A 53,839-nucleotide genomic window follows, 5' to 3' on the forward strand; every position below is an offset into this window, starting at 1 on the left:
GACGAATACGAAGACCTCGAAATAAAGCCCCAGGGCCTCAAGGCTAAATACTGCCCCGACTATATGCTGAAAGCCGCTACCAAGGCCTGGGACGAAGCGGTACAGCTCGGCGAGAAATATGGCTACCGCAACGCACAGGCTACGGTCATCGCTCCCACCGGCACCATCGGTCTGGTAATGGACTGCGATACCACCGGCGTGGAACCCGATTTTGCCCTCGTAAAGTTCAAGAAACTTTCCGGCGGCGGCTATTTCAAGATCATCAATCAGTCGGTGCCCACCGCCCTGAAGAACCTCGGCTACAGCGACAAGCAGATCGACTCCATCGTCAAATATGCGGTCGGCACGGCAAGTTTTGCAGGCGCTCCCCATATCAACCACCAGTCACTCAGCGAGAAGGGCTTTATCGCCGAAGAGATCAAAAAGCTGGACGCAGCGGTCGGCTCCGCCTTCGAGATAGGATTTGTATTCAACGTATATACGCTGGGCGAAGAATGTCTCCAGCGTCTGGGCTTCGAGCCTGCCCAGTACTACAATTTCGAATGGAACCTGCTCGAAGCGCTGGGCTTCACCGACGCCGAGATCGAAGCGGCCAATGACTATGTCTGCGGCACGATGACCATTGAAGGAGCTCCCCACCTTAAGGATGAGCACCTCGCCGTTTTCGACTGCGCCAACAAATGTGGAAAGAAAGGACAGCGCTATATCCACGCCCACGGCCATATCCGGATGATGGGTGCTGCGCAGCCCTTTATCAGCGGAGCCATCTCCAAAACGATCAACCTCCCCAACGAGGCAAGCGTCGAAGAGATCGCCGACGCCTATATGCTCAGCTGGCAGCTGGCGCTGAAAGCCTGCGCGCTCTATCGCGACGGGTCCAAGCTGTCCCAGCCCCTCAGCACCAAATCCGACAAGAAAAAGAAAGAGGCCGAGGCAGAGAAAGAAGAAGCTCCCGCCGATGTAGCGGCTCCGGCACCAGTCGCCGAGACACATATCGTAGACCTCAGCAAACTCACCGTTCACGAGCTCCTCGAAGAAGTTCAAAAACGTGTTCAGGCATCACCCGATACGAAGCTCAAGCGCGCCCTCGCCACCATCGTCGAGCGCCGCACCCTCCCGGCCAAACGCCGCGGATTCACACAAAAGGCGAAGATCAACGGCCAGAGCCATATTCCTCCGCACCGGCGAATACAGCGACGGCACGGTAGGGGAGATTTTCATCGACATGGCCAAGGAAGGGGCTACGATGAGGAGCATGCTCAACTGCTTCGCTATCTCCATATCCATCGGCTCTGCAGTATGGCGTGCCGCTGGAAGAGTTCGTAGAGAAATTTGTCTTCACCAGATTTGAGCCGAGCGGTATGGTGGACCACCCGAATATCAAGAGTACAACCTCGATCGTGGACTTCATCTTCCGGTCGCTGGCTTACGAATACCTCAACCGCACGGACCTCGTCCATGTTCTCGACCGGCCGGAAGTCGGCAACACCGGCGACGACGACTGGGACCTGCCTTCCGAGTCCGACAGAAAAGGCCCCGAGCTCAGCGACGTCCGCATCGTCGCGAAAGCTGCCGGCGGTAGCAACGGCACTCCGGCGCCGGCCCCGGCCAACTCCCGGGCGGCCCGCGCGGCGGCGGCCACTTCCCTCCACCGGTCGGACAATGGACTCGATGCGGTAAATGCAGCGGCCCGCAGCATGCAGAGCGACGCGCCCTCCTGCAACACCTGCGGCCATATCACGATCCGCAGCGGCACCTGCTACAAATGCCTCAACTGCGGAAATAGCATGGGCTGCAGCTAACAACATATCATTTCTTCACGGACGGTATTAACCATAATTCAGTTCCTCCATATCAATGGGGGAATTTTTTTGCCCCCGGCGCCCCGCGGGGTACTCCTAATTCTCAAATCTCACCGCTCCCGAATTATCCCAATTGACACTATATCCTTTTCCACTGGCGTCCATCGTCAGGGTACCCGTATATTTTCGCGTCAACCAAACGATCTCAATGCTGATCGTCATCCCCGCGTTAAATCCCGGCAGCTCAAGCATCTTGTTTACCGGCAACAGCGCAGCCTGGTACATCGGCGCAAAGGGATAACTGGTCATCGCGAGACTGTCGGAGAACCTGAAATTATATCTACCGATCTCGGGCGGCACGATCATCAGCTGGAGATAAGGGTCGGAATATTCGTACTTGCGGGTAGTCGTGCAGGCCAGCTGCATACCCACAACCGTCGGGCCTCCGTTGATACTGGTGGTGAAGATCGTCGGCCGGACAACCAGCGTGTCATCGGCATGAATGCGATAGAACTGATAGAGCGTGTCCGTTCCCACCGGACAATCGCCGTATTGGTATGCGCCAGCATCCGTCCGGCGATCGTGTCATAGATCTCAGCCTTCACCCGATAGGTCCCCGATCGCCTAAAAGCTACGTTCGCAAGACCGTACCGGTAATTCCCGCGCCAGACAGCGGCTCCATTGTCCGGAGACACCTGCCAGATATAGACGACGCCCGTTGGCGGATTGACCAGGTCGATGCTGTCTTTGAGTGCGGTCAGGTCATAGATGGTCGCGGCCTGGTTGACCCTGATCCGCGAATCGGTGAGAAAGGCAAGGACGTGCGCGTCAGGGTCCGACGCCGTCTTATGGCACGACGCTGCCGCCAGCCCCAGGGCCAGTAGTGAAATTAGCTGTTTCATGACTGATTATTTTTTAAAAGATATCTGAGCCCGAGGCTCACTCCAAAGGCGTCCCTTGCAGGACCATTGTCTAAATAGTGCCGGTTGGTCAGCTGATACCGGTAGTATGGTTCGGCGAACAGCGACCACTGTCGCCCGATATTCTTTTCCAGGTCGATACCGAAGTAAAGGCTGGTCCCGGAATGTTTGGGGATATTACGGTACAGGCTAACCGAATCGGACCCGGCGGAATGGAGATTGAAAATGACGCCCGCATTGACGCCTAGTTTACCCCAGCCCAGATCCCCGCTGTATCCGACCAGCAGCGGCAGATCGATATTGTTGAAATGTCCGGAAGGGATATGGATACCCGAATCCCTGCCCTCAGAGATATTGATCCTTGTATACTGTAGACCCGTGATCAGCGAGAATCTTTTCCATATGGGAACGGCTACCCGAACGCCGGCGTTGCGGGTACTCAACGGGGTGACATACAGGTCGAGGCTGATGGGTCTTCTCTTTGGATAGGGAGTCCTTTTGGTGTTGAGTTCCGCGGCCCTGACCGGCAGTCTTTTCTTCCTGTCGATCCTCGCCGGCAAAGCATGAGTGCTGTGTGCCCGCCCGTTGCCCCTCATCCCGCCACCAACTTCCCTGTTCTCCACAACTTCTCCGGCTTTCTCCTCTACTCCCTTCTTTTGTCCATCCTTTCCGGCCCCTGCCCCGTCGTCCCCGGTCCGCGGCCCTTTCACATCCTCCCGACCATTCACTCCATCGTCCCCGGTCCGCGGCGCTCCCATATCTACCGAGGCCTTCACCACCTTCTCCGTTGAAAACCCATTCTTATGAACCCCATCCCCGTGAACGCCGTCTCCATGGACCCCGGCCTTCCAAAAACGTCCCGCCATCAGGGTCGCGAGCACCAAACCTCCCCCGATGATCCACCAGAAAATAAAGGCCTTCCGGTCATCCTTTTTTCCCTGTATCCTTTGCCACATACCTTCAGGCACCGGCGAAGAATGTCCCGCCAGCCTGTCTCTGAAGAATTGATCAAATTCATTTTCACGCATACTTATTAGGGAGTTTTTGCAGGTTTTCAATTTTGGATCTCAAAAGTGCCCTTGCTTTGGCCAGCTGGCTCCTGCTAGTTCCCGCGCTGATGCCCAGCAGCGCGGCGATCTCGTTGTGGTCATAGCCCTCCATCGCATAAAGGTTGAAGACCAGGCGGTATCCGTCGGGCAGGCCCGCGATCAGCCGCAGCAACTGTTCCGCGTCGAGCATGGACAGGACTTCGGCGTCATGGAAGGCGGTGTCCTCCACGTGTTCGTCGATCTCCGAAAAGGATGGTTTGCGTTTTGCAACGGTCTTAAGACAACAGTGGACGATGATCCTCCGGACCCAGCCTTCCAGAGGGCCTTCTCCGCGGTATTGACCGATAAAAGTGAAGATCCGGACGAACCCCTCCTGTAGCATGTCTTCCGCCTCCTTTTCGTCACGGGCATACCTTCGGCAAACGGCCATCATGCGGCCCGCGAACAGGTCAAAGAACCCGCGCTGGCACTTCCTATCCTTCTTTAAGCACCCTTCGATCAGTTGTCGTTCAGTCAATGGTTATGGTATGGCTTCATCTACTCAGATACCTTTCCCGAAAGGAATGTTGCCTGGGAGTAAAAAATTAACCGGATCGTCCGGCTGGCGCCGTCCGGTAGTTGCTTCTGTTGGTGTATAAATTATTGAGAAAGAGCCTGCTAAATTAAGTGAAGATGTTTAGCGGCGAAATTGTCCCCTTGCTGGCTGACTGCATAAAATTATGGTTATATTCTGTCACCGGCCTGCTGTATCTTTCCTGAGAATCGAAGGGAATAACACTTATATCATCCCTCGAAATAATTTAATACGGCTTTTGTCGTTGATATCCATATAACCCTAAAAATGAAAAACAACATGAAACGTATCCTGGTCGCAATTGTAGTCCTTACTTCTATCGCATTAACTTCTTGCAGTCATAGTGTTACCCCGGGAGATGCAGCAAGCCATCACTATGGCCATTGCCGGGACGTTCGCTAAACAACACCCTACAAAATAAAGGTTTAGGGCAAACTTAATTTTGGGGCCATCTGCTATGCAGGTGGCTTTTTGTGCTATTTTCGCCCTAATGACTATTCAATTTGGCTACGACAAGAAGCAGGTGCTTGATGGGCTGCGGGGACATTTTTTCGGGAGGCCTGAGATCAGGATCATGGCTATTATTATCAATGTTTTCGCCATCCTGTCCGCCGTTCTGTTCTATCTGAAGAGGATCCAGCCATTGCCGTTTCTTTTATTCTCACTGCTGTGGGTCGTGCTGTGGATCTCCATCCGGCGCATCCTCCCGCTGAGCATCTACAAAAGGTCCGCCACCTTCCAGGATACCTTTACGCTGACCCTCGAAGACCCGGGCATTGTACTGCAAACAAAAAGGGAAGCCAGCTGTGGCGCTGGAACGACTTCAGCGGATTCAAGGAAACGGCCTACTTCTTCCACGTCTATTTCAACGCCCGGTCGTTCTTCCTGATCCCCAAAGATTCCTTCAAGGATATTACAGAGATACAGGAAGCCCGCAAACTTTTAAAGGAAAGGATCAAGGGGTAACCCTTCCCCGGTTCACGCCCTTCCCCGGTTCACGCCCCTCCCCGGTTCACTTCCATCAACGGTTCACTTCCATCAACGGTTCACTCCCATCAACGGTTCACTTCCCACTCCGCGGTTCACGGCCCCACTCACTTTCCCCCGGCCTGACCTTCCCCCGCGGTTCACACGGTCCACGTCCTACCTCGGCTTGTACTTCGTCTCCTCAAATATCACCCTGGCGGGTACGTGCATCAACTCAGCCACCGGCATCTCCCCGTGCATCCCCGCATACTTTTTCACGATCTGCCACCCGACCCAGGTCCCGATATTCCCCGGCGATCCGTCCGGCATACCCAGCGTCTTCGGATTCTCTCCGATATAGTTCTTGATGATATCGGGATCGGTAGTATAGACGTCGTTCTGTAAAAAATAACCCCAGACAGACGCCTCATTGAGGCACACCACCGCAGCTGCGCCTGCGAATATCCTGTGACGATGCTGTCCGGCGCGTCCGGCTGCAACTTCCCGCCCAGCCACCAGTACCGGCCCTTGACGATCATCTGTTCGATCATCGGACGGCCGTCGCTGCTATCCGGACAGACGTCCTCCGACAAATTGCGCAGGCAGTTGGCCGTGATATACTCCGGCTCGAACTTCCTCGAGATATACTGCGGATACATATCCTGTCCCTGCTGCGAAATATAGTAGGAAAAATTCCGCCCCGCATAGGACTGCAGACCGATAGCCAGTGCGTGCGAAGTCAGGGCAATACCGGGGCCGTCGAAGGGACCGATAAACGCCACCTCCTTTTCCGGCAGACGGTACTGCGGGAAATAATATTTTACATATTTGAACCCCTGCTTCAGCTCCTTCTCCAGCCACCCAAGGTCCCTGTAGCGGGCCTCGATGGAATCCCGGACGGGGTAATAGGTGGTAAGGAATTGCCGGGCGGCCGCAAACGCCATACGACTCGTATCCGACAGCGGTCCGGCCCCGAGAATATTACCGACAAAATCGGCGGTGAACCAGGGATATTTCTGGTTGAGACGGTAAAGACCCGGAACGATATTGTTGCTGTCCAGTGAAAAGAAGGCGGTATCAAAACGCTCGATCCGGACGTCCCCCACCGGGACGGACCCGACATCGGGACGGCCATTCCTGTTGCCGCAGGCGGCAAATGCGAATACAAGGGCAATTAGCGCTAAATATTTCATGCGGTTTTTATAACGGTAAATAGCTCAGTGGGATTGTATGGGCTCTTGTCCAAAGATCCGTATTTAACGTAACTTTACATCCATGAAGATCGCACTTGCCCAACTCAACTATCACATCGGCAATTTCGAAGCGAATACCCGCAAGATCATCGACGCCATTCACAAGGCAAAGGAAGCCGGGGCCGACCTTGTAGTCTTCACCGAATTATGTGTCTGCGGCTACCCCGCCGAAGACTTTCTCGAGTTCGAAGACTTTATTGAACAGTGCTATTTCGCCATCGACCGCATCCGCGAGCACGCGGATACCATCGGCGTCATTATCGGCTCGCCCTCGCGCAATCCGGCAAAAGAGGGGAAGGACCTGTTCAATTCGGCATTCCTCCTCTATGAGAAGGAGGTAAAAGGCGTCGTGCACAAGACCTGTCTGCCCACCTACGATATACTCGACGACTACCGTTATTTTGAACCCGCCTGGCAATGGCAGGTGCTGCCGTTCAAAGGCAAAAAGATAGCCCTCACCGTCTGCGAAGACATCTGGAATCTGGGCGACAATCCGCTGTACCGCGTTTGCCCGATGGACCAGCTGATCAGGCAGCATCCCGACCTGATGATCAATATTTCGGCCTCACCATTCGACTATGACCACGACGACGACCGAAAGGAGGTCGTACGGCAGAACGTACTGAAGTACCGCCTGCCGATGTTCTACTGTAATGCGGTAGGGGCCCAGACCGAGCTGATCTTTGACGGAGGCACCCTCGTATATGACAGCTATGGCAATCTGGTGAAGGAGATGAAATATTTTGAAGAGGACTTTGCAGTGATCGAGCTGCCGCACCCGGTAGCTCCGCTCTATGAAGAACTGCTTCCGGGGCTTTCGATAGCGGTAGAACCCAATCGCCCTGACGGGGACGAAGCAGCCGCAATGCATAACGCGGGGACGGCGACCCAGACGGCGCCGCAGCCCACGGCCCTCACCACCGCTCATCCCGACCATCCCTCCGATATCTTCGACAAGGACATGCGCGTTTCCCGCGTTACAGACCCCGAAAAGATACTCGGCTATCTCGTCCGCGAAGACAATATTGCCCAGATACACAGCGCGCTGATCCTCGGTATCCGCGACTATTTTTCCAAGATGGGCTTTGCCAAAGCCATCATCGCCAGCAGCGGCGGCATAGACAGCGCCGTCACCCTCGCCCTGGCCTGTGAAGCGCTGGGCCGCGACAACGTCCGCGCCATCCTGCTTCCGTCGGAGTTCTCCACCTCGCATTCCGTCAGCGACGCCGAACAGTTGTCCCGCAAGCTGGGTAATCCCTACGACATCATCCCCATCCGCGAAGTATACGACGCGCTGATACATACGCTGGCGCCGGTTTTTAAGGATATGCCCTTCGGTCTCGCCGAAGAGAACCTGCAGAGCCGCACCCGCGGGAATATCGTGATGGGCCTCGCCAACAAGTTCGGCTATGTCATGCTGAATACGTCCAACAAGAGCGAGCTGTCCACGGGTTACGGCACGCTGTACGGCGATATGGCCGGCGGCCTCAGCGTCCTGGGCGACATCTATAAAGGGCAGGTATATGCGCTGGCCCGATACATCAACCGCGACGGCGAGATCATCCCCGCCAATATTCTCGAAAAGGCGCCGTCCGCCGAGCTCCGCCCCGGCCAGAAAGACAGCGACAGCCTTCCGGACTACGACGTCCTGGACAAAGTGCTCTATCAATATATCGAAAGGAGACAGGGACCAAAAGAGATCATTGCCATGGGCATCGACGAAGCAGTGGTGAGGAGAATACTGCGTCTGGTGAATATCAGCGAGTACAAGCGGAAGCAGTTCTGCCCGATCATCCGGGTCAGCTGTAAAGCCTTCGGCGTGGGCCGCCGTATGCCAATTGTCGGGAAGTATTTGTCGTAATAGCCCCGGACCCGCGGTTCACCGGCTCCAGGTTACCCGCGGTTCACCGGCTCAGCACGATCACATACCTCGTGTTCGAGGCCCCGAGCTTCTGGTCCGCGTACATCTCGAGCCGGTGCTGCGTCAGCGTCCTGACCCTGTAGTACTGATCCTGAAAATAAATGGTACTGTCGTGATTCTGAAAAGTCCAGATAAAAGGGAGTTCGTCTTTCTTTGATATGTGCTGGGAATAACCCGTGCCGTCTTTCCGGAAGACGACCAGATTTTCTCTTTCGCTGCCCGCAATACGCGGATCGAGCGCATCGAATATACCATCGTCGTTGGAATCGAACCCCGCCTTCTCATACTTCCACGGATCGGCCGTCAGCAGATCGAGGTCTTTCCCTGATGGGCTCCTGTCCATACAGCCGGCCAGCAGAGATCCGGCCAGCAGAGAGAATATGGTCAATTTAATAGGCATTCTCACTAAGGTTACGGTTTGACGGGAAGAAAGGTTGTCCGGTTTAAAATTCAAAACGCCGATCCACGCATAATTATTGCTTATATATATAATTAAATTCATATTAAAAACTTGTTAAGGACGGGGTTCGGCGAACCATTGAAAATTGGCAAGCTACTTGCCTCATAAAAATTCTTATTTTTAACTCCTGACCGGACATAGTCCGGTGTGTTTCATAGGCTATAATTATCAGAATATGCTCTATACAGCAGAAGATATCAGACAGCTAAACAATAAGATCCAATACCAGGCCGCCTTTATCGACAGGCTTCGGGACGAGGTTGGCCGCGTCATCGTCGGCCAGCACCACATGCTCGACCGCCTGCTCATCGGCCTCCTGAGCAACGGACACGTCCTCCTCGAAGGCGTCCCCGGTCTTGCCAAAACACTGGCCATAAAATCTTTGGCGCAGGCCATCCACGCCAAATTCAGCCGGATACAGTTCACCCCCGACCTCCTGCCCGCCGACGTCATCGGGACCATGATCTACAATCAGCAGAAGCACGAGTTCGTCGTCCGCAAAGGCCCGATCTTTGCAAACTTCGTGCTCGCCGATGAGATCAACCGCGCCCCCGCAAAGGTCCAGAGCGCCCTGCTCGAAGCCATGCAGGAGCGGCAGGTCACGCTCGGCGAAACCAGCTACCAGCTGGAAGCGCCCTTCCTCGTACTCGCTACGCAAAACCCACTCGAACAGGAAGGTACCTACCCGCTGCCGGAAGCCCAGCAGGACCGCTTCATCATGAAGGTCATCGTCGACTACCCGACCAAACAGGAGGAGCAGCTCATCATCCGCCAGAACGTACAGGGCGTCCAGTCCACGAAGGTCGAACAGGTGGTATCCATGCAGGAGATCATGCAGGCTAAGGACCTCGCGCGCCAGATCTATATGGACGAAAAGGTCGAACACTATATACTGGATATAGTTTTTGCAACGCGCACGCCGGAAAAGTACAAGCTGGAGAAGCTCAAACCACTCATCGCCTATGGCGGCAGCCCGAGGGCCAGCATCAACCTCGCTCTCGCAGCGAAGGCCAACGCTTTTCTGAACAAGAGAGGCTATGTCATACCCGAAGACGTTCGCTCGATCTCCAAAGACGTCCTTCGCCATCGTATCGGGCTGACCTACGAGGCCGAAGCCGAGAACGTCAACGTCGAGAACATTATCGATGAGGTCCTGAAAGTCATTCCTATACCATAAAGAATGCAGCCGAGCATGCTCACTACTACCGAAATATTAAAGAAGGTAAGGGAGCTGGAGATAAAGAGCAAAAGGCTCACCCGCCACCTTTTTACCGGAGAATACCACAGCGCTTTCAAAGGAAGGGGAATGAGCTTCCGTGAAGTGCGTGAGTATGCCGCGGGGGACGATATCCGGTTTATCGACTGGAATGTCAGCGCCCGGTTTAACCACCCGTTCAGCAAGCTCTTTGAAGAAGAACGCGAGCTGTCCGTAATGCTGCTGGTAGACGTCAGCGCCAGTTCGCTGTTCGGCACCGTCCACGCACGGAAGAAAGACCTGATCACCGAGGTCTGCGCCGTCCTCGCCTTCTCCGCTGTCAACAACAACGACAAGGTCGGTGTGATCTTTTTCAGCGACCGGATCGAAGCCTATATCCCCCCGAAAAAGGGGAGGGAACACGTGCTCTATATCGTCCGCAAACTGCTGACGATCGAGCCCAAACGAAAGGGAACCCACCTCGGCGAAGCCATCCGCTTCCTCAACCAGTCCATGCGCCAGAAAGGCATCGTCTTTATGCTGAGCGATTTTCTGGACGACAACGGATTTGAAGAAGCGCTCAAGGTGGGTGGGAAAAGCACGACTTCATCGGTATCAAATTCTACGACAGGATGGATATGGAGCTGCCGGCTATCGGGTTGATCGAAGCCGAGGACTCCGAAACGGGCAGCCACCAGTGGATCGACACCAACGACTACCTGGTCCGCCAGAGTTACCAACAATCTTTTTTTAATCAGACGGAGTTATGTAAAAGCATTTTCCAAAAGGCCGGGTGTGACCTCCTGCACCTGCGTACTGACGAGGACTATGTGAAGATCTTACAGCGTTTCTTCGTCGGACGCCACCGGCCGGGATAGTTCATGAGAAGGATACGAGTATATACCATCGCCGTAGTCATATGCCTCTTTCCAGCAGGGCTCCTGCTCGCGCAAAGACGGCATACTCCGCCTGCCCCTGCGCCTGCACCCGTCCTGAAAGCGACCGTCGACAAGCAGAAGATCGTCATCGGCGAACCTTTACAGCTGATGCTGGAAGCTACCGTCACGGGTGACTCCCCGCTGACCTGGCCCAACCTGGACAGCCTTCCGCACTTTGATTTCCTGCAAAAAGGAAAGGTCGATTCGAGCGTTAGCAAAGGCGACCGCTACTATCGTCAGTATCTGACGGTGACGAGCTTCGATTCCGGCGCCTACGCCATCCCCCGCCTGACCTTTATCGAAGGGAATAAAAAATATTTCAGCGACTCCATCCGCATCGATATCGGGTATTCGAAATTCGACCCGTCCAAAGACTACCACGATATAAAGGACATCGTCGACGTCCCCAATCCGTTCGCGCGCTGGTTCCCATGGATCGTAGGAGGAGTGGCCCTCGTCTGCCTGGCGCTGGTCGTATGGCTGATCCGCAAACGAAAGCTGCTGAAGGAGGCAGCCGCAGCAATGGAGGCGCCACAGCTGTCGGCGTATGAAGAGGCGGTATCGCAGCTGAAACAGCTGGAACTCCAGAAACACCTGCTCTCCGACGGCTCCGCAAAAGTCTACTACAGCAGGCTCGGGGATATCTTCCGCATTTTCCTGCTGCGGCGGCTGGGCATCGCGACCCTGGCTGAAACCAGCGACGAGCTCATCGGCCAGCTACGAAGGCTTTCACTGCCCGGCGACCAGTTCGCGGCGCTGTCCGACACGCTGCGCATGAGCGATTTCGTCAAATTTGCCAAATACCAGCCAGGACTCGCCGATGGCGAACACCACCACCAGACGATCCGCGGCGCGATCGAAACGCTGGAAAAAATGACGGCGGCGAGAGAGGCGGCAGCACACGAGGCGTCAGCAAACTTATCTCCGGGATCAACTGCATCTCCGGGATCGGCTGTCGCGTCCGCGGCTTCGGCTACTGTCCCCCGGCGTCGGCCGCTGAAACGTCCTCTCCAAAATCGGAAAACAAAAACACTAATTAGTGCTCTACGACTGGTACCAACATATCTATTTTGCCCAACCCGCCTTCTTCGGGCTCTTTATCCTGCTGCCGGTCCTCATCTACTGGGAGTGGAAAAAGTCGGACGGTGCACAGGCGACCTTCATGGTATCGTCGGTAGGCCAGTTTCGCGGAGCACGTTCCTCGAAGAACATGCTCCGGCCGCTGCCCTTTATCTTCCGGCTGCTGGCCCTCGCCTCTGTCATTATCGCCCTGGCGCGGCCCCAGACCCGCAATGACGAGCAACTGGTCACCGGCGAGGGCATCGACATCGTTCTTTGTCTGGACATCAGCGGAAGTATGCTGGCCCAGGACTTTACGCCCAACCGGATGGAGGCCGCCAAGAATGTCGCGGGACAGTTCATCGACCAGCGTCCCACGGACCGCATCGGGCTGGTCATCTTCTCCGGCGAGAGCTTCACCATGTGCCCGCTGACCACGGATAGGGTGGTACTCAAGACGCAGCTCTCCAACGTACAGAGCGGCCTGCTGGAAGACGGCACTGCTATCGGCTCGGGCACTGGCAACCGGCGTCGACCGTCTCCGGAGCTCTCCCTCCAAAAGTAAGGTCATCATCCTTCTCACCGACGGGGAGAACAACGGCGGTCTCATCGACCCCAATACCGCGAAAGAGATCGCCAAATCCATCGGCGTCAAGGTATATACAATCGGCATGGGCACGGAAGGTTTTGCCCCGGTGCCCATCCAAACCCCCAACGGCATCGTCTACCAGAAGGAGAAAGTCAACATCGACGAGAAGCTCCTCACCCAGATCGCCACCGAGACCGGCGGCCGCTACTACCGGGCCAAGGACAACGAAAGTTTGAAGAACATCTATGGCGAGATCGACCAGCTCGAAAAGTCAAAGATCGAGACGACGACCCTCCGCCGCTACACCGAACAGTTCTTTCCCTTCGCCCTCGCCGCCGCGCTGCTCGTGCTGCTGGAGTTGTTGCTGAGATGGACGTTGCTGCGGAAATTCCCGTGATTCGTGATGCCTCCGCCTAGAGGATTGGAAGTTTCTCCAGGCGATTCCAGGCAACCACCTGTATATTCTCCCGGGCATATGACTGAATGCCTCCATATACAATAGCGCCGGCATTATTGGACGGACTCAGCTCTTGCCAGTAACGAACATTATCCATAAATGAAGGAGTGAAAGTCGCCGCACTCTTGATCTCTATGGCTAGAGGCCCATCCTGCGTTTCCAGGAGGCAGTCTATTTCTTTGTCGTGGTTATCTTTCCAGAAATACATATTCGCGTCCAGACCTTTATTGAACCTGGTCTTTAATACTTCGGCCAGGACATAATTCTCAAAGACGGCGCCTTTCGCGAAATGCGTCGCCAATTGATCGGGTGCAGTTATGTTTAGTAAATAACAAAGAAGACCTGTGTCGTAGAAATACAGCTTTGGCGATTTGATTATTCGTTTATTGAAATTGGTGTGATAGGGAGGAAGGAGGAATATGACATAACTTTTTTCCAGTATCCGTAACCAGGTCTGGATCGTCGATGGAGATACGCCTGTATCGCTTGCCAGTGACTGAAAGTTTACAATCTGCCCGGCTCTGCCGGCTACCAGAGAAATAAAGCGATTGAATTGAAGCAGATTGGACGTGTGTATCAGCCCCTGGACATCCCTTTCTATGTAAGTGTTCACATAATTGCGATAGAATTCTCTTGGTGGGATATTTCTGTCGTATATTCTTGGATAAAAGCCGGTAAATTCTTGGCGATAAAGATTGTCAGGAAAGGCTATTTTTGCCTTCGCAAGTTCGGAGTATGAGAAAGGTAGGAGGGTTAGCATTCCAATTCTACCGGCAAGGGATTGGCTGATCTTTTCCTGCATCAGGAAATTTTGCGACCCTGTCAGGTAAAATTTGAGTTTTCTATTGGCGTCTGTGAGAACCTGAATATATGAAAATAGCTCCGGTGCATATTGGACCTCGTCTATAATTGCACCTTTGGGAAACCGCTGCAGGAAGTTTTTGGGGTCAGTAGTTGCAAATTCTCTTTCGTCTGGCGATTCGAGATTGACATAAGGGAATTGTCCGGCGGTATTTTGAATAAAAGTGCTCTTGCCGCTTTGACGGGGGCCGGTGATATTTATCACCTGAAAATACTTGTTGTACTCCCTGAATTTCTGAATGATCGCTCGGTTGATCATCTTGTTTAAGTTGTACAAATCTACGATTAAAAATTGAATCGTACAATTATTTATTTTAAATGGCTGATTATCAATAGTTATAAAATATTGTAGATGACGGGAAAGATATACAAATCCACCGGCAGCTGGTACGTCGTAAAGACCCCGGAAGGGAAGGTGTGGAACGCCCGGCTCAGGGGAACGTTCAAGCTGGACGGTATCACTTCCACCAATCCGCTGGCCGTGGGAGACGAGGTAGAGATGGAACCCGAGAATACGGAGGAGACCACGGCGCTTATAACGGAAATATACAGCCGAAGGAATTATATCAACCGCCAGTCTCCTTCGCACCGGATGCAGCACCATATCGTGGCGGCGAATATCGACCAGTCCCTGCTCGTGGTTACGCTGAAGGAACCCCGTACCTCACAGGGTTTTATCGATCGCTGGCTGGTCACCTGCGAGGCCTATCATGTTCCCGCCGTTTTATTGTTCAACAAAAGCGATCTCTATAAGAAGAAGGAAGAAGAGAAATTTGCCGCCTGGAAGGAGATGTACGAACGCATCGGCTATCGTCTTATTCGTATGAGCGTCCACACCGGCGAGGGACTGGGCGAGATCCGCCAGCTTCTCGGCCGGAAAGATCAGCCTCCTCAGCGGGCACTCCGGGGTAGGGAAGTCCTCTTTCCTCAACGCGCTGTTCCCCGAACTCCGCCTCAAGACCCAGGGCGTCAGCGGGTGGAGTGGGAAGGGGATCCATACCACGACCTTTGCGGAGATGTTCGATCTGCCGGCGGATCCCGGCGCCATTGCCCCCGGAACCGAGGGACACCGCTGCCACCTCCGCAACCGAGGACACCCCTGCCCCCGCAATCCAGAGTACTGCTGCCGCTGCAACCCAGAGCACTGCTGCCGCTGCAACCCACGCAACGCAAGACTCATCCGCCGGCCCCGGACGTATCATCGATACCCCCGGCATGCGGGAGTTCGGCCTCGTCGACATCACCCGGCAGGAACTCTCCGGCTATTTCCCCGAAATGCGCGCCCTTGCCGGTCAGTGCCAGTTCAATAACTGTCTGCACCTCGAAGAACCGGGCTGTAAAGTAAAACAGGCTGTCAGCGACGGACAGATCAACATTGACAGATATGAAAGCTATCTGTCCATACTAGGTTCTATAGAAGAAAATAATTATTAGATTCCCACCTGTGTGAACCGCGCTCCCGGCCGCCGCTCCCGCGTGAACCGCGCAACCCGCGCATAAATCACGGTCCCCGTATTATTTCTTCTCCGGCGCCGCATCCACATCGTGCCCCTGCTCTGTAATCTCCTCCTTCAACGGCTCAGGCTGCTTCTCGTCCTTCTCATCCCCAAACAACATCCCCCACGGCTTCAGACTATCTATCCGATCAAAAACTATCTTCGCAATAGCGATCACCGGTATCGCCAGAAAAGTCCCCGGTATCCCCCAAACCGCCTCCCCGACAATCACGCCAAAAACTGTGATCAACGCGTTGATCCGCACCTTCGACCCCACGATCACCGGCAGCAACACATTCGAGTCGATAAGATGGATCCCGAGAATCGTCCCTATCACCAGCAGCAGCTTCGCTGTCCCCGCCGTAGCAAAGGTGACCAGCGTACTCAGACACAGCGCGGTAAAAATGCCGATATAGGGGATGATATTGAAGAGACCCGTCAGCAGCCCCAGCAGGACCGCGTACTTGATGCCCAGGATCCAGAGCGCGAGACAGGTGGCCGCCGCCACGATGACCATCTCCAGCAACAATCCCATGATATACTGCCTGATCTTCGTCTGTATCTGCGCGATGATATCATAAACTATAACCGCATTCTCCTCCTTGAATACCGCCACCAGAAACCTCACGATCAGCCTCCTGTAATAGAGGAGAAAAAAGGTGTCGATCATTATAAAAACAAGGAATAGCAGCAGCGAGGACAGCGACACCAGCGTAGACCCGACGACCGAAGACCCGGTCTCCAGCAGCCTGGAAATGGCATTGTTGACATAGTTGTTCTGCTGCTTGATCCGGACATGGAACTTCATCGATATCCACTGCTGCAGATCGGTGACAGAGGCCAGTACCTGCTGCTTGAACTGAGGCCAGTCCTCGGCCAGGCTGCTAACCTGTGTGCCTACCAGATAGAGAAGGGCCGCCAGTGAGAGAACCAGCAGGAACACCGACAAAGAGAGGCCATACTCCTGGGCATCCGGCAGCGCCGCTCGAGAAAATTTGACACCGGCAGCAGCATGACGGCAAACAATAACGCAAAGACCAGCGGAGCCAGGAATGACTTGCCCCATATAGCGATATAGAGATAAGGCAGATCAAACTCAGAAGCACCATCGCCCAGCTTGGTGTAGAATGGCTGTTTCAATAACATATGGGATAAATACTAGCCAAAAAATCAAGATTCGCCCTCGTTAACCACCGGGAGGACACCAGTCACCCACCACCCCGCGTGAACCGCGCGACCTTCGCCCGCGTGAACCGCGCGCAACGCTACCCGCGTGAACCGCGCGACCCCACCTCCGTGAACCGCGCAACGCTACCGCGCGTGAACCGCGCGACCCTGAATGAAAAAAGGCCGGCCCGCAGGCCGACCTCAAATTGAGCAAACATTCGTTAGACAATCCGCCACTGAAGCCCCGGACTCCTAAGACATATAACGGCAGAGCCGTATTGATCAATAATTTACTTTCCAGAAATTTCGCTACTTCCACCACGGCGTCATTGTCCTTCCGGGGAGCTTCCCTGAACTTGCGGGGATATATGGATATGCCGGTGTAAATGTTGTAATGAAGGGTCAGAATATGCCCCTTGTAAAGAAAGTCCCACATAAGGGAATCGAATTCATCTGTTTTTTGGGTGAACTTAATGTCGAGGTCGTCCGAGAGAATGTTGGCAACTTCGTAGAAGCGTTTCAGTCCGCAGTCGTCGTCGATGACGGCTTCTGTACAGCCGAAATCGGTACGTAGAGTTAAAGGGCTCATAGAGTAGGGATTTTTATAGTTTATGTTTAGGATTTGTACGCTATGTTCATCACACCGCCCGCCGCGGTCCAACTACGCCGTCCTGCACCCCATTTCCTCTACGCTTTGAACTTCGGCCCTCTCGGTACACTTCTCCCCGCTGAGGATCCGCTCCGCACCTATATTCTTCCCATCGCTCGGACAGCCGTACTTCGGTCCAAACATGCTGTGCATCCAGCCACACGACGAGCCTCCGATCAATAAAATGGTCAGGGAAAAAAGAAGAAATATGGGTTTAAGAGCTTTCATGGGATATCCTTATAACGAATTTAAAACCTACAAATATTATCCTGCATTTGCAAGTGAATCCCCCTATGCTTAGCAACGAAAACCCCCTTTTGACCAGCCTTTTAGGGGTAACTGGGTAGGTGTATAACAACCCCTGCCACACCCCTTCACCGGCATTACCTACCTCACCTCCTGCTGTACCTCATCGGCCGCATTCACATCCTTGAACCAGCCCGCATAGATACTAATAGTGGTTGGCAATCCGCTCGATCTGTCCCGAAATAAGGTCCGCCGGAATGTCTTTGATCTTTCTGGCCGGGATCCCGCCATAAATAGTCCCCGATTCGACCTTGGTGCCTTCCGTAACCACAGCCCCGGCCGCGATGATCGAGTTCTTGCCGATTTCGGCATTGTCCATAATGATGGCGCCCATCCCGACGAGCACCTTGTCGCTGAGTGTACAGCCATGGATGATCGCGTTATGCCCGATCGATACCTCATTGCCGATGGTAACACTGGTTTTCTGATAAGTACCGTGAATGATCACGCCGTCCTGGATATTCACCTTGTCGCCGATGGTAATACTGTTGACGTCACCCCCTTACCACTTGCATTGAACCAAACGCTGCACTTGTCTCCCATCTTCACATTGCCGACGATCGTTGCATTGGGGGCGATAAAACAATTCTGTCCAAACTGGGGAACTTGCCTTCTACCGGTAGTATAGTAGCCATATCAGGTGTTTTTGATTCGAAGAAATGATTGACAATCTAATTTACGAACTTTGTGCCTCAATGCATACTCAAAAATCACCGCTTATTTCTTCAACACGTCGCCCAGACCTCACCCGCCCCGCTGGCCATCGAGATCGAAAGGGCAGAAGGCCTTTATTCTCTATGAACCCGCAGGCAAACGGTATCTGGACCTCATCGGCGGCATTAGCGTCTGCAACACCGGACACCGGCATCCCCGCGTCGTTCAGGCAGTAAAAGACCAGGCCGACCGCTATCTGCACCTTCTGGTGTATGGCGAGCTGGTCCAGTCCCCCCAGGTCGAATACGCAGCACTGCTCGCCAGCCATCTCCCCCCATCCCTCAATTCGGTATATTTTACCAATAGCGGGCGCAGAAGCGACGGAAGGCGCCATGAAACTGTCAAAAAGAATCACCGGCCGGCCCGAAATCGTCGCCTTCAACCATTCCTATCACGGCAGCACACAGGGCGCGCTCAGCATTATGGGCGACGAATACTGGCGAAACGCCTTCCGGCCCCTCCTCCCCGGTATCCACCACGTTGAATACAACACACCCGCAGCACTCGACGCCATCACCGAACAAACCGCCTGCGTGATCGCGGAAACCGTTCAGGCAGAAAGAGGAGTATACGCCCCCGATGCCAAATGGCTCCAGGCACTCCGCCGCCGCTGCGACGACACCGGAACCCTGCTGGTCCTGGACGAGATACAGGTGGGTTTCGGACGAACGGGCAGCCTCTGGGGATTTGACCGGTATGACGTGATCCCGGATATCCTCCTGCTCGGCAAAGCCCTCGGCGGAGGACTGCCACTCGGCGCCTTTATCGCCGGCCGCGAAAAAATGGCGACGCTGACCGACAACCCGATACTCGGCCATATCACCACCTTTGGCGGTCACCCTCTCTCCTGCGCCGCCGGCCTTGCGCCTCGGTGCAGGTGCTGCTGGAAGAAGACTATATCTCAGCTGTAGCCGGGAAGGAACAGCTATTCCGTCGTCTGTTGGTCCACCCCGCCATCCGCGAAGTACGAAGCGCAGGCCTGCTGATCGCGGTCGAATTTGAAAACTTCGAACTGAACAAGCGGGTCATCGACTCCTGCATAGACAAGGGGCTGCTCACGGACTGGTTCCTTTTCGCCCCTCAGTGCATGCGCATCGCCCCTCCACTGACGATCGCCGAAGAAGAGATCCAAACCGCCTGCTCAATTATTTTAACAGCAATCACTCAAATTATCTCTTGACTTTCCCCTACCTTTACCAACCTTAGTCTTGCTCCCAACAAATAAATAACACACTACACGCGCGCTGCTTTCTCGTATTACTCCCACGGATAAGTGAAGTTTCCGTATTGTAATCCTTAAATAATTAGCTATGTCACAGTTTTTAGACAAGAAAGAACTGTTCGACAGTATTTTGCACCTCAAAGACGAGGAGAAGCAGAATCCTCTGGGAGTGATCGAACAGTTCTTCAACGACTACCGGCTGCACGAATGCCGCCATACCTTATGGGCAATGGTGGAAACCTGTCTGACCACAGACAACGCAGAATTTAGCGACCCGGACGAGCGAGGCAATCTCATCCAAAGGTACCGGGACCTTGAAAGACTCCTGGAAGCGGGCACCCTGCTGGTGCAGAGGCGACAACAGAAATAACGCTCTTGCCCCTGGCACCTGAGCCCGTGCACCTGCTCCCGGGCACCCGCCCCCGAACAGACGACCCGCAAAAAAAAGATTTGCCTTAAGAAAACCAAACCCGTCTTTTTTCCGTATATCCTACTGAATGAGAAGAATAATTTTGGCTAGGAATTTGATTAGTTATCCCTGCTGTCCAGCAGGGATTTTTGTTTTTACCCCTGCAGCAGCCGAAAAACCAACACCGCCAGCAAGCTACCCAGCACCGGCCCCACTACCGGAACCCACGCATATGCCCAGTCCCCATCCCTTTTCCCCGGCACCGGCAGCAGACTATGCATGATCCGCGGCCCCAGATCGCGCGCCGGATTGATAGCATAACCCGTAGGGCCACCCGGTCCAAGACCGATGCCCAGCACCAGCAGACTCACCGGAAGCGCATCCAGCGCCCCAAGACTACTCGACGGCGAAGCAATAAAAAAGATCCCGAGGATCAGCACAAAGGTCGCAATCGTCTCCGTCAAAAGATTGCTTCCATAACTTCGTATAGCCGGCGCAGTGCAAAAAACGGCCAGCTTGGCATTCGCATCGGCCGTCGCTCCGAAAATGCAGCCGAAAACACAACCAGGCCACCAGCGAACCTGCCATCGCCCCCAGCATCTGCGCCGCGATGTACATTGGCACCGAAGCCCAGGGGAATTTCCCAAGCGCCGCGAATGCAATGGTCACCGCCGGATTGAGGTGCGCCTTGCTCGACGCCGCCGAACAATACACGCCTATAAAAACCGCCATCGCCCACCCAAAACTGATCACGATCCACCCGCTGTTCTGCCCCTTACTCTTTTCAAGGACAACATTGCTGACCACGGTCTGGCCGATGAACAACAGCAGACCGGTTCCGATAAATTCGCCCCAAAATGGCGTCATGGTATAGTAGTTTAGTTTATGGCTTCGCAAAATAGCTCGCCGCCAGATAGCCTTCCGCCAGCGACCTGAACTCCTCCACCTGCCGGTCCTGCCACGCCGCATCCATCCCCAACTCCTCCGCCAGCAACGCCGCCACCGCCGGCGCCGCGTCGATCGCCGCCTGCGCATCCAGCAACAACGACCGCGTCCGCCGGCTCAGCGCATCCTCCAGCGTCATGCACATCTCTTCCCGCGCGGCCCAAACGATCTCCGCCCTGATATACGGAAGCCGGTGGTGCAGCCGCTCTCCCAGCAGCGGGTGTGCCTTTACGATAGCGCGGATCGCTTGCGCGTCCGTACCGTGATAGTGCAGCGGCCCCTCTTCGACCGCGCCGGGAGGCGCCCCGTGTATCGGCAGCCTCGCCGTAATGCACTCCTTCACCGGCAGACCGGCCTTCCCGATCGCAGTATTCACCGTGTCCTCCGCCATACGCCGGTACGTAGTCCACTTCCCGCCCGTCACGGTCACGAGCCCGGCATCTGAAACCAGAATCAGATGGTCCCCGGCCAGCTCGGCCGTCTTCTTGCTGCTGCTCTTCACCAGCGGCCTGAGCCCCGCATATACACTACGGATATCCGCCGCCGTTGGCGTCTTCTTCAGATATCGTCCTATCTGCTTCAGAATAAAATCGACCTCCTCCGGCAGGGCCCGCGGTTCGATGTCCACGTGATCCACCGGCGTGTCGGTCGTCCCGATAATGATCCTGTCGTGCCAGGGCACGGCAAACAACACCCGCCCGTCGTCGGTATGCGGCACGAGTATGGAAGCCCCGCCCGGCAAAAAATCTTTGTCCAGCATGATATGCACTCCCTGACTTGGCGCGATGATCGGCTCCGCGTCCGGCTCGTCCATTTGCAGGATACTGTCGGTAAAGACGCCCGTTGCGTTGATGACGACCTTAGCGTTTATAGTATACCGTTTCCCGCTGAACTCGTCCACGGCGACGACGCCCGAGACCTTTCCATTGGTTTTTGGCAATTCCTCGACCCTGCAATAGTTGAGAAGGACGGCCCCCTGTTCGGCCGCCGTCATCGCCAAATGGATGGCCAGCCTGGCGTCGTCGAACTGACCGTCGTGATAGAGCACCCCGCCGCGCAGCCCTTCGTCGTCGAGGGTAGGGGCCAGCTCCAGCGTTTCTTCCCTCGACAGCAGCCGCGACTTGCCCAGACCCAGATTGCCCGCCATCCAGTCATATACCTTCAGCCCGATGCCATAGAACGGGCCTTCCCACCATTTGTAGTTGGGAACGATGAACGACATATTTTTTACGAGATGCGGAGCGTTCCGCCACAGGATGCCCCGCTCGTGCAGCGCCTCCGTGACCAGCTTGATATTCCCCTGCTGGAGATAGCGGACCCCGCCGTGCACCAGCTTGGTAGCGCGCGACGACGTACCCTTTGCAAAATCATGCTGCTCCAGCAGCAGCGTGGTGAAACCCCTCGAAGCCGCATCCACGGCCACGCCCAGACCCGCAGCGCCGCCGCCGATGATACAGATGTCCCATAACGCCCGGTCCTGCGCTTCCAAAGCCAGTACCATGTTTTGTCGATTCATAGAATTGTTCTTTATCTTCCGTCGGCCCACGCGATAGCCGCCTTTACGGCCCGCTGCCATCCTGCCAATAGTGTTTCCGCCTGGCCCGCCGTCATCGCCGGGTCATACCGGCGGTCGACTTCCCACTGCTTGCGAATATCTTCTTCCGAGCTCCAGTAGCCGACGCCAAGTCCCGCCAGATAGGCCGCGCCGAGCGCCGTCGTCTCGGTCACCGTGGGCCTCACCACGGGCACGCCCAGTATATCGGACTGAAACTGCATCAGACCGTCATTCGCCGTCGCGCCCCGTCGACCCGCAGCTCTTTCAGCACGATCCCGCTGTCGGCCTGCATCGATTTCAGCACGTCATAGGTCTGATAGGCGATGCTTTCCAGCGCCGCGCGGGCGATATGCGCCTGCGTAGTGCCGCGCGTCATCCCAAAAAGACTACCCCGCGCGTGCTGGTTCCAGTGCGGGAGCGCCAAGACCCGCGAAGGCGGGCACCATATAGACCCCGTCCGAACTTTCCACCTTTGCCGCCAGCGCTTCGACTTCTTCCGACTTGCGGATGAAGTGCAGCCCGTCCCGCAGCCACTGAACCACCGCGCCGGCGATAAAAATGCTGCCCTCGAGGGCGTATGCCGTCTTCCCATTGCGCGTCCAGGCAACGGTCGTGAGGAGGTTATTCTTTGACTGAACGGCGTCCCCGCCGGTGAACATCAGCATGAAACAACCGGTACCGTAGGTGTTTTTCACCATGCCCGGCTGCGTACAGAGCTGGCCGAAGAGCGCCGCCTGCTGGTCCCCCGCGATGCCCGCGATGGGCACACCCACGGAGCCGGGAGCCATGATGCTGGCCGTATGACCATACACTTCACTCGAACTCCTCACCTCCGGCAGCACCGACGCGGGTATATCGAAAAGACGCAGGAGTTCAGGATCCCACTCACATTTATGGATGTTGAAAAGCAGCGTACGCGAGGCGTTGGTGCTGTCTGTAATATGCAGCTTGCCGGCCGTCGGCTTCCAGACCAGCCAGCTGTCGATGGTGCCAAAAGCCAGCTCGCCCTTACCGGCCTTAGCCCTCGCATCGGGCACCTGGTCGAGGATCCATTTTAGTTTGGTTGCGGAAAAATAGGCGTCGATGACCAGACCGGTCCGCTGCTGAATCAGGGCTGAATGCCCCTCCGCCTTCAGCTGGTCGCAGTATGCCGCGGTCCGCCGATCCTGCCAGACAATGGCCGGGTGTATCGGTTTACCCGTCTGGCGGTCCCAAACCACAACCGTCTCCCGTTGATTGGTAATGCCGATGGCGGCGACATCCTTTGTGGTACTGCTGTTTTTGGCCAGGACCTCGGCCAGCACACTGTATTGCGTGGACCATATCTCCTCGGGGTCATGCTCGACCCAGCCGGGCTGTGGGTAGTACTGTTTGAACTCCCGCTGGGCTATCTGGCGGATCTGGCCGTTCTGGTCGAAAAGTATCGCCCTGCTGCTGGTGGTACCCTGGTCGAGGGCGAGAACATAAGTGGGTGGCATTTAATCGTTTTTAACTTCGTGATCTACAGCATTACTGCTACTATGCTTCCGTGGACTTCGCTTCGCTCGGGAACCCTCCGTTCATCGGCACCAACCCAGGTCAGCAACAACTATTTCGGAAGTTAGGAAAAACTTGTTCATTACAATAATTGTATTTAGATTTACGTAAGTACTTACGTAATTGATAATATTATGGACTTCTACACGCGCACGGGCAAGATGGCTCTGGGCAGCCGTCTCCGCCGCCTCAGCGAGAGTATGACCGAACAGGCCGCCGGCATCTACGAACTCTATCAGGTGGATCTTCAGCCCAAATGGTTTCCGGTCTTTTATTCTCTGTCTCCTACGGAAGAAAAGTCGATCACCGGTATTGCCCGGGAAATTGGGCATACCCATCCCTCCGTGAGTCAGATCGTGAGGGAGCTGGCAGCAAAAGGATATATTATCGAGAAGAAAGGGGAAGCCGACGGACGCAAGAACTTTGTGCTGCTCTCGCCGGCGGGTCTGGCCATGCGCGAAAAGATGCAGGCGCAGCTGGACGACGTCACCACAGCCATTGAGAAGGCCATGAAAGAGACGCACCACGACCTCTGGCGGGCGATCGGGGAATGGGAGTTCCTCCTCGAACAGAAAAGCCTCCTGCGCCGGGTGCAGGAAGAAAAGAAGGCGCGGGAGAGCGGGCAGGTGGAGATCGTGGACTATACCCCGGAAATGCAACCCGCTTTCCGCCGGCTCAACGAGGAATGGATCACCAAATATTTCCGGATGGAAGAGAGCGACTACAAGGCGCTGGACCATCCTAAAGAATACATTCTCGATAAGGGCGGACATATCTTCATGGCCCTCTACAAGGGCGGGGCCGTCGGCGCGTGTGCGATCATTCCGATGGACGACGGTGGTTTTGAGCTGGCCAAGATGGCCGTTTCGCCCGCGGCGCAGGGGCTGGGCATCGGCTTCCTCATCGGCCGGGCCTGCATCGAAAAGGCCCGCGCGCTCGGCGCCCGCCGCGTCTATCTCGAAAGCAATACGACCCTCAAACCCGCGATCAACCTCTACCACAAGCTGGGTTTCCGCAAGGTGGCGGGGCCGCCCTCGCCGTACGAACGCTGTAATATACAGATGGAGCTGGTACTCTAGTGGTGCCGCTCCGCCGCCCATGCCCGAGCCAATGATCTGCCGCCCGCCGCGAAGTTCCCGCGCCGCCCGCCGCGAAGTTCCCGCGCCGCCCGCCGCGCATGAACCGTCCCCCCTCGTGAACCGCCCCCAAGTCCCCACGTGAACCGTCCCCCCCGCGTGAACCGCCTACCACAAAAAAATCCCCCCAACCCTTGCGCAAACCAAATTTTCCCCTTTACTTTGTAATCCAAAGTACTTTTATGACCAGCCAAAGCCCGACAGAGCAATCTCAGTCCCTCGAAGCCCTACAGGACATAAGGCGGATGATGGAGCGCTCCTCCCGTTTTATCTCCCTCAGCGGACTCAGCGGGGTCAGCGCCGGCATCTGCGCGCTTATCGGGGCCTGGATCGCTCGCATCTGGCTGGTGGAATACTGGGGCGGAGTCGTGTCCGGCACCCTTTCCGACGGCGACGGTCTCCACGAGCAGACCCGCGGATCCCTTCACGGCGCCAATCCCACTGTCCGGGACCTCCAGGTCAGACTGATCGCACTGGCCCTCGGTGTCCTGGTCACAGCCCTGGCCACCTCCACCTGGTTTACCTGGCGGAAGGCCCGCAAAAGCCAGCTACCCATCTGGGACCACGCCTCCAAAAACTGGCGGTGAACATGGCCATCCCGCTCGCTGCCGGAGGCTTCTTTGTCCTCGCACTGATACACTATTCCGACTGGGTCTATGTCGCGCCCGCCTGCCTGATATTCTATGGACTGGCCCTCGTCAACGCAAGTAAATTTACCCTGACCGATATTCGCTACCTCGGACTGCTCGAAGTAGCCCTCGGCTGCATAAGCATGTATTACCCGCATGAAGGACTGTACTTCTGGGCCGCAGGCTTTGGAGTGCTCCACATTATCTATGGGCTGATCATGTGGTGGAAATACGAAAGACCATGAAGAATCCGATAGGAAATCTTAATAAAGTATTCGATAGTCGCATCCGCATGGGGGTGATGAGCATCCTGTTGATGAACGAAGAGGTCAGCTTTAACGACCTCAAACAACTGCTCGAACTGACAGATGGCAACCTCGCCTCCCACATGATCAATCTGGAGGAGAATGGCTTTATCAAGGTTCATAAAGGATTCATCGGACGAAAAACAAATACGACGTACTCGATCACCAAAGCCGGCGAAAAGGCGTTCAAAGAACACCTTGAAGCGCTGGAAAGCATGATCAAAGGCGTCAGCAAAGGCTAGCTGGCAAAGGCGCATGGACCAGGCACCGGGGGAAACCCGGGGACCAGGCACACGCCAAAAACCGGGACCAGGCACCGGGGAAAACCAGCGGACCGGGCACCCGGCTGCCGGCCAAAAAGTAACAAGGGTTTTAAACCCTATTTTTTGACACAAACACTTTGAAATTCAAAGCACTTTCATAAAAAACAGACAAACTATGTTACGCTCAAACTTCCTCCGCCCACTTACCTCCGGCCTCCTCGGAATAACCCTCATGCTTCCAGCCAGCTACTTCATGCTGACCCTTCTGGCCCGCATCTTCTTTGGCGCGAAAGGCATGTATTATTATATCGCACCCTCCTTCCTCCAGTCGCCGTATCACCTCTTCGCCTTTCACAAGGCGCAGTTGATCGTCATCAGCCTGATCCTCGCTATATTATTCAATGTCCTGACGATAGTTCGCGTCGACCTCGAACGCGGAAAGCACGGCCTGGAGCTGGGCTTCTCCATCCGTCGCTACTGGCTGAACACCGCCGTCGCCCTGCAAGCCCTGTTGTTGTTGATCGTACTCATTGCCTATACCCTGATCCAGCACGTCCGCTACTAAATCTTTTCTTATGAAGATCAAAATGATCCTGCCGGCGCTGACGGAGGCTAAGAGCCCTTTCTGGCGCCCGATAAAGTATTCGCTGTTCCCGCCGCTGGGACTGGCCACACTGGCGGCATACTGCTCGCCCGGCGACAGCATCGAGCTCCAGGACGAACACGTCGAAGAGCTGCACCTCGAAGACGAACCCGACCTGGTGATCATCCAGGTCTATATCACCAACGCCTTCCGGGCATATGATATCGCCGACCATTACTTGCTGCGGGGCGTCTATGTCTGTCTCGGCGGGCTCCACGTCAGCTCGTTGCCGGACGAGGCCATCAAACACGCGGACAGCATATTTATCGGTCCCGGCGAAGATACTTTTCCGGAGTTCCTCAAAGACTTCAGGAACAAATGCCCTAAGAAGATCTACCGCAACAAGGTGCGGGACATTGCGTCCATCCCGCCGATCCGCCGCGACCTTATCCGGCGTAACCGCTATCTCGTGCCCAATTCGATCGTCGTCTCCCGCGGCTGCCCGCACCACTGCGACTTCTGCTATAAGGACGCTTTCTTCGAAGGCGGGCGCTCGTTCTATACGCAGCAGATAGACGCAGCCCTGGCGGAGATCGACCGGCTTCCGGGTCGCCACCTTTATTTTCTCGACGACCACCTGCTGGGGAACCAGCGCTTTGCCTCGGGTCTGTTTGATGGGATGAAGGGAATGAACAGGGTCTTCCAGGGCGCCTCGACGATCGACGCGATCCTCAGGGGCGACCTCATCGAAACCGCCGCCGAAGCAGGCATGCGCAGTGTCTTTGTAGGATTTGAAACGCTGAACAGCAACAACCTCGCCCAGAGCAACAAAAGACAGAACATGGGCCGCGACTACGAAGAAGCAATAAGACGCCTCCACTCGCTGGGTATCATGATCAATGGTAGCTTTGTATTCGGGCTGGACGACGACGACCCCGACGTATTCCAAAGGACCGTCGACTGGGCGGTTAAAAATTCGCTGACTACCTGTACCTTTCATATTCTTACGCCTTATCCCGGTACCCGTCTGTTCAGCACCATGGAAGCGCAGGGCAGAATATTGCATCGCGAATGGGACCAGTACGATACCCGTCAGGTCGTGTATAAGACGGTCGGCCTCACGGCGGAGCAGCTGAAATCCGGATATGACCACGCCTACAGGTCGTTCTATTCCTGGTCCAATATCGCGAGGGCCAGCCTGGGGCATGACAACCTGAAACACGCGATCAAACATTTTGCCTACGCGGGCGGATGGAAGAAATTCGAGCCGGTATGGAATTTTATGATCAAGACAAAAGGGCTCAATAGGATGTTGCCGCTGCTCGAGGCGATCCTGTCAAAGGTAAAAGGTCAGAAAGCAACGCCGTCCCCCTTCCCGGCAATTGCATAGAAAAACAATATATATGGAACCAGAAGTCAGATTTTCCATCCGTAGCCGCATCAGGAGTTTTAGGTTCGCCTTCGCCGGCATCCGCAGCTTTATCACCAGGGAACACAACGCCCGGATACACCTTGCTGCAACAGCCGGAGTAATAGCCGCGGCGATCCTTTTCCACGTCTCGCTGGCAGAAGCCTGCGTGCTGCTAATAGTGACCTCGCTGGTATGGATAACCGAAATGCTCAATACCTGTATCGAACGGATGGCCGATCTGATCACCCTCGAACAAAATCCACAAATTAAATTCATCAAAGACATCGCAGCGGCTGCAGTGCTGATTGCGGCTATCACCGCCGTCGTTACGGGTCTGATCATCTTTATACCCAAATTATTATGAAGGACCTAATATTTCCAGTTACTATCCGGAAACCACTCTTCCTCCGGACGGAGCTCGACCGGATGCTGACCTCTTCAATGTGCTTCAGCTGTATGCTCGTATTCATCCGGGTGCTGCATACCGGCCGGCCCATTTTCATCTTCATGATCTGGAACCTCTTTTTAGCCTATATACCCTACGCCTTATCCACATGGCTCACGGCCGAGGTATGGCCTAGGTCGGGATGACAGGACCTCGCCGCCGGGCGATCAGCGGTGGGGCTCCCGGCCGGCCCTGAGTTTTCGCGCCTGGACACGCCGCCTCCGCAAAAGACGGTTGTTGATCGTTCTCTCCTTTGTGTGGCTGCTCTTTATTCCCAACGCCTTCTACATGCTCACCGACCTCTATCATCTCAACGACGGCAGCCGCCACGAGCAGAGTTCCCGAATGGTTCGACCTCTCGCTGATCCTGTCGTTCGCCTTCAACGGTCTGCTGCTCGGTGTGCTCTCGGTGCGTCAGATGGAGCGGCTCTTTCTTCCCAACCCGACCACCATCGGCAGCTGGCTCTTTCTTTATCCTATCATGGTCCTCAACGCGCTCGGCGTCTACACGGGGCGATACCTCCGCTATAACAGCTGGGACATCATCTCCGACCCACTGGCAGCTGCTGCGGGACATGATAAGCATGGTGGTCCATCCCCTCCGGAATCAACCTGTCTGGAGCATGGTACTCTGTTTTTCGATCCTGCTGATGCTGATCTACCGCCTGCTGCAAAGAGGGAGTAAGGCGCTGGCCTGAGCTTAGCGCCGCTGCGGGACATGACCTGAGATTGCTCGGGGAGCCACCGGCATGCCCCGACCGGCTCGGTTCACACGGGTCCCGCCACACGCGGTTCACACGGTCCACACTCCGCGGTTCACGCCACCCGCGGTCCACGCCCGCGGTCACCGCGGTTCACAATAAACTCACAACTCTAAAACTCATAAATCATGGAAAATATCGTCTCTACCTGGTGGAACAGAAACAAGATCATCCTCAAAAGTTTCCTCATCGGCTTCCTCGTACTCTTATTACTCATCCCCACTCTATTCATCCAAAATCTGGTGACCGAACGCAAACAACGCCAGATCGACGCCATCACCGAGATCAGCTCACGCTGGGCCACCGCCCAGACGATAACCGGACCCGTCATCGGCATCCCCTACAACGAGACGGTCACCGAAGACAAAACCACCCACGAGGTCAAAAAATGGGCCTACTTCCTCCCAACCAAACTCTCCATCCGGTCGAAGCTCGTCCCCGAAACAAGGTACCGCGGCATCTACCAGGCAATCGTCTACACTACCGAACTGCAGATCCAGGGCTCGTACGATAGTATCGCGTATAGCGAGCTCGACATCCCCCGCGAGAAACTGCTATACAACGAAGCCGCCCTCTTCTTCGACGTCTCCGATATTCAGGGACTAAAAGAGGATATGGTCGTTCATCTGCAAACCGGGACCACCACCCCCGCGGACCTCGAAATGGTACCCGCCAAATTCGCCACAGAGCAGTTCAAAAGCGCGCTCGGCGCCAGTTTCCCACGCTCTTTCCTTGAGACGAACGGCCCGATCACGTTCACCTCCACCGTCAGCCTCAAAGGCACCGGCAGCCTACTCTTCGTTCCAGTCGGCCGCGAGACAAAGGTCGAAGCGGCCTCATCCTGGGCCAGCCCCAGCTTCACCGGCAGCGTTCTTCCTGATACCCATACAGTAAAGGACAGCGGCTTCGTCGCCGACTGGAAGGTCCTCGCCCTCAACCGCAAATACCCCCAGCAATGGCGCCAGGGTTCCTATGATCTCGAAGCCTCGGCCTTCGGCGTAAGCCTGATCGTCCCGGTCGACGCCTACCAGCAAACTACGCGCAGCGTCAAGTACGCCATCCTGCTGATCGGCCTCACCTTTACCGCTTTCTTCCTGATCGAATGGATCTACGGCCGACCCATCCATTCCCTCCAATACCTCCTTGTCGGTTTTGCGCTCTGTCTGTTCTATACGCTGCTGCTCTCCCTCTCGGAGTACACCGGCTTCAACACCGCCTATGCCATCGCGGCCATTGCCACCATCGGTCTCATCGGCTGGTACGTCGGCAGCATGCTCCGCTCGTCCCGCATCTCGCTGTTTGTCGTCTTCCTGCTGGCCGTACAGTACGGCTTCGTATTCACGCTGATCCAGCTGCAGGACTACGCACTCATCATGGGTAGCATCGGGTTGTTCATCACGCTGGCGCTGGTCATGTATTTCTCGAGGAAGATAAAATGGAATAACTGATGGACGTAGTATTTGAGCCCATCTTAAGTATCCTCCTTTTCCTCCTGTACGCACTCGGATTTGTCGCGTTCGTCGTCGAGCTCATCCGCCGGATGATGGGCCTGGAACAGACTTTCGCCTGGAAGGCCGCCGAAGTGTGCCTGATACTGCCGGAAGCGGTCGGGATCTTTTCGGATATCGGCCGTGTCAATGACTGCTGTCACGAGACGGCGATGCTTTCCCTGCACCATCGGTTGTCCATACTGGTTATTTCGGTCGTCTCTGTCGTCGCCTATTTCTATTCCTCCCGGCGCGGGAGACTGGCGACACCCGGTATCGAGGTCATTGTCAACTGCTGCCTGGTGGTAGGAATGGCACTGTGGGTAGTGATCGCGTTTCACGAAAGGACTGGCCGTTCGTCGTCTTTTTCGTCCTGCCTCAGCTGGTGCTGTTCGTGCTGGTCCTTTCGAAGAACCACGCCCTGGCCCTCGCGACCCTGACCGGCCAGGAGGGCAACGGCGAGGCAGCCGGCGACCAGGTGACCCCCGACCAGCCGCTGCTGCTAAGATGGTGCAGAAAGATCCTCTTGCTGCAGGCATTCAAAAAGATACCCCTGCTACTGCTGCTATGCCTGCCGGTACTCGTTGTACTGGCGGGCGTACTGCTGCTCTTCGGCCAGCAACCCGACTCCATGATCCGCGCGTTCACCGACACCTACAAACAGGGACTTTCTCAATTGGACTCCCAGTGCATCGGCGTCCCTTGCGCCGAAGGACATTTCCTCTGTTCCGTCGCTGCAGGTGGACACCCGGGCTTCGTCAGACCCATCCGTACCGGCATCCGCCGCGGCAGACAAATTCTCTGCAACCGCCAGCTGCTGGTGGCCAACGCCTTTGAAGAGCTGCTGCAGCAGCGCCTGCCCGGTCTCCACCGGCCCATCCGAAAATTCTACAACAGGGTCGGCGTCCTTGTCCACCGGCACTACGGGGTATTCAACAACAAATGGATCGCCGACCTGGTCTACCTGCTCATGAAACCACTCGAATGGATATTTCTGGCGACCCTGTACCTGGCCGATCGCCGGCCGGAGAATAGGATAGCAACACAGTACACCATTTCGCCGCCACCGACCGGAGACCGCAATCAGAATAAAAAAATAACTCATGTTTGATTCTTATGAAATAGCGGACATATATGGGTTGTTATCGGACTTCCTGTCGCGATCCTGTTCATGGCGGCTATTGTCGCCAATTTTCGAAGATCAGATTTAGCCAGGCCGTCCCCGACGATGCCCTGGCACGAAAATTTAGACGATTCAGAGGTGTGAACCGCCGCAACAAGAGGTGTGAACCGCCGCTGGGTGAGCGTGAACCGCCGCAACACGGTGCGTGAACCATCGCTACACAGCATGTGAACCGCCGCTATACGGCGTCAGGAACCGCACGCAGCCATTTTCTCCCCCGGACAAAAAGCCGGGCACCGCGACCGCTGCATGAGGCGGTCCGGTGAATCTGGCCCAAACCCTGAGGTATTTGGATATCGCGGAGATATTGGGGTGACGCCGGCCGAAGAAAAGGCCAGTCGTGACGATTGATGCAAAAGGCCGGTAAGCGAATAGCTTACCGGCCTTACTATTTTTATCCGTCATTAAAAATCCACACCCATCGACACATTCAGCACCGGCTTGCCGCCGAAGAACGTGTTCATCTGCCAGCCCGCGTCAAATCGCAGGAAATAACCCAGCAGCGTGCTTCTGGCCCCAAATCCATACCCGCCCGCAAACGGTCCCAGGCCCCCGCCTTCACCAACACCTGAAGGTTCGGCGTGTAAGGCAGATTGTTGGGGTCCTGACCATTCAGCTGCGAGTCATCCGGATACACCTGCAGCGGACGCTTGATCTTGTTATAGGCCCCGTTCCACGCCGTGCCAAGGTCAAAGAATTGTATCAGCTGGAAATTGCGAAGGAAAGCGTTGTTGATCGGCTTGTTGAACAGCGTAGCAAATACCGGCAGCCTGAATTCGCTGTTGATGACCACCGCATTGTTGCCATTGGCGATATTCTGCCGGAAGCCGCGAAGGTTGACCGCCAGCGACTGGAAAGCATAGCTCGCGTCCTGCGCCGGCTGAGGATTAGTATAGGCCTTGGGGAAGAGCCAGCCGTCCGTACCACCGAGGTAGTAAAGGACCTTGTTGCTGCCCCACGAGAAGTCTCCCGCCGCACGCACCGCCCAGATAAAGTTGCGGTAGATCGGCAGATAGTGCCTCGCGTCAAATCCGAAATTGTACGTGTACTTGCCCGGACCGGCGCCATAGCCGCTGTTCAGCTGCGTGTTCCAGTCCATATAGAATTTATAGCGGAGGCCGTTCCAGATATTGGTAGCCTTCAGCAGGGTATTGTCATAAACGTACTCCATATGCACCAGCCCGTAAGTCTGCCTGGCCTGCGGCTTTGCCTTCAGCGCGATCGAGTCTATCGGCGACAGCGGCGGGAAGCCGTTGACATCAGGACGGATGATCACCTTATCCGTACGGTAGCCGACCGAAAGCCGCAGACTCCGAACCTTGTCGAAGGGGTATTTGATCACCCCCTGCCATAAATTCGAATAGGCCTTCGCGTCATAAGGATAGGCCGAAGCCAGCGCCGCATCCTGATAGGTGCCCGTCTGCGTCTGCCGGTAATAGATCACCGAATAGTCCAGCAATTTCTTCAGATAGTCCACGCGGGCATACCATTCGCCGCTGCCGTCGAAAAAGCTGCCGTTGCCAGGCGTAAACGCCGCGTTCTGCGTCGACGAAATAGGGGAGGAGTTCGAACCGCTGCCGAAAAAGGGCAGGCGGATCGCGCCGGTGAACCGGATGTCTTCGAACAGGTCGAAGATCGAAGCCTTCAACAGACCGCTGAAGGCGTCCTGCCCGCTCATATTGATCGGCAGCGAACCCGTATATGGCTGATACTTGCTGATAAGTACGTCGTTGTTAAATCCGGCGGTGAAATTGTCCACCGAGAACTTCAGCTTATAGTCGAACAGCTTCGCCTTCTTCAGTACCGGCTCTTCCCTCGGCTCAAGCGAAGGACGGGCCGCCAGCGGATTGACCACGGAGGAAGGGCGTTTCGGCCGTGATGAATCCTTTCCGAATTCACTGTCGAAAAAGTCGTTATTGCCGGGCTGTCTGCGGCTGCTGTCGTTGCGGGCCTGCGGGGCCGGCCTGAGGACGTTGGCGACGGTGATCTGATTTTCCTGGACCGTCTTTTTGCGGTAGTCGGTCATCCGCGCATTGATATTGCGTTTCTTGAGCGCGGCATCGTCGACCTTCAGCTTGTAAAGGAATTTGAGATTTCCCTCCTCACGCACCTCGCTGACCTGCCCGTTGTCGCCGGCACTCTTCGTCTCGACCAGACCGCTCTGATAGTTGGTGATGGGGAAGACATAGGAAGAGTCGTTCGTGATCGTAAAGACATAGGAGGTGTCGGGCTCCTTCTTGTTCTGGGCGCGCAGCATGGAATCCAGCTCGGCCGGATCGGGATTGTGCAGCAGTTCGTCCCCGACCTTATAGACTGTGTCCAGTCCGGCGCGCCGCGTCGTAAAAAAGCCGGCATACCGGTTGGCGATACCATTCTCGTCGCTCACGAACGTAAAGTGATTGGTATTGTACTGCATCGGAGACCGCGCATTCCCGTACCGGAGGTAGGTGAGCTGCGAGATCTGCTTGCCTTCCGCGTCATTCCAGTTGTCGACCATGAAAATATTGTAGTGGTAGGTGGACGGCAGCACCGTATCTTTTGTGCTGGCGCGACCCGACGGGCGGTTCGAAGCAAAGATGATCCCCGTCTTGCCCGGAAAAGCTACGAATGACGCGTCGAGGTCGTCGTACGGATCGTTGGTGATCTGTTTGTACTCCTGCTTGTCGATCTTGTAGGTGTAGATATCCGACTGCCCGTTGCGGACGGCGCTCAGCAGCAGGGTATTCTCGTTGAGCATGTATTTGAAGTCCTGCACCTGCTGGAAATCGGGCAGGTCCTGCACCACCGGCTTGTACCGGCGGGCGACATCATAAACAAACAGCTTCGTCTTGCCCCTGTCCCAGTAGATACAGGCCAGCCGGGTTCCCTTATTGTCCCATGCCAGCAGGGGGTAGTGCGGATTTATTTGTTCCTGCAGGCTGCGTACGCCGTTGGTCAGCAGGACTTTCCTGTTGATATAGTTGTCATTGAGGACGACCTTGTATTTGCCGCTATGGTATTCCACGACGGCATAGGTCTGGCTCTTGGGCGTCGGGTTGGGGGAGAAGCTGGACGAAATCCTTGCGGTCGTTGATGTCTTCGGTGACCGAGACGGTTCCCTTGGGGAAGTTCCGGCGGCCGCGGATATCCTTCTCGTACTTGTCTTCCTCCTCGTTCATAAAGTCCTTGAGGACCTCCTTGAACTTCTTTTTGCAGATGCGCATCGACGCGTTGTTCAGGTTGCGGTAGACGCGGGCCAGGTAGAGGAAATACGTGACGTTCTCTTTTTTATACTTCTCGCCCAGATAGACCCAGAAGGCGTGGCCGGCCAGATTGGGTTTTTCGAAGGCGAACTGGTAAAGTTCTTGTACCGGCCGGATAGCATCGCCTGCTTCAGCTGGTCGTCGAGCACGGTATTCCAGTTCTCCCCGGCGTATTCGATATAGCCGTCGGTTAGCCACTGGGGCAGATCGAGCAGGGCCTGGTTGGTGGCAAATTCCCCGGGTCGTCGCCGAAAAGGATGTTCTCGACGAGGATGCGGGCGATACCCTGCCTGATCTGGATGCGGAGATTGTTGTGGTCGCCGTTATAGTAGACGACCATCTTGTTATTGACCAGCTTGGTGATACCCCCCGTCGTCTGCCAGTCCAGGTTCAGCCCGATATTGGACTGTTCGAGGTCGTTGTAACTGTTGTAAATGACGATATTGGCGCGGCGCTGCAGCCCGTATTCCACGAACCGCTCGATCCCGGGCAGCTCTTTTTCCGCCAGCTGGGCGACGAATTTGCCCAGTTCCTGGCCGCCTTCACTGAAATAGCTGTTGAAATTGGGGGTTTGGTAGTATTTCCACTTAAAGTTTTTGAATTGCAGGCGGTTTTACCGAATTCCACCGTGTTCACCTGAGCGAGGGTATGGCCGGAGAAAAAGAAAAGTCCCAACAGTAAGAACCAAAAAAAATAGTGTGACTTCAACCTAAACTGATGAAATTGCATACCTGCTTTTCTTTAAGTTTTTAAAGTTATAACAATCCCAAATACCGGTGAAATTGATTTTGAAAACAAAAAATTTGATATATGCTGACGGTAAAGGCCTTTGAATTCAACCCAGTACAAGAGAACACATACGTGCTATTCAATGAAAAGGATGCCTGCTGTATCATCGATCCGGGCTGTTATTTTGGCAACGAACGTACGGCGTTACAGGAATTTATTGAACAGCAGGGCCTGATCCCCCAGCTATTGCTCAACACCCACTGCCATCTGGACCACGTCTTCGGCAACAAGTTCGTCTACGAGACCTGGGGCTTACCGCTCCACCTCCACGAAAAGGAGCAGCCCGTCCTTGCCCGGGCCCCGGAAGCGGGACTTTTATGGGGAATGCCCTTTGAGAACTACCGCGCCGGGCTCGTCTACCTCACCCCGGGCAAACAGGTGGCGGTCGGCGAAGACGAACTGACCATCCTCTTCCTCCCCGGTCACTCTCCGGGCAGCGTAGGCTTTTACAGTAAAGATCAGGGATTTATTATCGGCGGGGACGTTCTGTTCCGGGGAAGCATCGGCAGGACCGACCTGCCTGGGGAGACCACGAAACCCTGCTGCGGAGCATCCGCGAACAGCCGTGGCCGCTGCCCGACGAAACCATCGTTTACCCCGGCCACGGCGAGCCGACCACTATCGGATGGGAGAAGAAACACAACCCTTTTTTGAGGTAAGGACCCGTCCCGCGGTTCATGGGCCGTCCGTGGGCCGTCGGGCCGTCAGGCCGCCGCACCCCGCGAAAGAAACTTTCCGATATACGGCATCCGCTCAAACTCCTTCCTCTCCACCCTCAGTACGAACACGGCATAGGCACCGATAAACACCGTCCCCAGCCCCAGACTAAAATACCGGTTCGGCCAGAACCCTGTCACCACATGGTGGTACCAGCCAGATCACCGCCACTATCACCATATACGCAGTCAGCTTCTTCCAGGCATACGGTACCCGGTATACCTTCTGCCCCCAGACATAGGAAATGACCATCATACTCCCATAACAGGTGAAGGTCGCCAGGCCGAAGCCATATATCCAAAAACGGGGATGAACAGATAGTTGACCAGCAGCGTGATACCCGCCCCGATCAGCGTGATGTAGGCCCCCGACAACGTGTTGGTAGAGAGCTTATACCAGATGGAAAGATTGTAGTAGATGCCCAGGAACATATTGGCGAACAGCAGTATCGGCACCACCTTCAGACCCACCCACATGGTATGGTCGGTAATGAAGTACTTCCAGATATCGAGGTACATGGTCACGAACAGGAACATGCCGCTGATGAGGATCACAAAGAATTTCATTACCCGCGCATAGGTCCGCTGGGCGGTGCTCTCCACGGACTGGCGGAAGAAAAAAGGCTCCGCGCCCATTCTGAAGGCCTGGACAAACAGCGTGATCAGCAGGGACAGCTTGTAACAGCCGCTATAGATACCTACCTGATAGGTGGCGTAGTCGTTGGCGTGCGGCAGCCGCTTCACCAGAAGGATCCGGTCGAAGGTCTCGTTGATCATCCCCCCAAAACCGACGATGGTCAGCGGCAGCGCATAGACCATGACCTCCTTCCAGAGCGCGGTATTAAATGCCCATTTGAAGCCCTTCAGCAGCGGCGACAACAGGAACAGCTGAAAAAGATTCTGCAGCGTATTCGCCAGCAGCACGTAAGTGACAAACCCGAACTCGGGCCGGTATATGAATCCGATAATGCTGTTGGGATGCGTCTTCAGCAGACCCGGACAGACGGAAAGGAAAAAGAACGTCAGCGATATATTTACCACGATACCGGAGATCCGGATCGCCGCAAACTTCCTCGGCTTCCCCTCGTTGCGCAGCCTCGCAAAGGCAGCGCCGACAGGGCGTCGAAGGCGATCAGGAACGCGCTCAGCACCACATAATATGGGTGTTTGGGGATATCGATCAGCTCGGACACCGGTACCCGAAAGGCTATCAACAATATCGTGATCAGGGTCGTGCTTCCGAAAAGAGAGATAACGAGGGTAGAGTAGAGGTCTTTCTGTGTCTCTTTCCGCTGGATATACCGGAAATAGGCCGTATCCAGTCCAAAAAGCACCCCAATGTTTACAAATGAGATAGCAGCATAGACCAGGCTCATCTCCCCATACTCCGGCGTCCCCCCTGAACTTGTAGGCCAGATAGGGAGTGAGCATATAGTTGAGGAACTTGGCCAAAATCGAGCTCGCGCCATACCAGATCGTCTCTCCCGCTAATTTTTTAATACTGCTCATAGTGCTGATCGGCAAAGGTATACCCGTACCCGGGAATTAACGGCGCCGCCCCTATAATATTTCCTCTTCCCGTATAATATTGTGCTTCAGCGCGTAGATCACCACCCCCGCCGTATTTTTCACGTCCATCTTTTCGAGGATCCGCGTGCGGTACCCTTCGACGGTACGCTTGCTCAGGAACAGCAGTTCGCCGATCTCCTGCGCGGTATGCTGCCGGCAGATCAGCCGGATAATATCCTTTTCCCGGTCGGTGAACAGATGGGAATGCCCCTTGGGACGCGAGTCAAACTTACTCTTGACGATCAGACTGGCCAGATGCGCGGTGGTATGCTTGCAGTAGAAGATATTGCCTTCGTTGACGGTCATGATGGCCTCGAGGATCTCCTTCTTGTCTGCGTTCTTGAGCAGATAGCCCTTCGCTCCCGCCTCCAGCATCTCGACGATCAGTCCCTCTTCCTCAAACATCGAAAGCGCGATGATCTTCAGCTGCGGGTATCGCTGCAGCAGGATCTTTGCGCCCGAGATGCCGTCGAGCCTGGGCATCTTGATATCGGTGAGCACCATGTCGGGCTTTTCTCGTCTACCAGCTGCAGCAGCTCGTGCCCATCCGAGGCCTGGCCGACCAGGGTGACCGCTTCCTGTTTGGACAGCATTAAGGCCAGTCCATCTCTAAAAATTTCGTGGTCATCGGCAATGATCAGCCTGATACTATTTTTCATCCGGATATGCTGTTTAATCCATAGCCCACTGGCCCAGCACCAAATTTAGGGAAAGCAGCCCACAGGCACAGCGCCGGGATGCAATTATTTAGATTAAAGTTGAGGGTCACCCTAAATTGATAGGGATCTTAATAAAATAGTTGGTGCCCTCGCCAGGCGCCGAATCCAGCGTAAGCACGCCATTCAGGATCTCGCAGCGGCTCTCCAGACTCCGCAGACCCAGACCATGCGATCCCGCCAGCGCCTTCTCCCTGTCAAAACCCTTCCCGTCGTCCTTTGTCAGACAGAGCAGATGCCCGCCTTCCTCGCTGAAGCCGATCTGCAGTATGCTCGCTCCGGAATGCTTTATCGTATTGTGCACGATCTCCTGGATCATCCGGAAGATATGGATCTCCTTTTCCCTGGGAATGACGATCTCCTTGACGATGAACAGCTGGATGCTCACAGACTGTTTGGTGTTCATCTGGTTGATGAATTCCCGGATCGCTTCCACAAGCCCCTTTCTTTCCAGGGTATTGGGCAGCAGATCGTGGGAGATCCGCCGCAGGCTGCCGATGATCTCGTCGAGGTATCCCCCGTCTTGTCGAGCACCCGGCGGTCATCGGGACTCTCCACGTCCACGCTGCTGATGTTCAGCTTGACCGCTGACAAAAGAGGTCCAAGACTGTCGTGCAGGTCGCCCGCTATCCGCTTGCGCTCGTTCTCCCGGATCGTGATCTCCGCAAAGATCTTCTCCCGCTGCAGCCGCATATACCGCCTGTGATACCGGATGATGGAAAAGAAAAAGTAAATGATGATGATCGCAATGATCAGCGACATCAATATGGTTATATTAAGGATCCTGGCTTCCATTATTCATTTATTGCCTTCGTGTTTCAACGGGCTACCCTCTCCCGCAGGGTGAACTTTTGCGGAACCGGTATAACCAGGAAAGCAATAGCAAAAATAATGTTTGTTAGCGCATTAATATATGCAAACGAGCCAATTATGGTACTGGTAATCTGACTTTCGTCGTACAGGCTCACCTGATAGGCCCATTCGTAAATTATCTTATATATAAAAAAGATAATAAACCCAATACAAAGCAGGAAATCCGGGCGTTGCAGCAGCTTGCGGTTGTCGTGCGTGATCATAAAATTGATCTTATTGACGCTGAGAAGCACCGCCGTGAAGGAATACAGGAACATAAAATAAGGCGGGAACTCACGGATATGCCCAAACACCAGGTCCTCGACCAGCCAGACCAGACAGAAAAGGCCTACCATGCCGTAGAAGATCGGTTTTTTCGACCGCCATAATCCCCAGACATGAAACTGCCAGAGGATCAGCAGTGCTTCCGCGAGCGCGTAGAGGTTGTTGGGTATGGCATTGCTATGGTGCCTCACTTTTATGAGGTAGCCGCTGATGGCCTCTTCCACAACCCCGAGAATGATCAAAATAAAAAAGGGATGGTACCCCTGGCCAATTCGGCGCAGACGTACCAACCCGGTGATCAATGGAATTAAGATCGTCTGACTGAACAGGAATAGTAAAAAAGATGTAATCATAGTTTGATAGACTAATGAATAGTTCTCCTACAGTCAGGTGGTATGAATTTCAGTGTGTAGATGAATAGTTTTCCGGGTTTTGAAGCGATTTTTGGGATCGCCCGGCCGGTTAGTTCAGGCCGCTCGATCCGTCGTCGCAAACGGTCGGGCAGCGCTGACCCTGTTCAACCGCCTGTCCGCCGCCGGTCGTCAGTTCCCTCGTCTTCATGGGGGTCGTACCCGGAGCCGGATTGCCGTTGAGGTCTACCATACGGTCGATCATATCGTTGCCGTCCTTGTCATAAGGAACCAGCACCAGCTTGATCTCGCCGCCAGGACCCCTGCCGAAATAGATACGGATACCCTTTGCATGCCCCTGTTTGTCATTATGCTGCGACAACAGCTTGACAAATACATCGGTCGGCCACGCTTCGGCGTGCCCAAAATGCATGGAATCGGCAAATTTGGAGCAGGTGGTGTCGAAATTCGCGATGGAAGCCCGGAAATCGGCCGTCAGCTGTCGCGCAACTTCGATTGGAATGACGTGTTTGTCGAGCACGGTGTCCTGGGGGAGGGGAAAACTTACCTGGTCCTTTGGAGGCTGATTACACGCCGAAAAGCCGGCAACAATGATCAAAGAAGCTAAAAAGGGGAGAAGCAGCCGGTTTGGGCTAGGGAGCTTGTTCATAAGAATTGTTTTAAAGATTTGATTAGGCCGCCAAAATAATACATCCCTTTTACATCCCTTACAAGTATTAATGCTGAAATAAATAGGTAGAACTACGCATAATAAGTAGTACATGTGCGCTAGGACGGCAGGCGGGCATGACGGAACTTTGTGCTGCTCCAAAACCCAGAACCCATACAGGGATCAAATATCATTCTACCATTAAACTCTTTTTGTGAGGTTATACAGCAGCCAGCCAGCCGAAAGGTCAGCGAAGCTGCTGTTTATTTTTAGCCAGGGGCCGGGGGCAGGAGCCGGCACCGGGCTGGCACCGGAAAGCTGCACGCTCTGGCGGGACTCACTCATACCCCTGATCCTTTTCCTCCCCTCCTTGGTCTGGGACTGCTTCTTCTTATTATCGAGCCTTTTCTCCTTCACCGCCTTCGAAGGTCTGGTGGCTATGCGCCTTTTCTCTTTCTTCAGCGCCTGTTCGATCAGCAGGTGCATCTTCCGGATGACCTCCGCCTTGTTCCCCAGCTGCGTGCGGTGCACCTGGGACTTGACCTGCAGGAGTCCATCGGCGTTGATCTTTGCCGATAGTTTGTGTTCCAGCACCTCCTTCTGCTCCTGATCCAGCAGCGCCGAGTCGCGGATGGAAAAATACCCTTCCACCATGGTTTCCACCTTGTTGACGTTCTGTCCGCCCTTTCCGCCGCTGCGGGCCGTCCTGAAAATTATTTCCTTTGTAAGGTCTGTCATAATTGGGCGGAGCCCAATTCGTACCTGAGGCCCCAGGCCGAAAGTACAGACATTAGAGGGACGGAGATAAAAAATTATTTTTTCTTCAATTTTTTATCTCCATATCATTATCTTGTCGCCGGGGAGTATTCGTTTTTGCGCCCGGCAAGTTAAAGATAAATTAAAATCGGTCTGATGGGAAAGAAGAACGCCTCGCCGACCTGAGATGGTCCGGGAATTGCAAAAGGTTCTCTGGCCAGCGTCAGTGGTAGACCTCGCATTAACCGGAATGAAATATATAATCAGGGATTTATTGAAAAGGGCCGTTCCCCATATCGTCGCCATCGTCGTTTTTCTGGTGGTGGCCGTCGTCTATTGCAAGCCGGCATTCGATAACAAGGTCCTTTTCCAGGAAGACGTCCTCCAGTGGCAGGCAATGGCCCGCAATTCCTTCCAGTATAAAGAGACACACGGTCATTTCCCCCTGTGGACGAACAGCATGTTCAGCGGTATGCCCGCCTTTCAGATCGCCCTGGACACCCAGTCGGTGAATATCCCCGAGCTGTTCTATGGCCTGCTGACCTTCTTTCTGATAAAACCCGCCAGTTTCTTCTTTCTGGCCTGCATCTGTTTTTACTTTCTGGCAATGGCCCTGCGTATCAACCCGTGGATCGGCCTCATCGGCGCGCTGGCCTATGCCTACGCGACCTATAATCCGGTGATCGTTAGCGTCGGCCACGACACGAAGATGCAGGCTATCGCCCTGATGCCCGGCGTCATCGGCGCCGTCATCCTCGTTTGCGAACGGAAATACTGGACGGGGATGGCGCTTACCGCCCTGTTCACCGGCCTCATGATCCAGACCAACCACATGCAGATCGTCTACTACACCATGATCATCGTAGCCGGCCTGCTGATTGGCTATTCCATACGCTGGCTGCGGCACCGGGACGGCTGGCATATGGCCCGCACCCTGACCATCGTCATCGGCGCATCGGTCATCGGCATCCTCTGCAATGCGGTGGTCCTCTTTACGACTTTCGACAGCTCGAAGGAGACCGTCCGCGGCGGCAGCGAACTTTCCACCGGGACGAACAGCGGCCCGTCGAACGGCCTTTCCGAATCGGTCGCCTTCGACTTCAGCATGTACAGACTGGAGCCGCTGGTCATGCTCGTCCCCAACATTTATGGCGGCAGTACCGATATACCACAGATCTCCGCACCAAACTCGGCCGCGGTGAAAGCCATGCAGAAGATGCCGGCACAGCTGACCGCGCAGATTGGGGAAGAAGGACCCCGGTATTACTGGGGCGGCGTTGGCGAGCTGATGTCGGGCCCCCTATGCCGGCGCCATCATTATCCTGCTGTCGGTACTCGGCCTCTTCCTGCTGGACAACCGTCACAAATGGTGGATCCTCGGCGTAGCCGCGGTCACCATCGTCATGGCTCGGGGGGCTATTTCAAACCGTTCAACAGCTGGCTGCTGGAATGGCTGCCGATGTACAATAAGTTCAGGGCGCCCAGCATGATCCTGGTCGTGCCCACGCTGCTGTTCTGTATAATGGCGGTACTGACTCTGCAACGGCTCGCGGAGACAGAGGACCGGAAGACCCTGTGGCCCCGTTTCAGGTGGGGGCTGCTGGCGATAGCGGGCATATTTGCGGGTCTCGCGCTGCTGTATTTCCGGTTTGGCTACGGCAGCGGCTGGGAAGGCAATCTCCTGCAAAAGGCCGAAGCTATGGGCGGCCGGGCCCTCAGTTCAACCAAAGATTTTGTAGCGGCGCTGCGTCTCGACCGTCAGCGGATCTTCGGAGAAAGCCTTCTCCGCAGTCTGGCGCTCATCGCCGCCGCTTCGGTGATCATCGGGCTTTATATCCGATCGCGCATGCGCCCTGTTTACGTCATGCTGGTCGTGGGCGGCCTGACCATTGCCGACGTCATGAGCGTCGACCTCATCTATCTTAACAGCAGCAACTACCAGGAGAAGAACGACTACCAGCAGAACTTCGTGGTGACCGACGTCGACCGCCAGATCATGACGGACAGGGACCACTACCGCGTGCTCGACCTGCGCGACAGCCTCTCCGAAGCGCTCAGCTATGGAGCCATGACGGCCTATTCCCACAACTCCATCGGCGGCTACCACGCGGCCAAACTGAAGATATACGAAGACCTGATCAATAACCAGCTGGTCAACTACCCGCGCTGCGGCCCGGTGATCGATATGCTCAACACGAAGTATATCATCAAACGCAATCCCTCCGGCAGGGACACGGCCATCTATAACCGGGACGCCCTGGGTCCCGTATGGTTCGTCCACAGGGTAAAGTACGGGTCGACCGCATCGGACGTGATGAGCTCGCTCAATGGATTTCATCCGGACTATACAGCCGTCGTTTTTGCGGAGGACAGCTGCAAGGTCAACTATGACGCGGTTCCCAAAGACACCGAGGGGGGATCGAACTGCTCCGCAACGACAACGACGACGTGACCTATCTGTCCGAGACGACCGACAATCGCTTCGCGGTATTCAGCGAGGTCTTCTACAAACGCGGCTGGAGGGCCTGGATCGACAACAAGGAGGCGCCCATCATCCGCACCAACTATGTGCTGCGCGGGCTCTCGGTTCCGGCCGGCCGCCACATCATCCGGTTCTTCTTCCGGCCATTGTCCTTCTATCTGGGCCGCCAGCTGCAGTGGATGGCGTCGATCATCTTTATGATGATGTTCGCAGGCGCCGTCATCGTAGCCGTTCAGATGATGAAGAAGATGCCGCTTCCCGACTACCCCAAACCAATGCTGCAACCCGCCTAAAAAATGAGAGCCGTAATACAGCGCGTCACTCACGCCGCCGTCACCATCGAAGGAACTGTCAGATCATCTATAAAGACCGGCCTGCTGGTCCTGATCGGCATCGAAGACGCCGACACTGCCGAAGACGTTGAATGGCTCAGCGGAAAGATCGTCAACCTGCGTATCTTCAACGACGAGGCGGGTGTAATGAATCTGTCGGTAAAAGACGTCGACGGCGGGATCCTTCTGATCAGCCAGTTCACTCTGCACGCAGCCACCAAAAAGGGCAACCGTCCCTCTTATATCCGCGCGAGCAAGCCGAATATTGCGGTTCCCCTTTATGAGAAAATGATCGACCGGCTTACGGCCGACCTCGGCAAATTGATCGGGACCGGAGAGTTTGGCGCCGACATGAAGGTCGAGTTGCTGAATGACGGACCGGTAACGATACTGATCGATACGAAGAGTCGCGAATGAAATGAAGCGACCGGGCGAAGAGAGGAGCAAGGGACGACGCTCCGCCAAAGCCCCGAGTAGCCGAGCCTTTGGCGAAGTTTCAGCACCTCGTGCGAAAGCCTACCTTATCTCAAACTTATACCCCACTCCATACAACGAACGGATATAGTCTTCACAACCCGCCTGATTGAGTTTGCGCTTGAGGTTCTTCATATGCGAATAGATGAAGTCGAGGCTGTCGTAACTCGAGGCTCCCTCGCCGGAAAGATGCTCGGCGATGGCGTTCTTGGAGATGACGCGGTTCTTGTTGGAAGCCAGGTATAGCAGCAGGTCGTATTCCTTACGGGTCAGTTCCAGCTCGCGGTCGTCCACGAATACGGTCTTTCCGACCAGGTCGATGACCAGCTGGTTCAGCACCGAGGGTCTTGTTGCCGTCGAACCGGCGTCTGCGGATCACGGCTGCGATCCGCGCATTCAGCTCGGAAAGATGAAAGGGTTTACTCAGGTAGTCGTCGGCGCCGAGGTTGAGGCCGTCAATTTTATCGTCGATGGAATTTCTTGCGGAAATGATGATGACACCATCAGTCTTGTTGTTCGCTTTTAGTTGTTTCAGAACGGTGAGGCCGTTGCCGTCGGTGAGGGAGATATCCAGCAGGACGCAGTCGTAGTCGAAAAGTTCTATTTTCTCCATCGCCGAACTGCAGTCGGGCGCCAGCTCGCACAGATAGTTTTCTCCTTTGAGGTAAGCGGCCATGCTCTGGGCCAAATCAATCTCATCTTCTACGATCAAAATTTTCATTAGTCAAAATAATATACACAATCTGGCGATATTCTGAATCTGATCTACAAAATTTGGAAATATCTGATACTGAAAAGATCTTTTCCGCGGTCCTACCTTCGTAAAAAGGACAGAGTCCATCAATCATCAAATATGCAAATTTACCAGGTAGACGCTTTTACCAAAGAAGTTTTCCGGGGCAACCCCGCGGCCATCGTGCCGCTGCAGGAATGGCTGCCGGACCAGCTGATGCAGCGCATCGCGATGGAAAATAATCTCGCCGAGACGGCTTTTTTGTGCAGGAGGGTCCGGCTGGTCAGCCCGCCGCGGCCGACGGGGCCCCCTCAGACCAGGGATCCTCCGCCACATCCCCCGCAGCCGCCACATCCCCCGCCGCCGCCTCCCCCGCCTCCCCCGCTTCCCCCGCCTCCCCCACTTACCTAATCCGCTGGTTTACACCCACAACCGAGGTCGCTCTCTGCGGCCACGCCACCCCGGCCTCGGCCCAGGTGTTGTTCGAATGGCTGGGTCACAAAGGCGATATTATCCGATTCAACACTCTACGGAGCGGCATGCTGGAAGTATCCAGAGGCCGGAACCCCAACGAGTACACCCTCAATTTCCCCGCCGGGGCTCCGCAGCCCACGGACCCGGTGCCCCTCGTCTTCGAAGGTCTGGGGATCTCTCCCAAACCCCTGATGAAAGGTACCACTGACTATCTGGTCGTGCTCGACAGCGAAGACGAGCTCGCCGCGCTGAAGCCCGACTTCCGCCGGCTGGCTGGCGTCCCCGGCAGGGGAGTGGTCGTGACGGCTCCGGGCAAGTCGACCGATTTCGTCTCCCGCTGCTTCTTCCCCCAGTCGGGGATCGATGAGGACCCCGTCACCGGTTCCGCGCACACGATGCTGGTTCCCTACTGGGCGCAAAGGCTTGGCAAGTTACAGCTGACCGCCATCCAGCTGTCCGCAAGACAGGGCTGGCTCGACTGTCGCCTCGACGGCGACCGCGTGTATATGAGCGGCTATGCGAAGACCTTCCTGAAAGGAGAGATATTGCTATAAAAAAGGCGGCCCCGTCAGGGGCCGCTTCAATATATGTTGATTGCCGGGGCAACTACGCCGTCGTCGGCTTTTCGAAATCGAATTGTGGAGTCTGTGCGGCTTTAAAGGCCACGGGATCACCGTAGGGACCGATATACCTTGCATCGCCAAATCCGAGTATCGGCCAGAAAACGATACCAAGAAGTATCAGTCCGACAGTAAACCCTTCGTCTTTTCCAAAACTCTTGGAGATCATGTTGACCGTCCAGATGTAGTAGACGATGTTGACCACCGGAATCAGCATCAGGAGCAGCCACCATCCGGGCTTACCACCGATCTTGATCATGATATAAAAATTGTAGATCGGGATGAGACAGGCCCACCCTGGCTGGCCGGCTTTTTCAAAGGCTTTCCACATTCCGGCGATTACCACGACGACGATCGCGAGCTCGAGTACAAAAACGAAACCGAACATAGGTAATAGTTTTTAGTGTGTTACCAATATAGTCCCGTTTTCTTACAAATGCAACTCTCCGCGTATTAAATACCGGTAAATAGGGATATTGCGGTATTTTTACGAAATAAACCAGGCAGGACAATGTCAGATACCAACCCGGCCACATCCCCTCTATCCATCCGTCAGGCGCAGGACCTCGTGGACGGCTGGATCCGCACTACCGGCGTACGTTATTTCAGCGAACTCACGAATATGGCCATCCTCACCGAAGAAGTAGGGGAGGTGGCGCGCCTGATGAGCCGCCTCTACGGCGACCAGTCCTTCAAAGAGTCCGACAAGGGAAAAGAGTTGTCCGACGAACTCGCCGACGTGTTGTGGGTCCTGATCTGCATCGCCAACCAGACCGGTGTCGACCTCACTGCCGCCCTCGAAAAGAATTTTACCAAGAAAACTATCCGCGACGCCGCCCGGCATCAGGAGAATGAAAAGCTGCGGTAGACCGGAGGTGTGAACCGCTGACTCTCGCTGTGAACCGCTGACTCTGGCTGTGAACTACGGAACCCCGGCTGTGAACCACGGAACCCTGGCTCCCCTCCGCGGAACCTACTCCGACCTCAAACTCTTCACCGGCGACATCAGCGCGGCCCTCACGGCCTGGAATCCGACCGTCGCCAGCGCGATCAGCACCGATGCTATCGCCGCGACCGCGAACATCCACCAGCTCGATGGAAATGCGATAGGCATAACTCTCCAGCCACCGGCTCAGCGCCCAGGCGGCTAACGGCAAGGCTACCACGTTGGACAGCAGTACCAGCCGCAGAAAATCCTTCGAGAGTAAACCCGTGATCCCTGTGACGCTCGCGCCCAGCGCTTTGCGGATGCCGATCTCCCGTGTCCGCTGTTCCGCCGTATAGGCCGCCAGACCGAACAACCCGAGACAGGAGATGAAGATGGCCAGCGCCGCAAACAGACCCGACAGCTTGCCGACCAGGCTCTCGGCCGTGAACTTCGAATTGAATTTATCGTCCACCCAGCTGTAGTCGAAGGGGTAACCGGGATTGTCCTTCTTCATCACGGCCCCGATGGAAGAGAGAGCCTTTTCTGATTGCGCGTTTTGCTGAAGACGAATATAGAAGTATGCTCCCCGGCTAGGCTGGGAATAAAAGATCACCGGGTCCGGCTTGCCATAAAAGTCGCCGTAGATATAGTCTTTCACCACACCCATTACCTGGTCCTGTCCGTTGTCGGATTTGAGATACTTGCCGACGGCGCTGCCTGCACCCATCATTTTGGCCAGCGCCTCCGTGATGATGACCTTGCCGCTGTCCTGCGTGAAGTCGTCCCTGAAACCGCGCCCGTCGATCAGCTGCATGCCCATGGTTTTTATGTAGTCGTGGTTGATGTTGCGGATCGATATGAGCACATCGGCCTTCGGATCCTTGCCCGGCCAGCTATAGCCGGAAGTATTATTGGATATGTCGAGGTTCTCCATATCGCAAAGACCGGTGCTTTCCACGACACCGGTCTGCAGGAGGTCCTGCTTCACGGCCTCATAATTGTTGACGAGGGCGGGTGAACTGCGAAGGTCCAGCAGGTTGTCCTTGTTATAGCCCAGTTCGCGCGACTTGATATGCTGCACCTGGCGATAGATGATGAGTGTGCTGACGATCAGAAAGATCGAAATGGAGAACTGCGCCACTACCAGTACTTTGCGGGTCGTCTCGGCGGCGCCGTCGCTTTGTCTTCAGCCTTTTAAGCACGTGTACCGGGTTGAAACCGGAAAGATAGAGCGCGGGGTAGCTGCCCGCCACAAGTCCGCAGACGAGGGCGATCGCCGCCAGGGGACAGGATATGCAGCGGTTGTCCGATACCGAGAGATAGCTGCTCTTTCACCAGTAGATTGAATGCGGGCAGTACGAGACCGATCAGCAGGACTCCCAGCGCGACTGACAGGGTTGAAAGCAGCACCGACTCCCCGATGAACTGACTTATCAGCCGCCCCCGTTCGGCGCCGAGCACCTTTCTCACGCCTACCTCGCGGGCCCTCTTCTCGCTGCGCGCGGTCGAAAGGTTCATGAAGTTGATACACGCGATGAGAAGGATGATGCAGGCGATATAAGTGAAGAGGCGAACGTATTGTATCCGCCCGCCACTCTGTTTGCCGTCTACGAACTCGTCCCGCAGGCGCCAGTCTTTCATCGCGATGAGCAGCGGCTGTGCGCCGGCCTTCTGCTCCGATTTCTGGCGGATAAAATCTTTCAGCTGCAGATTGATCCTGGCCGGGTTGGCTGATGGAGCCAGCTCCACAAATGTCGAAAGGCCGTTGGCGCCCCAGTACTGCAACCATTGATTGTCTTTTTCAAAACTGGCGAAGGGTATGACGTAGTCCGGCCGGATGGTGGAATTCAGCGGGAAATCCCTATAGACGCTGCTGACGGTAAAATTCTCTTTGTTGGCGACGCGTATCGTCCGGCCGACGACGCCGCTGACAGAACCAAAGAACTGACGGGCCATGGTCTCGGACAGGGCCACGCTGTTCAGGTCGCGGCTGGAGGTCGCTGCACTCCCTTCCAGGAAACTCATCGAGAACATGCCGAACAGCGTCGGGTCGGCGTATATGCCGGCCTCGTACATATTTTTGTCCTCCAGGCTGAACAGCATTTTTCTGTCGCGGGTACGGCAGGTACTCACGACCCCCGGTATGTCCGCCTGCATAGCTGCCGCCAGCGGACCCGGAGATGACCCAAAGGTCCGGATCACGCCGTTGTAGGTCTGGTTGGTCCGGACATTATAGATATATTCCTTCTTCGGGAAAGGATCATAATTCCACTCGGCCTCCACCCACAAAAAGATCAGACCCGCGCAGGTGACCCCGACAGCAAGTCCGAATATGTTGAGAAAACTATAGGTCTTGTTCTTCCAGATATTCCGCAGGGCGGTGAGCAGATAGTTTCTGAGCATATGCCGAAGATTTCCGCACCTGGCGGCCAGGATAATGCCACTGTGTCAACTGATTGACATTCATTAAGTTGAGCCGAGTCCCCCTACAACACTTGTTCGGTTTCGCTACAATGGATGTCCGGTTCATCAACCCGCCACCCGGCCGTCGCCACCCTCCTGAACGAGGAGGTTCCAACTCCCTCACCGATCGTATTTTGCACCAGATTTTTCGGGCGGGTCCTTTATCTTTGCCGCCTATGGCAAATGATTCGAACAAATTCCAGGCGATCATCTCGCATTCCAAAGAATACGGCTTTATCTTCCCTTCCAGTGAGATCTATGACGGGCTCAGCGCGGTGTATGACTATGGTCAGTGGGGCAGCGAGCTGAAGAAGAACATCAAGGATCACTGGTGGAAGAGCATGACCCAGCTGCAGGAAAATATTGTTGGTATCGACGCTGCCATATTCATGCACCCCATGACCTGGAAGGCCAGCGGCCACGTGGACAATTTCAGCGACCCGATGATCGACAACAAGGATAGCAAGAAAAGGTATCGCGTCGATCACCTCATCGAAGCCCGTATCGAAGCCCTGGAGAATGACGGCAAAAAGGCCGACGCCGACGCCCTCCAGACCGAAATGGACCGGCTGCTGAAAGAAAGCGACTATGCGGGCCTGAAGAAATTGATCGAAGACCAGAAAATAAAATGCGGCGTCAGCGGAACCTCCAACTGGACCGATGTGAGACAGTTCAACCTCATGTTCTCTACCCAGCTGGGCAGCGTTTCCGAAGAAGCCAGCGAGATCTATCTCCGTCCCGAGACCGCCCAGGGTATTTTCGTCAATTTCCTCAACGTCCAGAAGACGGGCAGGATGAAGATCCCCTTTGGCATCGCACAGATCGGCAAGGCCTTCCGCAACGAGATCGTCGCCCGTCAGTTCATCTTCCGGATGCGCGAGTTCGAGCAGATGGAAATGCAGTTCTTCATCCGCCCTGGCACACAGAAGGAATGGTACGAGCACTGGAAGCAGGCGCGTATGCAGTGGCATCTTGGACTGGGCATCCCCGCTGAGAAATACCGTTTCCACGACCATATCAAGCTGGCCCACTACGCCGACGCGGCCTGCGACATCGAATTTGAGTTCCCCTTTGGCTTCAAGGAAGTGGAAGGCATCCATTCCCGGACAGACTTCGACCTCAAAAATCACCAGGAATACAGCAAGAAGAAAATGCAGTATTTCGATTCAGAGATCAACCAGAACTATATCCCCTACGTGATCGAAACCTCCATCGGTCTCGACAGGACCGTGCTGATGGTCCTCAGTCAGGCCTATACGGAAGAAGACCTGAGCACTCCCGAAAAACAGGACAGCCGTGTGGTACTGAAGTTCCCGCCGAAGCTGGCGCCCATCAAACTGGCGGTTCTGCCCCTCACCAAAAGGGACGGACTCCCCGAGATCGGCCGCGAGATCATGGACACGTGCAAACAACACTTCAAGTGCTTTTACGAGGAGAAAGACGCCATTGGCAAGCGCTACCGCCGGATGGACGCCATCGGCACCCCTTTCTGCGTCACGGTCGACCACCAGACCAAGGAGGATCAGACGGTTACGATCCGCCACCGCGACACCATGGCCCAGGAGAGGATACCCGTCAGCGCCATAGCGTCTATCGTCAACGGACAATTGATCTAGCACCGGTCTCACCCGCTGGTCTCGCCGCGTGAATCATACCCCACAGGGGAGTTCCATTAACCTCCTGGGGTACCCGCGTGAACCACACGGACACCACCCGCGTGAACCGCGCGATCGGGCGGGGTCAATTCACGTGAACCACACCCTCACCTCGCGCGTGAATCGCGTGAACCACTACGTCAACCTACCCCTAAAGGACACCCCTATAACAAAATTTTTGAAATCGCTGCATCAAAAAAATAAACATCTATGGATAAATAAATGCTGCGGTTTTGTTGGGCTTTTCAATTTATTTATCGCTATATTTGGCCACTGGATAAAGTGCTGAATGCTTGTCCACTATCCCCTGAATAACTCTGCCGCTAGTACTTGGAAGGCCGTTCTCTTTACAGAACCTTAAATAATTTAATTACAATGCCTTTTACGTTTACGTTTGATGTTGTAATCAACCCTATTATCCTTAGCCTCTCTCTTCGCCGGTGTTCTCATGGGTTATCTCGTCGGCCGCGCCAAAATCTATAAAACTGAAGACAAGCTCAGAAAACTCGAAACCGAACTCCTGAGCAGCCACCAGGAAACCCTCGAATCACAAAGGGCCCTCGTCGAACTCGAATCCCGCGTTCAGCAGAGCCGTGGCAGCCCGGTCATCCCGATGAAAATCAATCCGTCCAAAGAGACCAAAGAAAAGGCCACCAAATAGTCCTCCGCGATTCCCGCGACCCCGACTAAGGTTCGCACGATCCGGACGATCGGCGGACCCAGCAATTCCGCAGGACCGCCCAGGTTCCGCGGGACCACTCAGCACCTGACGACCCCGGTCTCACTGACTCAACCATATAATTCCTGGTGAATAGATTTCCTGTCGTACCCCAGCGCCTGTATACGCTGCTTGGCCTCATCGATCATATTCTTCCACCCGCACAGAAAGAAATTCGCCGGCATCTTCGACTGACAGATCTCCTCATAAATGGCATGGACATACCCCGTACGGATCAACGGACCCGCCTGCTCCCTCGAAAAAGTAGGTATATAGTGAAAGGCCGGTATCCGCTCAGCCGAGGTCGGCCAGCTCCTTCTGATACAAACAGTCGCAGAAATTCCGGCAGCCGAATATCAGATAGATGTCGCGGTGGGGAATATTATGGTTCAGGATATGATGACTCATCGCCCGGAACGGAGCGACACCCGTCCCCGTACAGATAAAGAAAAGGTCCTTTTCGATCACCTCAGGCAGCGTAAAAATTCCCTGCGGACCCCGCAGGGTCAGCTCGCTTCCCACCCCCACCTGATTGAACAGATAATTCGTACCGGCTCCCCCTCCAGCAACACGATCACCAACTCGATAACATTTGTCCCGTCGGGCCAGGAAGCGATCGAATAACTCCGCACCCGTTTGTTAGGCTTTTCGTGGATCGGCAGATCGAGCGTTACAAACTGTCCAGGCTCAAAGTCGAATGATGCCAGATCCGGCATCTGTATCCAAAAGCGACGCGTCGCGGGAGCTTCCTGCTCGATGCGAATGATTT

68 protein-coding genes and 6 pseudogenes (2 of these 74 only partly in view) are annotated in these 53,839 nt (G+C 55.2%); 37 read left to right on the forward strand and 37 right to left on the reverse strand.

Features of this window, described 5'->3' with window-relative positions; all coding sequences use genetic code 11:
* A pseudogene (locus ACQ86N_RS47950) lies at positions 1 to 1,323 on the forward strand (hypothetical protein); its annotated part reaches 1,458 nt to the left of the window's first position; the annotation flags it as partial.
* Positions 1,305 to 1,802: a hypothetical protein gene (locus tag ACQ86N_RS47955; RefSeq protein ID WP_431218052.1), complete on the forward strand. Its 498-nt coding sequence runs from the start codon at positions 1,305 to 1,307 to the stop codon at positions 1,800 to 1,802. The pseudogene ACQ86N_RS47950 and the gene ACQ86N_RS47955, both read left to right, overlap by 19 nt.
* A gap of 96 nt (positions 1,803 to 1,898) precedes the next feature.
* Here ACQ86N_RS47955 and ACQ86N_RS47960 read toward each other — a convergent pair whose 3' ends face one another.
* Genes ACQ86N_RS47960 through ACQ86N_RS47975 form a run of 4 tightly spaced genes read right to left on the reverse strand, consistent with a single transcriptional unit; the run spans position 1,899 to position 4,288 of the window.
* Positions 1,899 to 2,168: a hypothetical protein gene (locus ACQ86N_RS47960; RefSeq protein WP_431213257.1), complete on the reverse strand. Its 270-nt coding sequence runs from the start codon at positions 2,166 to 2,168 to the stop codon at positions 1,899 to 1,901.
* Positions 2,168 to 2,704: a hypothetical protein gene (locus ACQ86N_RS47965; protein ID WP_431213258.1), complete on the reverse strand. Its 537-nt coding sequence runs from the start codon at positions 2,702 to 2,704 to the stop codon at positions 2,168 to 2,170. The genes ACQ86N_RS47960 and ACQ86N_RS47965 overlap by 1 nt, the downstream gene beginning before the upstream one ends.
* Entirely contained in the window at positions 2,701 to 3,750 is a 1,050-nt protein-coding gene (locus ACQ86N_RS47970) for a hypothetical protein (RefSeq protein ID WP_431213259.1), read from the reverse strand. Before ACQ86N_RS47970 ends, ACQ86N_RS47965 begins: the two co-directional genes overlap by 4 nt.
* Entirely contained in the window at positions 3,743 to 4,288 is a 546-nt protein-coding gene (locus tag ACQ86N_RS47975) for an RNA polymerase sigma factor (protein ID WP_431213260.1), read from the reverse strand. The genes ACQ86N_RS47970 and ACQ86N_RS47975 overlap by 8 nt, the downstream gene beginning before the upstream one ends.
* Positions 4,289 to 5,026: 738 nt before the next feature.
* Here ACQ86N_RS47975 and ACQ86N_RS47980 point away from each other — a divergent pair.
* Positions 5,027 to 5,311 (forward strand): YcxB family protein, encoded by a 285-nt coding sequence (locus tag ACQ86N_RS47980; RefSeq protein ID WP_431217900.1) that lies wholly within the window; start codon positions 5,027 to 5,029, stop codon positions 5,309 to 5,311.
* Between the two features lie 275 nt (positions 5,312 to 5,586).
* Here ACQ86N_RS47980 and ACQ86N_RS47985 read toward each other — a convergent pair whose 3' ends face one another.
* Complete coding sequence (locus ACQ86N_RS47985; protein WP_431213261.1) at positions 5,587 to 6,504, reverse strand: hypothetical protein; 918 nt, start codon at positions 6,502 to 6,504, stop codon at positions 5,587 to 5,589.
* An 82-nt stretch (positions 6,505 to 6,586) separates the two neighbouring features.
* Here ACQ86N_RS47985 and ACQ86N_RS47990 point away from each other — a divergent pair, with 82 nt between their 5' ends.
* Entirely contained in the window at positions 6,587 to 8,425 is a 1,839-nt protein-coding gene (locus ACQ86N_RS47990) for an NAD+ synthase (RefSeq protein ID WP_431213262.1), read from the forward strand.
* Positions 8,426 to 8,468: 43 nt separating this feature from the next.
* On the opposite strand, the gene ACQ86N_RS47995 is transcribed toward ACQ86N_RS47990, so the two are convergent.
* Positions 8,469 to 8,873 (reverse strand): hypothetical protein, encoded by a 405-nt coding sequence (locus ACQ86N_RS47995; RefSeq protein WP_431213263.1) that lies wholly within the window; start codon positions 8,871 to 8,873, stop codon positions 8,469 to 8,471.
* A 247-nt stretch (positions 8,874 to 9,120) separates the two neighbouring features.
* On the opposite strand from ACQ86N_RS47995, the gene ACQ86N_RS48000 reads away from it, so the two are divergent.
* The 6 genes and pseudogenes from ACQ86N_RS48000 (at position 9,121) to ACQ86N_RS48025 (ending at position 13,123) form a co-directional block, all read left to right on the forward strand.
* Positions 9,121 to 10,122, forward strand: a complete 1,002-nt coding sequence (locus ACQ86N_RS48000; protein WP_431213264.1) for an AAA family ATPase — start codon at positions 9,121 to 9,123, stop codon at positions 10,120 to 10,122.
* 3 nt (positions 10,123 to 10,125) lie between these two features.
* Complete coding sequence (locus ACQ86N_RS48005; RefSeq protein ID WP_431213265.1) at positions 10,126 to 10,803, forward strand: DUF58 domain-containing protein; 678 nt, start codon at positions 10,126 to 10,128, stop codon at positions 10,801 to 10,803.
* Positions 10,773 to 11,018, forward strand: coding sequence for a hypothetical protein (locus tag ACQ86N_RS48010; RefSeq protein WP_431213266.1), 246 nt, complete (start codon positions 10,773 to 10,775; stop codon positions 11,016 to 11,018). The genes ACQ86N_RS48005 and ACQ86N_RS48010 overlap by 31 nt, the downstream gene beginning before the upstream one ends.
* A 3-nt stretch (positions 11,019 to 11,021) precedes the next feature.
* Positions 11,022 to 11,411: pseudogene (locus tag ACQ86N_RS48015) on the forward strand (BatD family protein); the annotation flags it as partial.
* A 706-nt stretch (positions 11,412 to 12,117) separates the two neighbouring features.
* Complete coding sequence (locus ACQ86N_RS48020; RefSeq protein ID WP_431213267.1) at positions 12,118 to 12,702, forward strand: vWA domain-containing protein; 585 nt, start codon at positions 12,118 to 12,120, stop codon at positions 12,700 to 12,702.
* A gap of 7 nt (positions 12,703 to 12,709) precedes the next feature.
* Entirely contained in the window at positions 12,710 to 13,123 is a 414-nt protein-coding gene (locus ACQ86N_RS48025; RefSeq protein WP_431217901.1) for a vWA domain-containing protein, read from the forward strand.
* A 16-nt stretch (positions 13,124 to 13,139) separates the two neighbouring features.
* Here the strand turns inward: ACQ86N_RS48025 and ACQ86N_RS48030 are convergent, their stop codons facing one another.
* Positions 13,140 to 14,303: an ATP-binding protein gene (locus tag ACQ86N_RS48030; protein ID WP_431213268.1), complete on the reverse strand. Its 1,164-nt coding sequence runs from the start codon at positions 14,301 to 14,303 to the stop codon at positions 13,140 to 13,142.
* A gap of 93 nt (positions 14,304 to 14,396) precedes the next feature.
* Between ACQ86N_RS48030 and rsgA (ACQ86N_RS48035) the strand changes: the two are divergent.
* Positions 14,397 to 14,852 (forward strand): annotated as a pseudogene (rsgA, locus tag ACQ86N_RS48035) (GTPase RsgA); the annotation flags it as partial.
* 73 nt (positions 14,853 to 14,925) lie between these two features.
* The gene (rsgA, locus tag ACQ86N_RS48040; RefSeq protein WP_431217902.1) at positions 14,926 to 15,354 is read left to right on the forward strand and encodes a GTPase RsgA; all 429 of its coding nucleotides are present in this window, start codon (positions 14,926 to 14,928) and stop codon (positions 15,352 to 15,354) included.
* A gap of 205 nt (positions 15,355 to 15,559) precedes the next feature.
* On the opposite strand, the gene ACQ86N_RS48045 is transcribed toward rsgA (ACQ86N_RS48040), so the two are convergent.
* From ACQ86N_RS48045 to ACQ86N_RS48065, 5 genes are all read right to left on the reverse strand, one after another.
* Complete coding sequence (locus ACQ86N_RS48045) at positions 15,560 to 16,606, reverse strand: AI-2E family transporter (protein WP_431213269.1); 1,047 nt, start codon at positions 16,604 to 16,606, stop codon at positions 15,560 to 15,562.
* Positions 16,607 to 16,726: 120 nt separating this feature from the next.
* Positions 16,727 to 17,296, reverse strand: a complete 570-nt coding sequence (locus tag ACQ86N_RS48050) for a hypothetical protein (protein WP_431213270.1) — start codon at positions 17,294 to 17,296, stop codon at positions 16,727 to 16,729.
* Between the two features lie 72 nt (positions 17,297 to 17,368).
* Positions 17,369 to 17,584, reverse strand: a complete 216-nt coding sequence (locus tag ACQ86N_RS48055) for a hypothetical protein (RefSeq protein WP_431213271.1) — start codon at positions 17,582 to 17,584, stop codon at positions 17,369 to 17,371.
* Between the two features lie 223 nt (positions 17,585 to 17,807).
* Positions 17,808 to 18,128 carry a gamma carbonic anhydrase family protein gene (locus ACQ86N_RS48060; protein WP_431213272.1) on the reverse strand — a complete coding sequence of 107 codons (321 nt, stop codon included), beginning with the start codon at positions 18,126 to 18,128 and terminating at the stop codon, positions 17,808 to 17,810.
* Positions 18,125 to 18,241 carry a hypothetical protein gene (locus ACQ86N_RS48065; protein WP_431217903.1) on the reverse strand — a complete coding sequence of 39 codons (117 nt, stop codon included), beginning with the start codon at positions 18,239 to 18,241 and terminating at the stop codon, positions 18,125 to 18,127. The genes ACQ86N_RS48060 and ACQ86N_RS48065 overlap by 4 nt, the downstream gene beginning before the upstream one ends.
* A gap of 106 nt (positions 18,242 to 18,347) precedes the next feature.
* On the opposite strand from ACQ86N_RS48065, the pseudogene ACQ86N_RS48070 reads away from it, so the two are divergent.
* The 4 genes and pseudogenes from ACQ86N_RS48070 to ACQ86N_RS48085 form a co-directional block, all read left to right on the forward strand.
* A pseudogene (locus tag ACQ86N_RS48070) lies at positions 18,348 to 18,602 on the forward strand (aminotransferase class III-fold pyridoxal phosphate-dependent enzyme); the annotation flags it as partial.
* A 106-nt stretch (positions 18,603 to 18,708) separates the two neighbouring features.
* Positions 18,709 to 19,287, forward strand: coding sequence for an aminotransferase class III-fold pyridoxal phosphate-dependent enzyme (locus ACQ86N_RS48075; protein WP_431213273.1), 579 nt, complete (start codon positions 18,709 to 18,711; stop codon positions 19,285 to 19,287).
* Positions 19,248 to 19,556, forward strand: a complete 309-nt coding sequence (locus tag ACQ86N_RS48080) for an aminotransferase class III-fold pyridoxal phosphate-dependent enzyme (RefSeq protein ID WP_431213274.1) — start codon at positions 19,248 to 19,250, stop codon at positions 19,554 to 19,556. The genes ACQ86N_RS48075 and ACQ86N_RS48080 overlap by 40 nt, the downstream gene beginning before the upstream one ends.
* A 130-nt stretch (positions 19,557 to 19,686) precedes the next feature.
* Positions 19,687 to 19,968: a hypothetical protein gene (locus tag ACQ86N_RS48085; protein WP_431213275.1), complete on the forward strand. Its 282-nt coding sequence runs from the start codon at positions 19,687 to 19,689 to the stop codon at positions 19,966 to 19,968.
* A 194-nt stretch (positions 19,969 to 20,162) separates the two neighbouring features.
* Here the strand turns inward: ACQ86N_RS48085 and ACQ86N_RS48090 are convergent, their stop codons facing one another.
* The 5 genes and pseudogenes from ACQ86N_RS48090 to ACQ86N_RS48110 form a co-directional block, all read right to left on the reverse strand.
* Complete coding sequence (locus tag ACQ86N_RS48090; protein ID WP_431217904.1) at positions 20,163 to 20,522, reverse strand: MIP/aquaporin family protein; 360 nt, start codon at positions 20,520 to 20,522, stop codon at positions 20,163 to 20,165.
* Complete coding sequence (locus tag ACQ86N_RS48095) at positions 20,404 to 20,874, reverse strand: MIP/aquaporin family protein (protein WP_431213276.1); 471 nt, start codon at positions 20,872 to 20,874, stop codon at positions 20,404 to 20,406. Before ACQ86N_RS48095 ends, ACQ86N_RS48090 begins: the two co-directional genes overlap by 119 nt.
* A gap of 16 nt (positions 20,875 to 20,890) precedes the next feature.
* Entirely contained in the window at positions 20,891 to 22,468 is a 1,578-nt protein-coding gene (locus ACQ86N_RS48100; RefSeq protein WP_431213277.1) for a glycerol-3-phosphate dehydrogenase/oxidase, read from the reverse strand.
* A gap of 11 nt (positions 22,469 to 22,479) precedes the next feature.
* Positions 22,480 to 22,883: pseudogene (locus ACQ86N_RS48105) on the reverse strand (FGGY-family carbohydrate kinase).
* A 10-nt stretch (positions 22,884 to 22,893) separates the two neighbouring features.
* Positions 22,894 to 23,985, reverse strand: a complete 1,092-nt coding sequence (locus ACQ86N_RS48110) for an FGGY family carbohydrate kinase (protein ID WP_431213278.1) — start codon at positions 23,983 to 23,985, stop codon at positions 22,894 to 22,896.
* Positions 23,986 to 24,177: 192 nt separating this feature from the next.
* Between ACQ86N_RS48110 and ACQ86N_RS48115 the strand changes: the two genes are divergently transcribed.
* The 12 genes from ACQ86N_RS48115 (at position 24,178) to ACQ86N_RS48170 (ending at position 32,174) form a co-directional block, all read left to right on the forward strand.
* Complete coding sequence (locus ACQ86N_RS48115) at positions 24,178 to 25,122, forward strand: bifunctional helix-turn-helix transcriptional regulator/GNAT family N-acetyltransferase (protein WP_431213279.1); 945 nt, start codon at positions 24,178 to 24,180, stop codon at positions 25,120 to 25,122.
* Between the two features lie 239 nt (positions 25,123 to 25,361).
* Positions 25,362 to 25,766 carry a hypothetical protein gene (locus ACQ86N_RS48120; RefSeq protein ID WP_431213280.1) on the forward strand — a complete coding sequence of 135 codons (405 nt, stop codon included), beginning with the start codon at positions 25,362 to 25,364 and terminating at the stop codon, positions 25,764 to 25,766.
* 2 nt (positions 25,767 to 25,768) lie between these two features.
* On the forward strand, positions 25,769 to 26,053 hold the full coding sequence (locus ACQ86N_RS48125) for a hypothetical protein (protein ID WP_431213281.1): 285 nt from the start codon (positions 25,769 to 25,771) through the stop codon (positions 26,051 to 26,053).
* Positions 26,050 to 26,355 (forward strand): winged helix-turn-helix domain-containing protein, encoded by a 306-nt coding sequence (locus tag ACQ86N_RS48130; protein WP_431213282.1) that lies wholly within the window; start codon positions 26,050 to 26,052, stop codon positions 26,353 to 26,355. Before ACQ86N_RS48125 ends, ACQ86N_RS48130 begins: the two co-directional genes overlap by 4 nt.
* 196 nt (positions 26,356 to 26,551) lie before the next feature.
* A complete protein-coding gene (locus tag ACQ86N_RS48135) occupies positions 26,552 to 26,941 on the forward strand; it encodes a hypothetical protein (RefSeq protein WP_431213283.1) in 390 nt (129 codons plus the stop codon).
* 10 nt (positions 26,942 to 26,951) lie between these two features.
* Complete coding sequence (locus tag ACQ86N_RS48140; protein WP_431213284.1) at positions 26,952 to 28,349, forward strand: B12-binding domain-containing radical SAM protein; 1,398 nt, start codon at positions 26,952 to 26,954, stop codon at positions 28,347 to 28,349.
* Positions 28,350 to 28,362: 13 nt separating this feature from the next.
* Positions 28,363 to 28,734: a diacylglycerol kinase gene (locus ACQ86N_RS48145; RefSeq protein ID WP_431213285.1), complete on the forward strand. Its 372-nt coding sequence runs from the start codon at positions 28,363 to 28,365 to the stop codon at positions 28,732 to 28,734.
* Positions 28,731 to 28,961: a hypothetical protein gene (locus ACQ86N_RS48150; protein ID WP_431213286.1), complete on the forward strand. Its 231-nt coding sequence runs from the start codon at positions 28,731 to 28,733 to the stop codon at positions 28,959 to 28,961. Before ACQ86N_RS48145 ends, ACQ86N_RS48150 begins: the two co-directional genes overlap by 4 nt.
* Positions 28,962 to 29,122: 161 nt before the next feature.
* Positions 29,123 to 29,500, forward strand: a complete 378-nt coding sequence (locus tag ACQ86N_RS48155) for a DUF1361 domain-containing protein (protein ID WP_431217905.1) — start codon at positions 29,123 to 29,125, stop codon at positions 29,498 to 29,500.
* Between the two features lie 204 nt (positions 29,501 to 29,704).
* Positions 29,705 to 31,024, forward strand: a complete 1,320-nt coding sequence (creD, locus tag ACQ86N_RS48160; protein WP_431213287.1) for a cell envelope integrity protein CreD — start codon at positions 29,705 to 29,707, stop codon at positions 31,022 to 31,024.
* Positions 31,024 to 31,503, forward strand: a complete 480-nt coding sequence (locus ACQ86N_RS48165; RefSeq protein ID WP_431213288.1) for a hypothetical protein — start codon at positions 31,024 to 31,026, stop codon at positions 31,501 to 31,503. The genes creD and ACQ86N_RS48165 overlap by 1 nt, the downstream gene beginning before the upstream one ends.
* The gene (locus tag ACQ86N_RS48170; RefSeq protein ID WP_431217906.1) at positions 31,458 to 32,174 is read left to right on the forward strand and encodes a DUF6688 domain-containing protein; all 717 of its coding nucleotides are present in this window, start codon (positions 31,458 to 31,460) and stop codon (positions 32,172 to 32,174) included. The genes ACQ86N_RS48165 and ACQ86N_RS48170 overlap by 46 nt, the downstream gene beginning before the upstream one ends.
* 532 nt (positions 32,175 to 32,706) lie before the next feature.
* Here the strand turns inward: ACQ86N_RS48170 and ACQ86N_RS48175 are convergent.
* Genes ACQ86N_RS48175 through ACQ86N_RS48185 form a run of 3 tightly spaced genes read right to left on the reverse strand, consistent with a single transcriptional unit; the run spans position 32,707 to position 35,960 of the window.
* On the reverse strand, positions 32,707 to 35,250 hold the full coding sequence (locus ACQ86N_RS48175) for a hypothetical protein (protein ID WP_431213289.1): 2,544 nt from the start codon (positions 35,248 to 35,250) through the stop codon (positions 32,707 to 32,709).
* Positions 35,237 to 35,686: a hypothetical protein gene (locus tag ACQ86N_RS48180; protein ID WP_431213290.1), complete on the reverse strand. Its 450-nt coding sequence runs from the start codon at positions 35,684 to 35,686 to the stop codon at positions 35,237 to 35,239. The genes ACQ86N_RS48175 and ACQ86N_RS48180 overlap by 14 nt, the downstream gene beginning before the upstream one ends.
* Complete coding sequence (locus ACQ86N_RS48185) at positions 35,679 to 35,960, reverse strand: hypothetical protein (protein ID WP_431213291.1); 282 nt, start codon at positions 35,958 to 35,960, stop codon at positions 35,679 to 35,681. Before ACQ86N_RS48185 ends, ACQ86N_RS48180 begins: the two co-directional genes overlap by 8 nt.
* 338 nt (positions 35,961 to 36,298) lie before the next feature.
* Between ACQ86N_RS48185 and ACQ86N_RS48190 the strand changes: the two genes are divergently transcribed.
* Complete coding sequence (locus ACQ86N_RS48190; RefSeq protein ID WP_431213292.1) at positions 36,299 to 36,931, forward strand: MBL fold metallo-hydrolase; 633 nt, start codon at positions 36,299 to 36,301, stop codon at positions 36,929 to 36,931.
* A gap of 171 nt (positions 36,932 to 37,102) precedes the next feature.
* On the opposite strand, the gene ACQ86N_RS48195 is transcribed toward ACQ86N_RS48190, so the two are convergent.
* The 9 genes from ACQ86N_RS48195 to arfB form a co-directional block, all read right to left on the reverse strand.
* The gene (locus ACQ86N_RS48195; protein WP_431213293.1) at positions 37,103 to 37,249 is read right to left on the reverse strand and encodes a hypothetical protein; all 147 of its coding nucleotides are present in this window, start codon (positions 37,247 to 37,249) and stop codon (positions 37,103 to 37,105) included.
* On the reverse strand, positions 37,246 to 38,034 hold the full coding sequence (locus ACQ86N_RS48200) for a lipopolysaccharide biosynthesis protein (protein ID WP_431213294.1): 789 nt from the start codon (positions 38,032 to 38,034) through the stop codon (positions 37,246 to 37,248). Before ACQ86N_RS48200 ends, ACQ86N_RS48195 begins: the two co-directional genes overlap by 4 nt.
* Positions 38,028 to 38,369: an oligosaccharide flippase family protein gene (locus tag ACQ86N_RS48205; RefSeq protein ID WP_431213295.1), complete on the reverse strand. Its 342-nt coding sequence runs from the start codon at positions 38,367 to 38,369 to the stop codon at positions 38,028 to 38,030. The genes ACQ86N_RS48200 and ACQ86N_RS48205 overlap by 7 nt, the downstream gene beginning before the upstream one ends.
* A 184-nt stretch (positions 38,370 to 38,553) precedes the next feature.
* Positions 38,554 to 39,066 (reverse strand): response regulator, encoded by a 513-nt coding sequence (locus ACQ86N_RS48210; protein WP_431213296.1) that lies wholly within the window; start codon positions 39,064 to 39,066, stop codon positions 38,554 to 38,556.
* Positions 39,067 to 39,327: 261 nt separating this feature from the next.
* Positions 39,328 to 39,714: a sensor histidine kinase gene (locus tag ACQ86N_RS48215; RefSeq protein WP_431213297.1), complete on the reverse strand. Its 387-nt coding sequence runs from the start codon at positions 39,712 to 39,714 to the stop codon at positions 39,328 to 39,330.
* Positions 39,681 to 40,073, reverse strand: coding sequence for a histidine kinase (locus ACQ86N_RS48220; protein WP_431213298.1), 393 nt, complete (start codon positions 40,071 to 40,073; stop codon positions 39,681 to 39,683). Before ACQ86N_RS48220 ends, ACQ86N_RS48215 begins: the two co-directional genes overlap by 34 nt.
* A 23-nt stretch (positions 40,074 to 40,096) precedes the next feature.
* On the reverse strand, positions 40,097 to 40,639 hold the full coding sequence (locus ACQ86N_RS48225; RefSeq protein ID WP_431213299.1) for a hypothetical protein: 543 nt from the start codon (positions 40,637 to 40,639) through the stop codon (positions 40,097 to 40,099).
* A 238-nt stretch (positions 40,640 to 40,877) separates the two neighbouring features.
* On the reverse strand, positions 40,878 to 41,435 hold the full coding sequence (locus ACQ86N_RS48230; RefSeq protein ID WP_431213300.1) for a hypothetical protein: 558 nt from the start codon (positions 41,433 to 41,435) through the stop codon (positions 40,878 to 40,880).
* Between the two features lie 201 nt (positions 41,436 to 41,636).
* Positions 41,637 to 42,173: an alternative ribosome rescue aminoacyl-tRNA hydrolase ArfB gene (gene arfB / locus ACQ86N_RS48235; RefSeq protein ID WP_431213301.1), complete on the reverse strand. Its 537-nt coding sequence runs from the start codon at positions 42,171 to 42,173 to the stop codon at positions 41,637 to 41,639.
* Positions 42,174 to 42,441: 268 nt separating this feature from the next.
* Between arfB and ACQ86N_RS48240 the strand changes: the two genes are divergently transcribed.
* From ACQ86N_RS48240 to dtd, 3 genes are read left to right on the forward strand one after another with little or no spacing between them, the layout of a single operon-like run.
* On the forward strand, positions 42,442 to 44,643 hold the full coding sequence (locus ACQ86N_RS48240) for a hypothetical protein (RefSeq protein WP_431213302.1): 2,202 nt from the start codon (positions 42,442 to 42,444) through the stop codon (positions 44,641 to 44,643).
* Positions 44,640 to 44,966, forward strand: coding sequence for a YfhO family protein (locus tag ACQ86N_RS48245; RefSeq protein ID WP_431213303.1), 327 nt, complete (start codon positions 44,640 to 44,642; stop codon positions 44,964 to 44,966). The genes ACQ86N_RS48240 and ACQ86N_RS48245 overlap by 4 nt, the downstream gene beginning before the upstream one ends.
* A gap of 3 nt (positions 44,967 to 44,969) precedes the next feature.
* On the forward strand, positions 44,970 to 45,422 hold the full coding sequence (gene dtd / locus ACQ86N_RS48250) for a D-aminoacyl-tRNA deacylase (protein WP_431213304.1): 453 nt from the start codon (positions 44,970 to 44,972) through the stop codon (positions 45,420 to 45,422).
* Positions 45,423 to 45,521: 99 nt separating this feature from the next.
* Here the strand turns inward: dtd and ACQ86N_RS48255 are convergent, their stop codons facing one another.
* Both ACQ86N_RS48255 and ACQ86N_RS48260 read right to left on the reverse strand, forming a co-directional pair.
* Positions 45,522 to 45,773 carry a winged helix-turn-helix domain-containing protein gene (locus ACQ86N_RS48255; protein WP_431213305.1) on the reverse strand — a complete coding sequence of 84 codons (252 nt, stop codon included), beginning with the start codon at positions 45,771 to 45,773 and terminating at the stop codon, positions 45,522 to 45,524.
* A complete protein-coding gene (locus ACQ86N_RS48260; protein ID WP_431213306.1) occupies positions 45,742 to 46,155 on the reverse strand; it encodes a response regulator transcription factor in 414 nt (137 codons plus the stop codon). Before ACQ86N_RS48260 ends, ACQ86N_RS48255 begins: the two co-directional genes overlap by 32 nt.
* A 177-nt stretch (positions 46,156 to 46,332) precedes the next feature.
* On the opposite strand from ACQ86N_RS48260, the pseudogene ACQ86N_RS48265 reads away from it, so the two are divergent.
* Positions 46,333 to 46,425: pseudogene (locus tag ACQ86N_RS48265) on the forward strand (isomerase); the annotation flags it as partial.
* 50 nt (positions 46,426 to 46,475) lie between these two features.
* The gene (locus tag ACQ86N_RS48270) at positions 46,476 to 47,240 is read left to right on the forward strand and encodes a PhzF family phenazine biosynthesis protein (RefSeq protein ID WP_431213307.1); all 765 of its coding nucleotides are present in this window, start codon (positions 46,476 to 46,478) and stop codon (positions 47,238 to 47,240) included.
* 52 nt (positions 47,241 to 47,292) lie between these two features.
* Here the strand turns inward: ACQ86N_RS48270 and ACQ86N_RS48275 are convergent, their stop codons facing one another.
* On the reverse strand, positions 47,293 to 47,694 hold the full coding sequence (locus tag ACQ86N_RS48275; RefSeq protein ID WP_431213308.1) for a DUF5684 domain-containing protein: 402 nt from the start codon (positions 47,692 to 47,694) through the stop codon (positions 47,293 to 47,295).
* Positions 47,695 to 47,817: 123 nt separating this feature from the next.
* Between ACQ86N_RS48275 and ACQ86N_RS48280 the strand changes: the two genes are divergently transcribed.
* Entirely contained in the window at positions 47,818 to 48,174 is a 357-nt protein-coding gene (locus tag ACQ86N_RS48280; RefSeq protein WP_431213309.1) for a nucleotide pyrophosphohydrolase, read from the forward strand.
* Here the strand turns inward: ACQ86N_RS48280 and ACQ86N_RS48285 are convergent.
* Both ACQ86N_RS48285 and ACQ86N_RS48290 read right to left on the reverse strand, forming a co-directional pair.
* Complete coding sequence (locus tag ACQ86N_RS48285) at positions 48,128 to 49,375, reverse strand: FtsX-like permease family protein (protein WP_431213310.1); 1,248 nt, start codon at positions 49,373 to 49,375, stop codon at positions 48,128 to 48,130. The genes ACQ86N_RS48280 and ACQ86N_RS48285 overlap by 47 nt on opposite strands.
* Before the next feature lie 53 nt (positions 49,376 to 49,428).
* Complete coding sequence (locus ACQ86N_RS48290) at positions 49,429 to 50,637, reverse strand: ABC transporter permease (RefSeq protein ID WP_431213311.1); 1,209 nt, start codon at positions 50,635 to 50,637, stop codon at positions 49,429 to 49,431.
* Positions 50,638 to 50,873: 236 nt separating this feature from the next.
* Between ACQ86N_RS48290 and ACQ86N_RS48295 the strand changes: the two genes are divergently transcribed.
* Together ACQ86N_RS48295 and ACQ86N_RS48300 are read left to right on the forward strand one after the other, a co-directional pair.
* Positions 50,874 to 52,313 (forward strand): glycine--tRNA ligase, encoded by a 1,440-nt coding sequence (locus tag ACQ86N_RS48295; RefSeq protein ID WP_431213312.1) that lies wholly within the window; start codon positions 50,874 to 50,876, stop codon positions 52,311 to 52,313.
* A 487-nt stretch (positions 52,314 to 52,800) separates the two neighbouring features.
* Entirely contained in the window at positions 52,801 to 53,013 is a 213-nt protein-coding gene (locus ACQ86N_RS48300; protein ID WP_431213313.1) for a hypothetical protein, read from the forward strand.
* A 128-nt stretch (positions 53,014 to 53,141) separates the two neighbouring features.
* Here the strand turns inward: ACQ86N_RS48300 and ACQ86N_RS48305 are convergent, their stop codons facing one another.
* The 3 genes in view from ACQ86N_RS48305 to ACQ86N_RS48315 are tightly spaced (at most 55 nt apart) and all read right to left on the reverse strand, a layout consistent with a single transcriptional unit that may run on beyond the window.
* Positions 53,142 to 53,309, reverse strand: a complete 168-nt coding sequence (locus tag ACQ86N_RS48305; protein ID WP_431213314.1) for a hypothetical protein — start codon at positions 53,307 to 53,309, stop codon at positions 53,142 to 53,144.
* Between the two features lie 55 nt (positions 53,310 to 53,364).
* Complete coding sequence (locus ACQ86N_RS48310) at positions 53,365 to 53,592, reverse strand: hypothetical protein (protein WP_431213315.1); 228 nt, start codon at positions 53,590 to 53,592, stop codon at positions 53,365 to 53,367.
* Positions 53,577 to 53,839, reverse strand: the 3' portion of a protein-coding gene (locus ACQ86N_RS48315) for an FAD-binding oxidoreductase (protein WP_431213316.1). The gene runs 25 nt beyond the window's last position; 263 of the gene's 288 nt are visible here — the last part of the coding sequence; its start codon lies beyond the right edge, outside the window; the stop codon is at positions 53,577 to 53,579. The genes ACQ86N_RS48310 and ACQ86N_RS48315 overlap by 16 nt, the downstream gene beginning before the upstream one ends.

Origin of the sequence: Puia sp. P3 (genome assembly GCF_050632245.1) — a bacterium.
Classification (GTDB): Bacteria; Bacteroidota; Bacteroidia; order Chitinophagales; family Chitinophagaceae; genus Puia.

Excerpts from the sequence above, each read along its gene's own strand:
- dtd (WP_431213304.1), top strand. The coding sequence starts at position 44,970 with ATGAGAGCCGTAATACAGCGCGTCACTCACGCCGCCGTCACCATCGAA.
- ACQ86N_RS48030 (WP_431213268.1), bottom strand. The coding sequence starts at position 14,303 with ATGATCAACCGAGCGATCATTCAGAAATTCAGGGAGTACAACAAGTAT.
- ACQ86N_RS48260 (WP_431213306.1), bottom strand. The coding sequence starts at position 46,155 with ATGGCCGCTTACCTCAAAGGAGAAAACTATCTGTGCGAGCTGGCGCCC.
- ACQ86N_RS48290 (WP_431213311.1), bottom strand. The coding sequence starts at position 50,637 with ATGCTCAGAAACTATCTGCTCACCGCCCTGCGGAATATCTGGAAGAAC.
- ACQ86N_RS48300 (WP_431213313.1), top strand. The coding sequence starts at position 52,801 with ATGGGTTATCTCGTCGGCCGCGCCAAAATCTATAAAACTGAAGACAAG.
- ACQ86N_RS47965 (WP_431213258.1), bottom strand. The coding sequence starts at position 2,704 with ATGAAACAGCTAATTTCACTACTGGCCCTGGGGCTGGCGGCAGCGTCG.
- ACQ86N_RS48005 (WP_431213265.1), top strand. The coding sequence starts at position 10,126 with ATGCAGCCGAGCATGCTCACTACTACCGAAATATTAAAGAAGGTAAGG.
- ACQ86N_RS48220 (WP_431213298.1), bottom strand. The coding sequence starts at position 40,073 with ATGGAAGCCAGGATCCTTAATATAACCATATTGATGTCGCTGATCATT.
- ACQ86N_RS48145 (WP_431213285.1), top strand. The coding sequence starts at position 28,363 with ATGGAACCAGAAGTCAGATTTTCCATCCGTAGCCGCATCAGGAGTTTT.
- ACQ86N_RS48135 (WP_431213283.1), top strand. The coding sequence starts at position 26,552 with ATGTTACGCTCAAACTTCCTCCGCCCACTTACCTCCGGCCTCCTCGGA.
- ACQ86N_RS48055 (WP_431213271.1), bottom strand. The coding sequence starts at position 17,584 with ATGAAAGCTCTTAAACCCATATTTCTTCTTTTTTCCCTGACCATTTTA.
- ACQ86N_RS48075 (WP_431213273.1), top strand. The coding sequence starts at position 18,709 with ATGAAACTGTCAAAAAGAATCACCGGCCGGCCCGAAATCGTCGCCTTC.
- ACQ86N_RS48010 (WP_431213266.1), top strand. The coding sequence starts at position 10,773 with ATGGATATGGAGCTGCCGGCTATCGGGTTGATCGAAGCCGAGGACTCC.
- ACQ86N_RS47970 (WP_431213259.1), bottom strand. The coding sequence starts at position 3,750 with ATGCGTGAAAATGAATTTGATCAATTCTTCAGAGACAGGCTGGCGGGA.
- ACQ86N_RS48150 (WP_431213286.1), top strand. The coding sequence starts at position 28,731 with ATGAAGGACCTAATATTTCCAGTTACTATCCGGAAACCACTCTTCCTC.
- ACQ86N_RS47990 (WP_431213262.1), top strand. The coding sequence starts at position 6,587 with ATGAAGATCGCACTTGCCCAACTCAACTATCACATCGGCAATTTCGAA.
- ACQ86N_RS48210 (WP_431213296.1), bottom strand. The coding sequence starts at position 39,066 with ATGGTGCTCACCGATATCAAGATGCCCAGGCTCGACGGCATCTCGGGC.
- ACQ86N_RS48120 (WP_431213280.1), top strand. The coding sequence starts at position 25,362 with ATGACCAGCCAAAGCCCGACAGAGCAATCTCAGTCCCTCGAAGCCCTA.
- ACQ86N_RS48125 (WP_431213281.1), top strand. The coding sequence starts at position 25,769 with ATGGCCATCCCGCTCGCTGCCGGAGGCTTCTTTGTCCTCGCACTGATA.
- ACQ86N_RS48095 (WP_431213276.1), bottom strand. The coding sequence starts at position 20,874 with ATGACGCCATTTTGGGGCGAATTTATCGGAACCGGTCTGCTGTTGTTC.
- ACQ86N_RS48050 (WP_431213270.1), bottom strand. The coding sequence starts at position 17,296 with ATGAGCCCTTTAACTCTACGTACCGATTTCGGCTGTACAGAAGCCGTC.
- ACQ86N_RS48100 (WP_431213277.1), bottom strand. The coding sequence starts at position 22,468 with ATGAATCGACAAAACATGGTACTGGCTTTGGAAGCGCAGGACCGGGCG.
- ACQ86N_RS48195 (WP_431213293.1), bottom strand. The coding sequence starts at position 37,249 with ATGATGGTCATTTCCTATGTCTGGGGGCAGAAGGTATACCGGGTACCG.
- ACQ86N_RS48275 (WP_431213308.1), bottom strand. The coding sequence starts at position 47,694 with ATGTTCGGTTTCGTTTTTGTACTCGAGCTCGCGATCGTCGTCGTGGTA.
- ACQ86N_RS48140 (WP_431213284.1), top strand. The coding sequence starts at position 26,952 with ATGAAGATCAAAATGATCCTGCCGGCGCTGACGGAGGCTAAGAGCCCT.
- ACQ86N_RS48110 (WP_431213278.1), bottom strand. The coding sequence starts at position 23,985 with ATGCCACCCACTTATGTTCTCGCCCTCGACCAGGGTACCACCAGCAGC.
- ACQ86N_RS48230 (WP_431213300.1), bottom strand. The coding sequence starts at position 41,435 with ATGAACAAGCTCCCTAGCCCAAACCGGCTGCTTCTCCCCTTTTTAGCT.
- ACQ86N_RS48280 (WP_431213309.1), top strand. The coding sequence starts at position 47,818 with ATGTCAGATACCAACCCGGCCACATCCCCTCTATCCATCCGTCAGGCG.
- creD (WP_431213287.1), top strand. The coding sequence starts at position 29,705 with ATGGAAAATATCGTCTCTACCTGGTGGAACAGAAACAAGATCATCCTC.
- ACQ86N_RS48085 (WP_431213275.1), top strand. The coding sequence starts at position 19,687 with ATGTCACAGTTTTTAGACAAGAAAGAACTGTTCGACAGTATTTTGCAC.
- ACQ86N_RS48295 (WP_431213312.1), top strand. The coding sequence starts at position 50,874 with ATGGCAAATGATTCGAACAAATTCCAGGCGATCATCTCGCATTCCAAA.
- ACQ86N_RS48165 (WP_431213288.1), top strand. The coding sequence starts at position 31,024 with ATGGACGTAGTATTTGAGCCCATCTTAAGTATCCTCCTTTTCCTCCTG.
- ACQ86N_RS48130 (WP_431213282.1), top strand. The coding sequence starts at position 26,050 with ATGAAGAATCCGATAGGAAATCTTAATAAAGTATTCGATAGTCGCATC.
- ACQ86N_RS48190 (WP_431213292.1), top strand. The coding sequence starts at position 36,299 with ATGCTGACGGTAAAGGCCTTTGAATTCAACCCAGTACAAGAGAACACA.
- ACQ86N_RS47985 (WP_431213261.1), bottom strand. The coding sequence starts at position 6,504 with ATGAAATATTTAGCGCTAATTGCCCTTGTATTCGCATTTGCCGCCTGC.
- ACQ86N_RS48115 (WP_431213279.1), top strand. The coding sequence starts at position 24,178 with ATGGACTTCTACACGCGCACGGGCAAGATGGCTCTGGGCAGCCGTCTC.
- ACQ86N_RS48000 (WP_431213264.1), top strand. The coding sequence starts at position 9,121 with ATGCTCTATACAGCAGAAGATATCAGACAGCTAAACAATAAGATCCAA.
- ACQ86N_RS47960 (WP_431213257.1), bottom strand. The coding sequence starts at position 2,168 with ATGATCGTGCCGCCCGAGATCGGTAGATATAATTTCAGGTTCTCCGAC.
- ACQ86N_RS48205 (WP_431213295.1), bottom strand. The coding sequence starts at position 38,369 with ATGAGCCTGGTCTATGCTGCTATCTCATTTGTAAACATTGGGGTGCTT.
- arfB (WP_431213301.1), bottom strand. The coding sequence starts at position 42,173 with ATGACAGACCTTACAAAGGAAATAATTTTCAGGACGGCCCGCAGCGGC.
- ACQ86N_RS48045 (WP_431213269.1), bottom strand. The coding sequence starts at position 16,606 with ATGGGGCAAGTCATTCCTGGCTCCGCTGGTCTTTGCGTTATTGTTTGC.
- ACQ86N_RS48240 (WP_431213302.1), top strand. The coding sequence starts at position 42,442 with ATGAAATATATAATCAGGGATTTATTGAAAAGGGCCGTTCCCCATATC.